The organism is Halalkalibacter wakoensis JCM 9140 (assembly GCF_000513095.1).
GTDB classification, from domain to species: Bacteria; Bacillota; Bacilli; order Bacillales; family Bacillaceae_D; genus Halalkalibacter; species Halalkalibacter wakoensis.
This window is the reverse complement of sequence record NZ_BAUT01000005.1, coordinates 1-55,010: the sequence shown is the minus strand read 5'-3', so window position 1 is coordinate 55,010 and position 55,010 is coordinate 1. Positions and strand designations below refer to the sequence as shown.

The window sequence follows — 55,010 nt, the reverse complement described above, 5'->3', positions numbered from 1 at the left end:
TAGCATGTACTTGTGAATCTGTACCAACCATCAGTCGGTAATTGCCACATGGCTTTATGTTCATAAATTTAATGATACGGGAAAATACTTGCTCAAATGACATGTTCTTTTCTTGCAAATTTTGAAATTTGTAGTTCAACCTGCCATCTCGACTCAAATGATCACCCACATTTAATTGGTATATTTCATCATATGCAAGCAAGCTGCAATTATTAGTAAAATCAGACAATTGAGGCGGGTACCCATTCACCAAGAGTGTTAGATAGTTACCAAAGATTGCGCAATAAGCTTCAAAATAGTAAGATAATAGTGTCTATAAAAAACTCTACCCGAAATTTCATTGTTGTGAGAAAATAGTGATGGAATGGGTAAAGTATGCACAAACTATAGAAAGAAAAAATTAGGAGTGGTAGAGAATGAGTAAACAACAAGTCGGGGTTATTGGACTAGCTGTAATGGGTCGTAACCTAGCGCTTAACATCGAAAGCAGAGGATATAGTGTTTCTGTTTTTAACAGATCGTCTGAAAAAACAGAAACGATGTTAAAAGAAGCAGAAGGAAAGAATGTTGTTGGTACATATAGCATTGAAGAATTTGTTGCTTCACTTGAAACGCCAAGAAAGATTTTACTAATGGTTCAAGCTGGTTATCCGACAGATGCAACAATTGAGCAGCTTTTACCTCACCTTGAAAAAGGTGACATTTTAATCGATGGCGGAAATACATTCTTTGAGGATACTCGCCGTCGTAACAAGGATCTTGCTGAGTCCGGCATTCACTTCATTGGTACAGGTGTATCTGGTGGAGAAGAAGGAGCGCTTAAAGGGCCTTCCATTATGCCTGGTGGACAAAAAGAAGCCTATGATCTTGTAGAACCTATCTTAAAAGATATCTCTGCAAAGGTTAATGGCGATGCTTGCTGCACATATATCGGACCAAATGGTGCTGGCCATTACGTAAAAATGGTTCACAACGGAATTGAATATGGCGACATGCAATTAATTTGTGAGTCTTACCACCTGATGAGAGATGTATTAGGGTTAAGTGCTCAAGAATTACATGAAACATTTAAAGAGTGGAACGAAGGCGAATTAGATAGCTACCTTATTGAAATCACAAAAGACATTTTTACAAAAATTGACGATGAAACAGGTAAGCCAATGGTAGATGTGATTTTAGATACAGCTGGTCAAAAAGGGACTGGTAAATGGACAAGCCAAAGTGCCCTTGATTTAGGTGTTCCTTTATCAATCATTACGGAATCTGTGTTCTCTCGTTTCATTTCAGCTATGAAAGATGAGCGAGTCAAAGCAAGCAAAATTCTTAGCGGACCAAATACCACGTTTGATGGCGATAAAAAAGAATTCGTTGAGAAAATTCGTAAAGCACTATATTTAAGCAAAATTTGTTCATATGCACAAGGATTTGCACAAATGAAAGTAGCTTCTGAAGAGTATGATTGGAACCTTAACTTAGGAAACATTTCCATGATCTTTAGAGGTGGATGTATCATTCGTGCACGTTTCTTACAAAACATTAAAGAAGCGTACGATCGTGATGCGAACTTAACAAATCTTTTACTTGATCCATATTTCAAGGAGATTGTGGAAAGCTATCAAGAAGCTGCTCGTGACGTCGTTGCTACAGCAGTTAAACTTGGAATCCCTGTTCCTGGACTATCAAGTGCATTAGCATACTATGACAGCTATCGTACAGAAACGCTTCCAGCGAATCTTTTACAAGCACAAAGAGACTACTTTGGAGCTCATACGTACCAACGTATTGATAAAGAAGGTACGTTTCACACGAACTGGATGGAAAAATAATAAACGTACAAGGCGGTTTCGACAATGTCGAAGCTGCCTTTTTTAGTTTAATCTTCTGTATTTATTAACGTCTGGCAATTTGATATGATGTATTTACCTAAATTTGGAGGATGATTTATGACGAAATTTTATGTGGAAACATTCGATTTTAAAAACCCGGAGAAAGTAGAGGAGATCTTTGAAGCGCTCTTGAACGAACCGATTGATACAGTTGAAAATTTAGAAAAATGGCTAAAAAAACAGTCCGAATTGTTTGATGCCATGGAAGAAGCGATGTCTGGCCATTATATTGACTTTCAATGTCAAAGTGATTCTAAAGAAGCAAAGGATATTTTTGAGCATGATCAAAATGTAATCGACCCGATTTTCAAGAAATATGTTTCCTTGTTTGATGAAGTTTTTTTAACATCAAAGGCAATAGGTCAATTAGATCGAGATTTGTATAAACAATTAATAAAGCGAAAACAAAACGCGAAAGAAATTTTTCGATTAGAAAATATTGAATTAGAAATACAAGAAGACGCACTTGCTACGAATTACTTTGAGCATACAGGTGGCTTAACCATCGAATGGGAAGGAGAAGAGCTAACCTTAAGCGAGCTTTCTCCATTTATCCAGAGCCCTAATCGTCATACTCGTGAAAAAGCCTTAACTTTACTAAATGAAGCATACATTTCTAAAGAAAACGAACTCCAGCAAATTATGAATGATCTCGTAGCTCTTCGTCATAAGAAAGCTCATAATACTGGTTTGCCAAACTTCCGTGATTATATGTTTAAAAAATATGAGCGGTTTGACTATACACCAGAGGACTGCACTGTTTTAGCCCAATCTATACGTAAATACGTAAAGCCATTAAAAGAAAAATTACAGAAGCAACATAAACTTGAATTAGGCGTAGATTCGTATCGACCGTGGGACCAGCAAGCGGTTCCTAAAGAACAAAAACCTTTACAACCATTTAGGACAACAGAAGAATTAATTGATAAATCAAAAGTGATCCTTGAACATCTTGACCCTCGTTTTGCTGAATTATTAAGTACCATGAATGAGCAGGGGATGTTGGATTTAAAAAGTCGTAAAGGAAAATCCCCTGGTGGATTCTGTTCAGATCTCCCTGTATCGCAACTTTCTTTTATCTTTATGAATGCATCGAAAACGCAAGATGATATGATAACCATGCTTCATGAAATGGGCCATTGTATTCATAACGATCTTATGAGAGAACAACCAATTGGAGATTATCGTGAAGTACCAATGGAATCAGCTGAATTAGCAAGTATGTCGATGGAGCTTTTAACGATGGATCAATGGCATCTCTTTTACGAGAATGAAGAAGACCTTATTCGAGCAAAGAAAGAACAACTGAAAGGGATTGTTGACTTTCTTCCTAAAGGAATGATCATTGATCAATTTCAGCATTGGATTTATGAACATCCAGATCACACCCCGGCTGAACGGGATGCCAAATATAAAGAACTCTTGATAGAATTTGATGCAAATGTAGTTGATTGGAATGGTTATGAGAAATGGCAACAAGCTTCATGGCTTCGTGTTCTACATATTTTTGAAGTGCCATTTTATTATATTGAATACGTTATTGCTCAACTTGGCGCTGTTCAAATGTATAAACAATATAAAGAAAATCCAGAGAAGACACTTACGAATTATAAACAGGCATTACAACTCGGCTCGTCTAAATCTTTACCTGAAATCTATGAGACAGCAGGCATACGTTTTGATTTTTCAGAAGATATGATACGTGAGTTAATGTTGTTTTTAGAAGAAGAGTTGGAGCAATTAAACTAGATAAAAAAAGAGTTGTTGTTTTGCTTAACAACTCTTTTTTAGAGGATCGCAAGGAGAGGTGGTCTTACATATGGGGAAAAAAGGTTTAGTGATTTTAGCCGTTACTTGCTTTGTCTTTTTGCTTCTTTATTTTGGCTTCTTACAAATTCAGATCATTCGTTACAGTCAAGTAGAAGTAGAAGAAGATGTTGATTATGTCATGATATTAGGAGCAAGAGTGATGGGATCGACTCCTTCCTTATCTCTTCAATATCGAATTGATACAGCAGCTGAGTATTTATTAAAAAACAAAAAGGCAATTGCTATTGCTACAGGTGGAAGAGGACCAGGTGAAGACATAACCGAGGCAGAAGCTATAAAAAAGGAATTAGTAAAAAAGGGAATTGAAGAATCACGTATTTTTTAGAAGATCAATCCACTTCAACCAAGGAAAACATCGGCTTGGCCAAGGTTCACTTTCCAACTATATCAACAAGCAAAGGCCTCATTGTCACGAATCGGTATCACGTTTATCGTGCAATTTTGACAGCACAGGATCATCAGTTAGAAGTGATGGGATTGTCGGCAAAGACTCCACGAGCCGTGTTGGTGCAATCATATCTAAGGGAATACTTAGCCATTAGCAAGCATTATATAACGAAACTCTTTTCTTGAGAGGAATATTAAAAGATCAAAAAAGATCAAACTTTTACTTGAAAAGTCAAAGAAGGTCAAATATAATAAGTGTAGATCAAATAAATGATTATAGCCGTAATGGCTTTTCTTTTTATAAATTTAATCAAATATAGTCAAAGTCAAAAGGAGGATTAAAAAATGATTTTATGTGAAAAATGCCAAATCAATGAAGCAAATGTAAAAATGAATCTGATTGTCAATCAATCCAAAAAACAAATTTCTCTATGTTCTGATTGTTATAATCAAACACAAAATCAATTTGGACTGTCTGCGTTTCATTTTGACGATTTCTTTAAAGGGTTCATGCAATCAAGTGCATCACAACATGCAAATGATTTCACACAACAGCAAGTTAAAGACCAAGCTCCTAGTCAAGGAGGAAATGGATTCCTTGATCAACATGGCCGAAACTTATCCGAAGAAGCAAGGCAAGGGCGTATTGATGCTGTGATTGGACGTGAAAAAGAAATTGAGCGTGTTATCGAAGTGTTAAATCGTCGTACGAAAAACAATCCAGTACTAATTGGGGAAGCCGGAGTAGGGAAGACAGCTATTGCTGAAGGCTTTGCTTTAAAGATTGTCAAAGCCGAAGTACCAGCAAAGCTTCTTAATAAAGAAGTTTACGTATTAGATATTAGTTCTCTTGTTGCTGGTACAAGTTACCGCGGACAATTCGAAGAAAAAATGCAGCAGCTAGTAGCCGAACTAAAAGAACGAGACAATGTGATTCTCTTTATTGATGAACTTCATATGATGGTTGGTGCAGGAAGTTCTTCGGAGGGTTCGATGGATGCAGGTAATATATTAAAACCAGCATTAGCTCGAGGTGAATTCCAAATTATCGGTGCAACAACATTAAAAGAATATCGCATGATTGAGAAAGACCCAGCACTAGAACGTCGCTTCCAACCAGTTGTTGTGAAAGAACCAACATCAGAAGAAGCATTTGAAATCTTAAAAGGAATTCGTCCCATTTATGAAAACTATCACAATGTTAAATACGCGGATGAGGTATTACGAGCGTGTGTAACATTGTCTGACCGTTACATTCAAGATCGCTTCCTACCAGATAAAGCGATTGATCTATTAGATGAAGCTGGTTCAAAATTAAACTTAACACAAGGCATTACGGATAAAGGAAAATTACAAAAACGATTAGATGACCTTACTCGTGAAAAAGAAGCAGCTACTAAGCAAGAAGATTATGAAAAGGCTGCGCGCCTTCGTGACGAAGAGCTTGAACTCAAGAAGAAACTGGACAATGACGTCATTGAGCCTGTTACAGAAGTTACGATTGAACACATTCAAGATATTATTGAAAAAAGTACAGGAATCCCCGTGAAAAAGCTTCAAAAATCAGAGCAATCAAAAATGAAGGATCTTCAAGCAAACCTATCTAAGAAAGTGATTGGACAAGACAAAGCAATTGAAAAAGTAGCGAAAGCGATTCTTCGTGCGCGCGTAGGACTAAAACCAAAATCTCGCCCAACTGCTTCCTTTTTATTCGTAGGGCCAACAGGAACAGGAAAAACAGAACTAACGAAAACTCTAGCGGCCGAGTTGTTCGGAAGCAAAGACTCAATGATTCGCCTTGATATGAGTGAATACATGGAAAAGCACTCTGTATCGAAATTAATTGGTTCACCTCCTGGCTACGTGGGACATGACGAAGCAGGGCAGTTAACTGAACAAGTAAGAAGAAATCCGTATTCCATCATTCTTCTTGATGAGATTGAAAAAGCACATCCAGACGTGATGAATATGTTCTTACAAATTATGGAGGATGGCCGCTTAACAGATAGTCAAGGAAGAGTGGTCAATTTCAATGAAACGGTAATCATAATGACATCAAATGCGGGAGTGAATGATAAGAAATTAGGAGCAATTGGGTTTAACGAGACTGAAGAAGAAAACGTACTGAAAACACAAAGTATGCTAGAGAGCTTACGTGATTACTTCAAACCTGAATTTCTCAATAGAATTGATTCCATTGTTGAATTCAGTCATTTGGAAAAAGAAAACCTAGTCACAATCATTGATATTATGCTTGGTGACCTCCAAGCAACACTTGAAGAACAAGACTTATCAATGACTGTTACAGAAGCAGCAAAAGAAAGAATTGCTGAACTAGGATATCACCAAGCGTTCGGTGCTCGTCCATTACGCCGAGCCATTCAAGAGCATGTTGAAGATCAAATTACAACGATTTTGATTAACAGTGATGAAAAAATTACGACATTCCATGTTGATAGTAGTAATCAAAAGGTTACAGTAGAAGGTAATTAAGACAGCGGATTATCCGCTGTCTTTTTTCTGATCTAAAGGCTCTTTCAATTTCCCTATATTTAACAAAAGAATTGAAATTAATGTTAATATATTTTTTAGACGCATGAAAGAAGGGGACTTGTTCATGGATTTTTTAATAGGCATTTTGCTGTTTTGTGGTCTTTTTGCCATTTATGATGCTATAAGAAAAGTGAATAATAATATTTTGAATCAAACGGAAGAACTGAAAAAGTTACGTGAAGAAATGAATTATAAAAACGGACGTTACAGATGTAAGTAGAATTAAAAGTAAAAGGAGAAAAATGAATGTGAGAAAAGTGGAAGTTCTTTCATATCAAACCATGTGGCCATCTCTCTATGAGAAAGAAGTAAAGAAATTAAAAACAATATTTGGCACTTTATGTATGGACATACATCATATTGGTAGCACTGCTGTAAATGGATTAAAAGCAAAACCTGTTATTGATATGATGATGATTGTAAGTATATTGAATGACGTTGACCGATTTAATTCGAGTATGGAATCAATTGGCTATGAGCCAATGGGGGAAAACGGCATTGTTGGTCGTCGATTTTTCCAAAAAGGCGGCGATGATCGAACACATCATCTACATATTTTTGAGCAAGGAAATGAGCATATTAACCGACATCTTGCTTTTAGAAATTATTTACGAGCAACTCCAGAAGAAGCCAAACAGTATGGTCAAGTAAAACAAATGCTTTCGAAACAATTTCCGCAAGATATTGCTTCCTATATAAAAGGGAAAGAAAATGTAGTAAAAGAAATCGAACGTAGGGCATTAATATGGCAAAAAAACTAGGCATTAACCAATAAAAGGTTAATGCCTAGTTTCTATAAATGATTAAAACTGAGAACCGCCCATTTGCTGCTCAGCCATTTGAACTAATCTTTTTGTAATTTCTCCACCAACTGAGCCGTTCGCACGGGAAGTTGTGTCAGCTCCTAATTGAACTCCAAATTCTGACGCAATTTCGTACTTCATTTGATCCAATGCTTGCTGTACACCAGGAACTAATAATTGATTTGAATTATTGTTGTTACTTGCCATGTTAAAACACCTCTTTCTTGGTTTTGATTATAGTATGGTGGCAATGGAGATGGTTTATGTACAACTGACCAATTGTAAATGTTTCCAAATGTTTTTGTTACTAAATAAGGGATGATAGGTTTGAATGTTAAGAAGCCGAGTCTGTCTTTAAAACAATAAGTAATTGATAGAGGGATGTTCATTCAAGCAATTAGAAAAGCTGCCCATTAAGAGCATGTAGCATAAAATAGGCAGCTTAAATGTTAAAATCGTTCTTTGAAATTTATGGCAATGCCTTTCGTAAAAAGTCAGGCGCATTTTCTGTTGAAATCGATTCAAATTGTGGGTGAAGCGAGTTTTTAAAATAAAATCCAATGATATATTCACCACGATAATCTCCGCCTGCTATTCGTAAGATCTCATTTAATTGTGATGGATCTTCTATTTTTACGGCACCTTCGCGTCTGGACAGGTCATTTCCATATTCAGTTCCGTAGACCACATCATAAATATCTCTTTTTTCGTCGTTTTTTAATACATAAATATGGGACAAATCGTCTTCGGTCACTCTTGCCTGTTCAATAAGACCTTTTTCTTCTAACCAGTTTTCGATTTCGGTATAGGACTTCTTCCAAGAAAATTGAAGATACTGATTGTTAGAAAACTCGTACGAAATTTCGGTCCACCAGCTCCGATAGTCTTGAATTTCTTCAAATGTTTCATTTTTGATGTCGGATTGAATCAATTGATGAAATTCTTCAATGTCTTCACGTTCTGTAATCGTTACTCGCCTTTCCGTATAATACGAGTTGAGAGTAATATGCTCCAACGTTGATAAATCATTGATTTTTAAAACCGGATTTTGATTTTCCTTAAATTCTGTCGTTTCAGCAATCTCTCTGTATTGCTTTTGATAAATGGTTAATGGAACCTCGTAATATCTAATTAAATCTGAACCCTCTTTTAAGTTATAGCGAATAGCAACTGAATTTCGCTGATCTTTCGTCTTTTTAAGAAGATCCTTTTCTTGAATGATTTGTTCATGTAGATGATGGATACTATTAATTGTTTCAGGTTGCTCATAAAAATAAGTTGGATTAATATACATTCTTTGGTCTACTATATAAGTCGGGTTAAGACTTGCTTCATGATCGATCACACTATAAATGGAATCTCCAAAATAAATACCTTCAATGTCTTCAACAGCTGGAAGTTTCTTCTCGAACCCAAATACATCGATTTGAATGGCAAATCCAATGATGGCTACAGCAATAACGTAAGCAACATATCCTTTCCACTTTGAGAAAACTTTTAATGATTTTTCGAGCATCATAATGGATAGGAAGTAACCAGCAAATGAACCGAGTAAATACCCAAATAGAATCCAGCCTAACCCACCTTGCAAGCTACCAAAATAAAGTCCTCCAACTAACATCGTACAAAAGGTAACCCCATATTTAAAAATTGGCCGTAATGAAGGAAAGGCAATGGCTTGTGTAGCTGTTTCTGTATCTCTTTTTTTGTAAACGAGTAGTGCACATACATAAAAAATGAAGCAAAGTAAGACATACCCAAGACCTTCAGTCAATGTAAGAGGTAACCGTTCTAATTGGCTGAGTCGAATAAATGGGATATATTTTTCTATTTGTGAATCGAGGTAGTAAGTAGCTGTAAATCCGAATAAATAAAATTCTAAATTTGATATAAATAAAACAGTAACCCCAACAGGAAAGAGAAAAAGAATATACGTAAGGGCACCTTGTAATATCGACATGCCTGTAAACATCGCTACAAAAACGCCAGTTAAAAAGACAAAAACATGAAAGAGAGCGCTGAAACTAAACCATTCTAATACAGAAGTAAAGGACAATAGCTCTTTGTAAGGTAAAATGAGACCAAGTATGGTTAAACTTAATGCAGTTAGAAAAAGAGGGACGATAATCACCACAAGTCCAAAGACGACATGTTGATGAAACAGTTGTTCTCTTTTTAATGGCAAGCTATGCGTAAAGTCACTCGTAAGCTTCACGTGGATATAGCGGAACATAAAGATCGCTAACAACACAGGGAACGTAAAAGTCATAAAAATTTGAAACTCATTCGAAAGAGCAAACAGACTATTTGGTGGTTGATACGGATGAAACTCATTTTCTCTCGTGTAGCCCATTATTAACTGAAGGGGGAGGGAAAATAGCAAACAAATGAAAAACGCTGAGCCAATCCATCCAACATTGCGGATATCTTGGACTAAAATGCCTCTATTAAACAATGATGTTCTCAATTTCATAACCTACATCCCTCATTTCATAAATAAATATTTCTTCTAGTGTTAATGGAAGTACATCGAATATGGCTGGCTTATGTTGGAGTACGTGTGAAGAGATGTCTTTTTCTTTGCCTCTTACAATATATAACCTGACACTTCCACGTTCTTCCTGATAAAGAACTGATAAATCTTTCAGGAAATTAGGGGGAACTCCATCTTTAAAAGCCACTTGGATTTTATGAACGTCTGATTTTAAATCATCTAAATCTTTTTCTATGATGATCGTTCCTCGATGCATAATGCCGACATTGTCACAAAGATCTTCTACTTCGCGCAAATTATGGGAAGAGATGATAATAGTCATTTCGCGTTCGGCGACATCTTGGATTAGTAAGTTTTTAATTTTTTGTCTCATGACAGCATCTAACCCGTCTAATGGCTCATCTAAAATAAGTACATCAGGCATGGTTGATAGAGCTAACCAAAAGGCTACTTGTCGCTGCATGCCTTTTGATAACCGGTGAATTTTCTTTGATTTTTCAATTTGGAACACATTTTCAAGCATGTTAAATCGCTTTTCATTCCAAGCTGGATACATCGATTGATAAAACTGGGCTGCCTGGTTAATGGTCGTGTTTGGATAAAAAAACAAGGAATCTGCTAGAAAAATGATGCGTTTCTTCAATTTTACATTTTCAAAAACAGGTTCGTTATCGATTGAAAGCTCGCCTGAATTGGGTTTGTAAATACCCGCCATCACCTTCAGAAGAGTTGTTTTTCCTGCACCATTGGAACCGAGTAACCCATAAATGGAACCTTTATGAATGTGAAGTGACACATCATTTACTGCTTCATATCCTTCGAAGCTCTTTTGGATATTGGAAACTTTAATCATCTTGCTCAACTCCTTTTGTCGATTGTTCGGCTACAGAAATCAAATGTAAAATCTCCTCCTTATCGATTCCAAGGTAGAGAGCCTCTGATAATAATTTCAGCAAATCTTCCTTCATTTTCATCACCTTTTCATTATTTGTCGTTGCAGCTTGAGGGGCAACAAACTTCCCTTTTCCTGGTATCGAATAGATATATCCTTGATGTTCAAGTTCTCGATACGCTTTTTGAATCGTATTCGGATTAACGGTTAATTCTTGTGCTAAAACCCTAACGGAAGGGAGCTGTTGATCAGGTTGATACACTTCATGGATGATTAATTCTTTTAATTTTTCAACCAATTGCTCATAAATTGGAACTCTACTTCTAATATCAAGTTGAAACATAGGTGCCTCCTTTCAATAATGAAAGTCAATTGTGTTAACTGAACTAACTGTATTATTTACTATAGTACGGTTGGGTGGGGTATGCAAAGGTTTTTTTAAAAATATGGAAAATTTTTTTCGTTTACGAAGTAGGAAAGAAAGTGTGGAGACAGAAAAATGCCAAAGGTGCATTAGGGCAATGCGCCTTTGGCATTTTCATTGAAGATCGAAAGTGTTAAGACCAAGGTCTTAAATGGGGTTTTTCGAGTGATTTAATTATAGCAATTTTATGAATACTTGAAAGTTAGTTTGGTAGAAAATATAACAATTAAAATACGCATTTATAATACATCTTTAAAAGAACTGTCAATAAAAAGGGGTCCCAAAAACGGTCTGTTTATAACCTTTTGGGACACTAGTGAAGGATCTTGTTTAAGAAAGGATTGACTCTATTTTCTCTTGTATGTCTGCTGTTAATGTTACATTTGTCGCTTTTACATTCATTTCTACTTGGCTTGGTTTACTTGCCCCAATTAAAGCACTAGCTACATTTTTTTGTCTTAAAATCCACGCTAAAGCTAGTTCTGGTAATGTAATATTGATTTCTTGTGCTATATATTCTAATTGAGCTACCTTTTGCAAGACATCTTCATTTAACATGCCTTTTATAAACATATTAATCGACTCATTTGTCGCTCGACCATTTTCAGGTACTTGTCCCAGTTTGTATTTACCAGTTAAAATCCCTTGCGCTAATGGGGAAAACACAACTTGACCAATTCCGTATTTCTTACTTACTGGAATGACTTCGTTCTCAATATAACGATTAAACATATGATATTGTGGCTGATTGACAACAATACGATCCAATAAATATTTATCAGCTACCCCTACAGCTTCTTCTAATTGAGCAGCACTCCACTCACTAACGCCAGCGTACAATATTTTGCCTTGACGAATTAAATCGTCAATCGCTCGTAACGTTTCTTCAACAGGAGTTTCTGAGTCATAACGGTGACAATAGAAAACATCAACATAGTCTAACTCCATTCGCTTTAAACTGCCGTGAAGCTGCTCGATAACGTGTTTGCGAGATAATCCACGATCATTTGGACCTTCACCCATAGGCCAAAAAGCTTTTGTCGTAATGACGTATGACTCACGTGGATACTGTTTCAACGCTTTTGCCATGACCCGTTCTCCTTCACCTTGCTCGTATACATTGGCAGAGTCAAAGAAATTAATACCTAAATCATATGCAGTATGTATGGTTTTCTCGGCAATGTTATCTTCAACACTCTTTCCATACGTTAACCAGCTTCCTAAGCTAATTTCACTTACTTTTAATCCTGATCTTCCTAAACTTCTATATTTCATCTTTTTGGCCTCCTAAGCACTTTAATCTCTCTTACTTTACTATAAAATGGTAATAGAAAAAAGGAAGAGGCGCTCTTCTGAATGGACAGCAGAAATCTATAGTAAAAATCAATTTTAAAAAAGGATCACAGAAATTCTCTAAAGTAATAAATATCAACCCATCCTCTGTTGAAGAGATCTTTTATGCTATAATATGGAAGCTATTAAACTAACATATTTCCATTTAGGAGGAAAAATGAAAGTGCCTGTTGGGTTACTATTCCTTATATCAATCATATGCATTTCCTTTTCAGCCATATTTGTAAAATGGTCAGATGCACCAGCAACGATCATTAGCATGTATCGTATGTATTTGGCTTGTTTCATCTTGCTTCCCATTGTATGGCTCAAAAAAGCAGAATTCAAAAAGCTTATTGGAAAGGACTGGTTGATCTTATCAGTTGCCGGGATATTCCTCGGTCTTCACTTTGCATTATGGTTTGGATCTTTGAAACTTACAACAGTTGCTAGTTCAACGATAATTTTATCGTTGCAGCCAATTGTAGCTTTAATTGGAGGATATTTTATTTATAAAGAGCGGGCGAATGCTTTTACCTTCACTACTATTGGAATTTCCGTTATTGGGGTTGCTCTCGTTGCGTGGGGGGATTTGGGCATAGTAGTTCATCGGCCATTATAGGAGATATACTCTCTTTTTTGAGTGTGATTGCTATTGTTGCTTACTTATTAATTGGTCAAAACAAAGTCAAAGTGATTTCTCATTGGATTTATAGCTTTATCGTTTTCTTTTTTGCTGCTTTTTCATTGACGATTGTGAATGCATTTCTAGGCGTTCCAATGATAGGTTACGGTCTACACGAGTGGGGTATTTTTTGGTTGCTTGCAATCTTTCCAACGATTGCTCATGTGATCTTTAACTTCCTGTTGAACTATGTAAATACAACCACGGTTTCAATGAGCATACTCGGCGAACCAATCGGTGCAACAATTTTGGCAGCTATTTTATTAGGGGAACGTATAACGAGTCTTCAATTAATAGGAGGAGTTATTGCGTTAATGGGCGTATCTTTCTTTTTACTTCATCAGAGAAAAGGGCATCAAGTAAGTGTTCATACAGATGCAGGATAATTTTTTATTGGGAACTTTTATTTCTCGTGATCGTATAGATAGGTAAGCTAGTAACATTAGAAAAAAAGTAGAATCGAATTTCAAGCAAAGGATGGGTGATCTATGACATTATTGCTAAAAAATATTACAAAGCGTTTTGGGCAATTTACAGCCGTGAATGATTTAACTTTAGAAGTTCCTGAGAATGAGATGTTCGGGTTCTTAGGAGCTAATGGTGCTGGGAAAACAACAACATTTCGAATGGTGTTGGGCCTAATTGATCAAACGGAAGGAACGATTACATGGAACGGAAAAGGAATTAATTACTCAACAACACCTGAGATTGGGTATTTACCTGAAGAAAGAGGTCTTTATCCGAAAATGAAAGTTATGGATCAAATTGTTTATCTTGCTAGATTACGAGGAATGAAGAAGCAAGAAATTGTAAAAGAACTAGACATTTGGCTAGAGCGTTTTAATGTTCCTGAATATAAGCATAAGAAAATAGAAGAATTGTCTAAAGGGAATCAACAGAAAATACAGTTCATAGCAGCAGTGATACATAAACCAAAACTACTCATATTGGATGAACCGTTCAGTGGTCTTGACCCTGTAAATGTCGAATTGTTAAAAGAAGCAGTTATAGAAATGAAAGAGAATGGAACAACCATTGTTTTCTCTAGCCACCGTATGGAGCATGTGGAGGAACTATGCGAAAATTTGTGTATTATGCATCACGGTACTCCAGTTGTACATGGTGAGTTAAAGACAATTAAACGTTCATTCGGAAAGAAGAACATTTCAATTCATGCAGATTTTGATCTATCTTCATTACAAGAGGTAGAAGGTGTACTGAAATGGAAAAAATCGACTGAAGGAGTGCGACTTCAAGTCGAATCGGAATCAATTGCAGAAAAGGTATTTCAACATGTTGTGTCTTTAGGGTTTGTTCGTAAATTTGAATTAGAGGAACCTTCATTGCATGATATCTTTATTGAAAAGGTGGGATCCTCTTATGAATAATTTTTGGATTATGCTTGGTCATGCTTATTTTTCAAAGTTAAAAGCAAAATCATTTATTATCACTACCGTTTTACTTGCTACTGGGATCTTCATTATGGCTAACATTGGCCTAATTATTAATGCCTTTCAAGGAGAAGATCATACCGATCAAGTAGCTGTCATTGACGAATCAGGTGAATTTTTTTCCATGCTTGAAGAGGAATTATTGATTCTTAATGACAATATTGAATTGCAGCTTGTAACGGATTCGGAGGAAGCAGTAGAAGTACAAGTAGAAGAAGGGATTTATGATGGGCTTCTTCACTTATCATATGACGCAGAAGGTTTGCCGGAAGCGATCTATAAAGCAACGTCTTTATCGGAGAACGCAACGACTTCAAGCATTCATGTTGCCCTTTCGCACATTCAATCTTCCATTGCTGCTTCACAACTTGATTTATCGATGGAGCAACTAGCTCTCCTAAACGCTCCAGTCAGCTTTACACAGGAAGCCATTGTTGAAGGAGCAAGGTCAGCAGAGGAGATGAATCAAGCAAGAGGGATTGTCTATATATTGCTCTTCTTTATTTATTTTTCTGTGATCATGTACGCAAACATGATTGCAACAGAGGTAGCAACAGAGAAGTCGTCTCGAGTGATGGAAATCTTAATTTCAAGTGTATCTCCAGTTAAACAAATGTTTGCTAAAATAATTGGTGTTGGGTTAGTGGGATTAACGCAACTAACTATTTTGCTTTTAGTAGGTTATTTGTCTATTATGAAAAACCAAGATGAATTGGTTGGGGGCTTTTTCGATGTGTTTGGCTTTGGAGATTTATCTGCACCGATTATCATGTATGCGATTATCTTCTTCCTATTAGGGTATTTTCTATATGCTACCCTTGCTGCTTTACTTGGTTCACTCGTTAGTCGAATAGAAGATGTTCAACAGATGATTTTACCGATGACGTTTTTAGTATGATTGGGTTCTTTATCGCGATGTTTGGATTAGGAGCGCCTGAATCGACTTTTATTACGGTTACGTCCTATATTCCTTTCTTTACACCGATGGTTATGTTTCTTCGTGTAGGGATGTTAAACATACCTACATTTGAACCAATCTTAGGTATCATCATTATGCTTGCTGCTATTATGTTACTTGCCATTTTTGGTGCAAGAATTTACCGTGGGGGAGTATTAATGTATGGGAAATCCAATTCGTTTAAAGATATAAAAAAAGCGATTGAATTGACGAAGAAGTAATTGTTTCTAAATAAAAGTCTTAAAAAAGCAGTGGAGCTACATGATCCACTGCTTTTATCTTTAATGCATAAGGAGGAACCGTTCATGCTGCCTTTTACAGAACGTGTGATTGGGGTGATTCAATCTATTCCAGAAGGGAAGGTCATGACATACGGTCAAATTGCCAATTTAGCCGGAAGTCCAAGAGTCGCTAGACAAGTTGTACGCATTCTACATTCGATGAGTCATAAATACAATTTGCCATGGCATCGAGTTGTGAATGCGAAAGGAGAAATCAGTATAAAAGATGATGAGCTTTTTCTTATTCAAAAAAAATTGTTAGAAGCTGAAGGGATACATATTCGAGAAAATCGTGTTCTTTTGGAAGATTATCAACATACCGCAAACGTTAAAGAAGAAAGATAAGAGTTGAGTAATCGCCTGTTAAAGCCTCCCAACTCTTATTTCATTTATCACCCTGTTTAAAAACTATAATGTTCTCCGGAATTTTTCAATAAACCTAGTGGGATATTCTGAAGGCAATGAACTCACTTCATCTAACTCATTCACATGTTCTTGTGAAAGACTCCAACCCGCAGCTCCGATATTTTCACGATATTGTTCAAACGTTCGAGCTCCAAAAATAGGAGAGGTGATGCCTTCTTTCATTAACAACCAATTTAAGGATACTTGAGTAGGTGTTTTGTTGATTTCTTGCGCTATTTCTTTTACTTTATTGACAATTGTGAAATTGCGCTCAAGTCCTTTGTTTTCCCAACTTGATTCACCTTGAAGCCCCTCGGATAAGCGACCAAATGTTGGGGTGTTAAGGCCCTCGTATTTTCCAGATAAAAACCCACTTCCAAGTGGGCCCCAAGGAAGAACACCAATGCCTTCTTCAAGACAGAGGGACATCACTTCACGGTCCATTTCCCGGTTTACTAAACTGTATTGTGGTTGAACCGATATAAATTTTGCATATCCTTTGCGTTCACTAACCGATAAAGATTTCATGATTTGCCATGCCAAAAAGTTTGAACAGCCGATATATCGTACCTTCCCTGAAGAGACTAAATCATCTAGCGTACGCAATGTTTCCTCGATGGGAGTTAAGTGGTCCCATACATGAAGTTGATACAAATCAACATAATCGGTTTGCAACCTTTTTAAGCTAGCTTCAATCCCATCTAATACACGTTTTCGTGAATATCCAGCATCATTAGGTTTGTCACCAATTTTCATCCGTACCTTTGTAGCTAGAATTACGTCTTGTCTTTTTTCTTTAATGGCCTTACCGACAATTTCTTCAGATCTGCCACCAACATACACATCAGCAGTATCAATAAAATTACCGCCATCTTCCAAAAATTGATGGATCATGTTAATGGATTCATCTTCGGGTGTCGCTTTTCCGAAGGTCATCGTTCCTAAGCATAATTCCGATACGGCTAATCCACTTTTTCCTATCGTCTTATATTTCATCTTCACCACTCCTATGCTATTGATAAGTATTGATTAATTGTACCAAGTTTTTTTACTTTTAGAAAAAGATTCCACTTTCTCTATGTATAATGGGAAAAGAAGGGAGTAAAGAAAAAAGGGCATATGTTAGCCCTTTTTCTTTACATATATATCGATTCAAAACCAATTAGTACCGAGATGATGAAAATCACTGAAATGGTTTTAGTAAGATCTAGTTTCGTTATAAGTTTGGGACTAGAAAATTGCAATTGGCCATTAAAGCAGCGAGATGCCATGGCTTCATATACTTTATCTGATCGATCTAATGATTTACGCAGCAAACACCCTGTCAACTGGCCATAGATTTTTAGTTGACTTAACCCGATTCCTCCTTTAAAAAAACGAGATTTCGCTGCCGTCTGCATTTTTTGGATATCATCTAGAAACAAAAAGACGTAACGATAGGACAGCATTAAGACCGTTATTAAGACGGGAGGGACTTTTAAGTGAGATAAACTTGTCATGAATTGTTCTAGAGATTGAGTATCTAGTATGATTGTAATAACGGTCATAGACGTAAACGCTTTTAAAAAAATGACGATAGCAAACGAAAGGTGATCAACAGAAAAAGCACTGCCTTGACCAAACACTAAGGGAAGGGTCATTAATAAAAGAAAAGGTAAAATTATTAAATATCGTTTTAACAACAATGTGATTGATATTCCCATTAGGAAAACAGCTATAAACGTAATTAAATAGGCGATGGTTATCATAATCGGGGAAGATAAGCTTATGACACCAAAAATATACAAAACAGCGGCTATTAGCTTCGCTCGGGGTTCCCATGAGAGAGCCCATTTACTAATTCCTTGTAGCGATTCGGCTTCTGTGTTCGTTGTCATAACCCCACCCCTATTCCATTAGCGTTTATGTTTATCTATATTGCTCTACTTTTTCTTTTAACCGTTAACAATATAATAGCCGCACCAATAAATAAACCAATAAAAAACATAGCTGCCAACGTCCAAATGTTTGTTGAAGATGCTTCATTAGTCTCGCTCGTATCTATGAGTAAAGTTGATGTTTGACTAATAACCTCATATTCTTCATCTTCTAGCATGCCGGTTTCCTCTGTTCGAACATTGGCTTTAAGCAACCATTCTCCTGAGGAATCAAGATTAAGTTCAATACGGCCATTCTGATCAGATGCACCCTCTAATATTTCTCCTTCAGGTCCGTATGCTGTTACGGTTGCATCAGATACTTCAACACCATCTAGAAGAATAATGGATTCAAAATTACCCGTAGTGAAGTTGCTTGTATCTCCTGCAGGGACAATCTCAAGATTTAAGTCAATGGGTTGATTAGAGTTAGATGAGTTCTCTCCAATATAGTGAATCGCTTTTGCCATTTGATTACTTAATTGGGTAATTCCAGAGTCTGGAGTATATGTACTCGGTTTTCTGACTGCCCAAAAAGTATAAGCACCTTCTTCAGTAATTGGCACATAAGAAACAGCGTGAACACCAATGCTCTCGATAGAAAGTTGATCGGTGTCTCCATTAGGATAACGGACAAACAATTCATATTGATCATGATTTGCTTCATCTAAGAAATCTCGTAGATGGCCCCATAACACATCAACTCGTAATTCTTGTTCAGTTTCGTTCTCTTCGACTTGAATAAATAATTCATGAGCAGATATGTTTGATGGGAATAAAAATAGGAAACAACAAACAGCAAACAGAAGAATTAACATTGTATTTTTCATGTTTTCACCTCATAGTGGTTTTTTCTCCCGAACGGTAATAAAAGAAAGCTGCTATAAAAAAGAGGAATGTTACACCCAACAACGTTCTAATCCATAAAGGAATGGTTTCGATCCCTTGTTCTTGATTCCCAGTAATAAAAGTTGCTCGATGTCCTAAGCCATCATCAGCAACAAAACGATACGGTTTAAGTGAGTTCTTAATAGTGAAGTCGCCCCTGTTATCTACTGAGTTTTCATATAGCAATGTCCCGTTTTCGTCAAAAACTGAAACAAAAGCTAATTTTGCTGGCGATCCATCATCGTATCGAATGTGCAAGGTCTGCTCATCTACTTGCTCTATAAGCATTCGATGAGCAGATGCAGATTCAGGAAACATAGTAATAAAAAGAAATAGAGATAAACATAGAATTAAAGAGAACCAACCCCAGCCTTTTTTCATTTTCTTTCCTCACCACCTCCATGTACTCAGACATTCTTCTCAAATAAGCTCGGCTTCATTTCGAATAAATGTTTCACGGCAAACCCTGTTAACACGCCTTCTAATAAAGCTAATGGAACATAAGCAAAAATGACGATCCGAATAACAGAAAATACCCCGTCTCCATAACGCTGATCCGAAACCAGTAAAAGAAGGATCAGCAAAGCAACTCCAATACAGATGGCTGTAAATCCAGAGAGGAAACCTTTTAAAAACAAAGGGGATTTTCGAAAAGTAAGAGAAAGCCAGTAAATGATTAAGGCGGGGACAGACATTAAGATCATGTTTGCTCCTAATGTTGTGATGCCACCATGTTGAAATAAAACAGCTTGTAAGATTAATCCTATAAAGATGCCAAGAGGAGCACGCCTTCCTAAAACTAAACCTAAAAATCCGCCTAATAAAGGATGAACAGAGGTTGGGCCAATCGGAATATTAATTAAAGACGCAACAAAAAAAGCACCTGTAAGTAGGCTGATCCTAGGAATTTCTTCTTCCTTTACTCCTTTTATGGAGTAGGCCAATATACCAACAGCACTAGCTGTAGTCGCAATAGCTACAGGAAGACTAATGACTCCGTCGGCAATATGCATAAATGGATCCCCCCTCCTTGTGACGATATTCGATTTCCTTCTGTCTTCTATGTGAAAAAGCTACAACATAAATACATTTAACTATATCGAAATGTTTTGCTGTTTATGTTTGTCCGACAAAATTCTTTCACTTTTTTTAAAAGGACAAGTTTTACGCACGTATAAGCAAATGAAGGAAGGTATGAAACCATTTTTAAAAGAGTAGAGACGGCTAACTATACGAGGTTGTCCTCTAAATCATAATGTAACGTAAGAGAGAAGGGAGGGAGGGACATTGCGGAAATATGGGCCAAAAACAATCATTCACAATTTTACGGTCAACCATATTTCAGGAGGAGCCTCGATTAACTATGGACCATCTATTCATAAAGGTCATCAAGCAAATCAAAAAATAAATGCTGATGAAATTGTTATAGGAGATGAGTTTAACTTTGGAGGTTCAAATAACGAAGAAGATGAAGAAGAAACTGAGAATGATAACAATCAAGAAATAAAAAACAAGAAGAAGTAACATGAACTGGTGGAGGAGCACGCACTATCTCTTACAAAATAAACGGCATACTCCCGCCACTTAAGCTACTTCATAAAACCACTAATTAACTTCCACATTGGGTTCACTTGGTTATAGAAATTGACCGCCTTTCCAATTCCTCCACCCATTTTATTGAAATGATAAAAGGGAGAAGCCGGATTTGTCATTGATTGCGGTGGAACTGCTTGTTGAGTGTTTGCGTTTGAAGCAGTTGCATTTTGATGGCTTCCTTCTTTTTTAAATTCCTCTCCTACAGGGTAATCTTCCGGACCAAAAAATGATTTTAAAAATGGGTGATTCATAGGACCATTACTAGGAATTCCGAAATTCATAAAAGATGGATGAAATGGATTTTCCATTTGGAACGGTTGGCCTGAGTTGGAAGGGTTATTTGATTGAGTCGTTTGACCCAAATAATTTGGTGGAACTTGTTTGAAAAAATTTTTAAAAAACGGGGTATTCATAGGTAACTGCTGCATACCAAACTCAAAAGGATTAAATCCCATTGGAGATATCGGTGGCTTTGAATGACGCCTAGGTTGATTCGGAAACATATGATTCTCCTTTGCATCTTAATTTATTATATGGTAGTGTATGTCGTTCATTAAAGAATGTCCGGGTAACTACCTAGAAATCTGTTCAATAGGGGTACCTGCTTGAAAAACACTGTCACCTATTAAATTCGCTTTCATAAAAATATAGAAGAAGCTGTTAATGGGAGGGACAAAAGTGAATAGAAATTGGCCGAATCATTGGAAAAAATCCTTACCAAATTTTCTAGGAGAAGATTTCTTCTCTGCTTTTGAAAATATGGATGTTGAAGGGAACAGTAGTTCTCACGCCGAGGTTAGCATGAATATATATGAGTCTGGAAACGAACTATTGTGTATCTTTGCAACACCTGGCTTAAAGCTTGAAGATGTCGATATTTATGTGTACGAGAAGACACTTGAAGTTCGAGGGAACATAAATATCGATTATAATGGCTTTAGGTTAGTCCATCAAGAAATCCCGCAAGGCCCTATTCAACGAACAGTGGAGCTGCCTTTTGCTGTTCGAGATGATAAAGTTGAAGCATTGTTTAAAAGCGGCCACTTATTTATTCATTTACATCGGTTATTTAGACCAAATCAAGCAAATAACAAAATAATCGTTCAGAATTTAGATCAGACCAGCCGAAAATGAAGCTGGTCCTTTTTTATTGAGGGAATAAGGCTTTCTTCTTTGAATATATATGTGTTGGGATGAACTTCGACTCCTTTCAGCAAGTTTCATACATCCTAGATTACGGAGAACAGAGGTGGTTATATTGGGCTTTTTTGACGATCATGGGCTGAGCTTTCGAAAGAAAAAAGCGCTTGAGAGTGATCGGCAATATGATTTGTTAGGGCTTGAACAAGCAGCTAAGGAAGCAAAAATTCCCGAAGTGGAGAATCAGAGAATTTTAGAAAGGTCCCTTAAATATGGATTGGAAGCTGCACCATCCATTGGTGATCGTACAATTTCAACTTTCACGAGGGAACCAAGGCCAGCATATGCCGGAATCCCAACTTTTTTGCGCACGCCTTTTCTGGAAGATGTCCGAAAAGTGGGAGATTATGATGTGGCATTCATGGGCGTACCTTTTGATATTGGCACAACTTACAGAGCAGGGGCTAGGTTTGGACCAGAAGCCATTAGAAGAATTTCTAAGCTCTACACAAGTTATAGTTATGAAAAAGGAGTTGATTTAGTCGAATCTCTAAAAATGTGTGATGTAGGTGATGTTTTTACGATTGCAAACATTGAGAAAAGTTTTGATCAAATTTACAAAGCTGTATCTCATGTATTTGCGCAAGGTACGTTACCAGTCATGCTAGGAGGAGATCATGCTATTGGTTATCCTTGTTTGAGAGCTATTGCCGAAAACGTTGACGGAAAAGTCGGGATTATTCACATGGACCGCCATCTCGACCTTCAAGAAAAAGATATGGATGAACGAATGCATACAACTCCTTGGTTTCATGCAACAAATATTCCTAATGCGCCCCCAGAGAACCTCGTTCAAGTAGGGATCGGTGGGTGGCAAGTTCCAAGAGAAGCTGTAAAAAATGTACGTAAGTTTAATACAACGGCTATATCCATTATGGATATAGAAAGGTTAGGCATCGAAAAGGTCGCAGAAATTGCTCTAGAAAAAGCATGGAAAGGAGCTAGTGCTGTTTATTTAAGTGTTGATATTGATAGTTTTGATGCTGGCTTTGTTCCTGGGACTGGTTGGCCTGAACCAGGAGGGTTTACACCACGGGAAGGATTGAAATTTTTAGACTTAATAGCAAGAGAAGGCATTTGCGGCTTGGAGGTCGTAGAAGTATCACCACCGTATGATATTAGTGATAAAACGGCTTTGTTGGCTACTCGTATTATTGCTGATGTATTAGCAACGATGGTGGATGCAGGCAAATTAGGAAAGAAATTTACGTAGTGTTGTCCAGATTTTTAAAGAAGTGACTGGTTGTAACACTAGTCACTTCTTATAAAATATTCAAATCTTGGAGGTGTTCTACCATGAACGCAATCGACATAGACGGATTAACGTATCAGTACCAAGATGGAACAAGGGCAATAGAGAACATCTCACTCGAGATACCTATTGGATCGAAAGTTGCGTTGCTCGGCCCTAATGGAGCCGGGAAGTCCACATTTCTCCATCATTTAAATGGGCTAAAGCTACCACAAGAAGGTAGTGTAAACATTATGGGAATTCCATTGTCCAAAAAAAGCACAAAAGAAATAAGACAGAAGGTTGGACTGGTATTTCAAGATCCTGATGATCAAGTTTTTTCGGGAACAGTCATAGATGATGTTGAGTTTGGTCCTCGAAACTTGGGGATGTCAGAGGAAGAAATTGAAGATGTCTGCCGCGCAGCCTTAGGGTCAGTTGGAATGTTAGAATTCAAAAAGAAGGCACCATTTCATTTAAGCTACGGTCAAAAAAAGAGGGTAGCGATTGCTGGCATACTGGCAATGAAACCAGACATTGTCGTATTAGATGAACCTATGTCTTATCTAGACCCACAAGGGAGAGATGAAGTGGCTGCCTTGTTACAAGGATTAAACTTCATGGGGAAAACCATTCTCCTTTCGACCCATGATGTTGATTTTGCTGCTTCCTGGGCTGATACAATCATTTTGATGAAGGCTGGAAAAATACTAGCAACAGGAGGTCCTGAATTGTTAGTAGATGAAGAGTGGATTAGAAAAGCTAATTTGCATTTGCCTGTCATCGCGCGGTTGTTTCGTATGCTGGATACTAAAAAAATGCCAAGAACAGAACAAGAAGCAGCTAGAATGTTATATGAAATGATTCACTATAATAAAACGTTTTAACAATGGAACTAAACTTGTACCTAGCCTTCATTAGGAAACTCTAAATCTTCCATTTGTTCTTCAAAATTATTCGTATCAATATCATTGAATTGGATTTTTTCATTATTGCTTAATATGTCTTTTAAGTCTTCTGCGTCACCTAGGGCGGTCATCCCTATCATTAAATTTCCTGACAACTCTTCAACGGTTAATTCTTGTATCTTATAATTTATATTTTCAATGTTAATAGGTTTCATTTGTTCAACTTTTTTCTTTTAATTCTTCTTTTTCTTTTTCCATTTGTCCTAGTTTGTCTTGAAGATCTTTTACTTGTTTAGACACTTGTTGGAGTAGCTGTAAGTAGTGGAAGTCTTGGTTTGTTGAATGATAAGAATGTTTGGGACGCTGGGGTGCTTCTTGGATCTCCTCAATAGGCTGCTCCATTTCCGGTTGCTGTGATTGTTGCAGGGAATCATCTCGTTCGTTGTTTTCATCGTTTTCATGCGGACGTTGAAGTGGAAATGATTTATGTGTAGTTGGATAGTAATGGTAACCAGTCTGGTGTTCTTGTTGATAATTATAATGGTTGAAAGGATGCTGTGGTTGTTCTGAATAGGTAGCTTGTTGTGGATACGATTCAGATGTGTAAGGTATATAGTTTTGATAAACCGAATGAGCTGGAACGTTCGTATACCAATTATTCATGTAATCATCTCCTTACATGGTATCAATCAATGTACATGTTAGTTAGTGCCAGGCGGTAATTCAATAATGGGAACATCAACAATTGGTAAATAGGTTCCTGATTCATTGTTTTCTTCACCATTTTCTTCAGGTTCATTTTCCTCATAATATGGCTTTGGGAATTGAGCAGTCGTAGTTCTGTTTTGAGCTAATACGGTTTTTCCTATATTTAAAGATCCGATTGTGCTAATCGAATTGATACGTATGTTTCTAATATTTATTTGCATAAGGTTCAGTCCTCTCTAAACTAAACTTGAGTTTGGCCTTGGTCTGTAAGATCCGGGTCATTTACTAAATTCGCATTGTTAAATTGCAAAGGTGAGAAATTTGCATCCCCAGCTTGAGCATAACCGACATTCATTTTTACATTTGCTTGGTGACCTTTATGCAACACATTACCAAAGTTCACTGATGCATTGTTGGAGGCGCTGTTAATTCGTATACCGAAAATATTATTTACATGTGTCAACGTCGTTCCCCCCATTTATTCCATTTTATTCGTAGCTAAATATCCTCTGTCACAAAGTTATCAATATGTTAATTTATGTAAAAGGAGCCTATTTTGTGAATGGTGTTTTAAACTTTCTCAAATGAAAACAGAACAGATGTGATGCTAGTCTATTCTGTTTTACATTTAAGAATAAAGAGACTTATACTTGAGCTTGAGTTTGATCTGCTACGTCAGGGTCATTTGTTAAGTTAGCATTATTAAATTGTAATGGTGAGAAGTTGGCGTCACCAGGTTGAACATAACCAGAATTAGCTTTCACATTTGCCTGGTGTCCTTTGTGCAAGGCATTACCTAAATTCATCGATGCGTTATTAGAAGTGTTATTGATGCGAATCCCAAAAATGTTATTCATGTGTGTCAACAAAATAGTTCCTCCTAATCGTTGTTCGTCTTCGTAATTAAATCAAGAAAAATATATTGCTATCGTATGCGCAGGGCAATGATATGTTATCGCTTATGGGGAATTTATCAGATTATTTTATAGCAAATTGTTTATTGTTGAATACACATATAGTGCTAACTAACGTAAGGAGGAATGACGAATGAAAATTTATGTCACGTATGAAGGTGAATCATTGTATGATGTTGCAAAGCATTGTAATGTACAGGTTGATGTCTTACAGCAATTAAATAAACATATAAAAGATCCATCGTATATGAAAGGGAACACCCATATTACGATTCCATCAGTCATGGGTATAGAAGGAATTGTTAAAGATGATCAGTTTTTGAAAAATAAAGGAAATGTTTGTGCGTATGTACAAGATGAGCCCGTTCACTACAAGAAGTTGAATATTACTCATTGGCCTTCACAAGATTATACTCATCCACATCCGAAAAACGGGACGCATGCAGCAGAGAAGTTTGATGATGAACCTGTTTACCAGCCTCTCAGTATCAGGTTCCTCAGCATCCACCGAGCTATTATTTACCAAAACACTATAAGCAGTTACAACAGAAGAATACTTGGAAGAGGTATGATCATTATTGATTAGAAAGCAGTTCAATTGAGACAAATTGTATCAATTGAACTGCTTTTTTGAATGCCTGTTTTCACACACTTCCGCCACTTCACTATGTGAGATAAACTTTCAATAATCTTTACGAAAATAACCTTTTGATTTACTATTGACACTGTATTTCTTCCATTTATCTCACTATTAAACTATTGTAATATTAGTTATAGATAATTAAACGCGCTAAACAAGAGGGGATATTTAATATGACTTTTACATTCTCGAAAAAAATGAATGCATTCCAAACGAGTATATTTAACGAATTAGCAGCTTATAAACAATACAAACATGAACAAGGCCATAACATGATTGACTTAAGTATTGGAAGCCCTGACTTGCCGCCTCCTTCAGTTGTCATGGATGAACTAGCAAACAAAACAAAAGATCCATCGTTGTATCGCTATTCGTTGAAAGGTATTTTTGATTTACATAAGGCTATCTCTTCGTATTATGCGAAAAAATATAATGTCACCATAATCCCAGAGGAAGAAACGTTAATGGTAATGGGCTCTCAAGATGGGCTTGTTCATCTTCCATCAGTTATAGCAGATCCTGGTGATATTATTCTTGTCCCGAATCCTGGTTATACAGCTTATGCTGCGGGGATTTCTTTGGCTGAAGCTGTTCCATATTCGATGCCTGTTCGTGAGGAAAATCAATTTTTTCCTGACTTTGACTCGATACCTGAGGAAGTGAAACAAAAAGCCAAAATGATGATTTTAAACTTTCCTGGAAATCCTGTTCCTGCCATGGCAACGAAAGAATATTTTGAACGTGTTGTTGAATTTGCACGTACATATCAAATAGTTGTGCTACATGATTTTGCTTATTCTGAATTGTATTATGAAGAAAAACCGTTAAGTTTCTTGTCAGTTGATGGGGCAAAAGAGGTTGGGATTGAATTTAACTCTTTGTCGAAAAGCTTTAACATGGCTGGTTGTCGAATTGGGTATGTTGTCGGGAATCAATCCATTATTGAAGCTCTTAATCGGTTAAAGTCGAATTTAGATTTTGGTGTGTTTTTGCCTATTCAATACGCAGCCATCCGGGCGCTTGAAAACACAGATCATTTTAGTGAGGAATTACGAAATACGTACAAAAAACGTCGCGATATTCTTGTTGAAGGATTACATTCACTCGGATGGAATGTTGAGAGTCCGCGTGCCTCGATGTTTATTTGGGCGAAAACACCACATCCTTATCACTCAACTGAATTTAGCTACAAATTGATGGACGACTCTGGAATTGTCACAATTCCAGGTAATGCGTTTGGCTCGGAAGGGGAAGGGTATACGAGAATCTCGCTTGTTCAAAACGAGGAAGTCCTGTATTCAGCAATTGATCGATTAAAAAAAAGCAGCTTATTTTCATTATGAGATGTCGGTATAAATAATCTAGAAACATGAATCCTAATTCCATGAGGGGATATTCAAAACAAGAAAAGGGGGTTAGGATATGAATCAAGATTATGATAAAATCAGCAAAATTCAAAAGAAGCATAAATCACCTTATTTGGCTGGTGCGAAAGAACCGAAACTGGGAGTAGAAGACCAGAATGCATCGACTAACTCGGGAATTTCAGTCGGGGCTGAAGGAAGAGATATAAGAGAAAAATAAGGCTTGTAAAGTGTTTCCTTTCGTTTGTTTCAGTTCAAACTTGAAGGAAACACTTTTTTTACGTTACATGTTATAACTTGTTTTGGCGACTCAATGCATATTAGATTTTTCTATGCTTATGTCGGAATATTGTAACAACGTTTCGTATTGCTACTTGTACTTGATTTAACACGATCTATAGAGGTGCTTTTTATTTTTGAGAGCTGTTCAATGATGTTGATAAGGAATAAAGGAGTTGTTTCCTTTGCTTTAAACTGGCTCTCGAACGGCCATGGTCCATCTGTTTCGATTAAAAGTTGAGACAAAGGTACAGATGCTGCTAGCAGTTGATCTCGTTTTCGGTAACAAATTTCGGGTGTGACGGAAATGAAATAACCAGATTGGATGATTTGATCAACAACCTGTTCAGGAGCTTTCAACCAGTGAAAGTGTGCGTTGGTGATTGAATATTTTTTTACTAAGGATAAAGCGACTTCCGCCTTATCATGAACAGCATGTAGAGCAACAGGCAATTTATGTAATTTAGCTGTATGCAAGAAAAACTCGAACAACTCTAAATGTTGTTCGAATGAAGTTTCCATTTCATTAAGGTGATAATGAGGCAAACCAATTTCGCCAATTGCTGTAATTCTTTTGATTTCTTTTGAAATTAACCTTTGCCATTCCTCAATATCTCTTTCTGGAGGTTGTGGTAGTTCAGGATGGAACCCCACTAATGCATGAACAAAATTTGGGAATTTTTGTTGGAGTTCTAATGTTCTATAAGAGGAAGACAAATCATTTGCTACGGCCATCACTCTTGTCACTCCAACCTCTTGCCATTGTTCTATGTCTTTACTTAAAGTACTTGGGTCGTATTGATGCAAGTGAATATGTGAATCGATCATCGAAATCCCCCTCATTTTACTACTGTTTTCTATACCTACTCATTCAATTTCCTCCTCCCTCATATGATGATATTAGTAGTTATGTCACAGTTCATCTTGAGGAGGAACAATATGAAAGTGAAGAAATCTCTAAATTTCATCTATGAGAAGGAAGATTTCTTACTTAGACAGTTTAACATTTGTAAAAAGCACGTGCATAGCGCTTTAGAAGGAATATACGAAACCGTAATATGGCTACGTTCATCTATATTTAAAAATGTCATCAATGATCTTACGTGTTATATAACAGATGAACCGATCAACTTCCCCGGCGAACTGGCCATCGATGATGTAGAAACATTTGAGCCTGTTATTTATATCAATATTATGTCTATAACCGAATGCTTTCAAAATAAGGAATATACCATTGACTTAAAACAGGATCATGCTACTAGTTTTGAATATGCGTCATTTGTCCTGTTACATGAAGTTGGCCATTATGTTCATGCGCTAATTGGAGGAAGTGGCAAAGACAAAAAAGAGCGGCTGTATGATTATTTTGATAAAGGTGAGTATTATTATGAGCGTTTTCTCGATTCTATGACTGATGGAACATCTCATAAAGAAAAGAAAAAATACCGAAACATCCCACATGAAAAAGCAGCAGACAATTTTGCGAGGCAATATGTAAATTTAATTTGCTTGAATAATAATGGAGAATATTAAATAGGTGATAGGACAATCTATCTTTACCATTAACTTTTTATCGTTGGAGAGATAGATCCTATGACCATAACTGAGATGCTTTTTCGAACGACTGTCGCTTTTATTATTCTTTATATTCTATGCCGGTTGCTTAACAAAAAATTAATTTCTCAAATGACGTTCTTTGATTTCGTTGCGGGTATTACAATTGGTTCGATTGTAGCAAGTGGAATCATTATGAAAGACGTTCCTATTTATATGAGCATGTTTGGGCTAATTTTGTTTTGTTTTTACAGTTTCTTAACAAGTGTTATTGCAATCAAAAGTCTCCGAGGTAGAAAAATTCTAGAAGATGAACCAACGTATGTTATGAAAAATGGACAAGTACTTGAAGATGGATTGAAAAAATCAAGGCTTACGATGGATAGCTTGTTAACAAACTTACGAAAGAAAAATATTTTTAATATTGATGAAGTAGACACGGCTATTTTAGAAACGGATGGAACAGTTTCTGTCTTGAGAAAATCACCATATTTACCTGCAATGCAAAAGGATGTGTTCAACGTACAGCCTCCAAGAGGAGTGGGACAAGCTTTTATTGTTGATGGAAAGTTATTGAAAAAAAGTTTAGAACTTCTTGATAAAGATATGAACTGGGTTCGAACCGTTCTTCATGCGAAAAATGTGAGCAAAATTGAAGACGTCTTTTATGCACAGCTAGACGAACAAGGAAATGTCTACATTGATACAAGAACAGATCAAACCTAAAATCATGCTTCCAGTACAAATACTTTGAAATTTGTACTGGAAGCATTTATCATTTCCTGTATACTTACAGTGGTAACCTGTTTAAGTGCTACTTAAAGGAGGTGGGAAAGAATGAAAAATATGTCTAGTTATAATCAATTTCATGAGACTCTAAAAGAGGCATCCGATCATATTTTAGAAGTGATCAGCAAACAAATAAACGTGAATACGTTTTGCGTGGCTAGTAATGACCGAGAAACCAGTCTTATTTTTAGTGCCTTGCACCAAGACGAACACCTTTTTGACGCTGGGACAAGCTTACCTTTTTTAGATGCTTACTGAAGTCTGATCATTGGGGCAGGACGGGATCCTGTTATTATTGATAATACGTCTAAGCATCCAGTTGCTTCAACTTTAGAAGTAACCGAATTATTAAACATTAAAAGTTTTTTAGGTGTACCAATTATATTAAAAGATGGCTACATTTATGGGACGCTCTGTGCAATCGCAACAACTTACTATTCTTTTGAAGAAAAGGATATTGCGTTATTTCAATCAATGGCCTCGTTTCTAGCTCATTATATTGAACTAGAGACATCTGAACATTTATATCGGCAATTAGTCGAAAAGTCGCCTGATGGCATTATGGTTGAAAAAGATGGAGAACTAATTTATACCAATCCAGCTATTCGTGACCTATATGGGAGAGAGACAAATTTAATTGGAGAAAAAGTAACAGACATCGTCCTTCCAAGCGAAAAGTCTCACCTTTATAAAGATTCAACTGCAGTAAAGCAAAACACAGCGGAGAAGAAGTTAATTCAAGCTGATGGCTCAGCTTTACCTATTGAAACGATTGAGAAACCTCTTTTATATAAAGGTGAACAAGCAACTCAAATCATGATTCGCGATATTACATATAGAAAACAAATGGAAGAGTTTATTAATCAATCTGAAAAACTATCGGTAGCGGGTCAACTGGCAGCTGGCGTTGCTCACGAAATTAGGAATCCATTGACTGGAATAAAAGGGTTTCTTCAGCTTTTAAAAGCAACAACAAACGAGCATCATTCTTACTACGATGTGATGATGTCTGAGGTCGAACGTATAAATGAAATTGTTAATGAATTTCTTTACCTTGCTAAGCCAGAAGTCTATAAGATTGAGAAGCATGATATATTGGACCTCATTAATGAAGTGATTATGTTGCTCAATACACAAGCTATTCTAAACAACCAACAGATTGTAACCAATTTTAGTTTAGACCTGCCGAAAATCACTTGTGAAAGCAATCAAATCAAACAAGTTTTGATTAATATCATTAAAAATGCAATGGAAGTGATGAGTGAAGGTGGAGAAATTTACATTACTGTTGAAAAGTCAGAGCATAACCTAAAACTTATCGTTTGTGATGAAGGGAAAGGAATACCAAAGGAAAGATTAGTTCATCTTGGGGAACCTTTTTACACGACGAAAGAAAAGGGGACTGGATTAGGCTTAATGATATCAAGAAAAATCATTGAAGAACATAGCGGAACGTTATCCTTTGCTAGTGTTGTCAACAAAGGAACGTCTGTTACGATTTTATTGCCTATCCATTAATGTTAGGTGTCTTAGAGTGAGATCCTTTAGGTGGATCACTTAGAAGGCACCTTTTTTTCATCTGTACTTTCAATTGGGCAACATAATAATAAGTTAAAATTGTTAATGATTAGTTTTTCTTATGATAAGTATAATAAAATCCTATTTGACTTATAGGGATTATACAGATAGGATGAAAATAGTCATTTTGTACGGTGAATTTTGTTGAAAGTCGTCATTCCTACGAAAATGAACTACACAAGAAAAAGATACTTTGTGAGGTGGATATAGTTGCAACTTCAGGTAATGAACAGTCCGTTTAATCAGGAGCAGGCAGATCTCCTTAATCGCCTTCTGCCAACATTAACAGAGTCTCAAAAAGTATGGTTGACTGGGTATTTAGCAGCTACAAGTCTATCAACTGCTACAGTTGCTCCAACAGCACAAGTTGATGCAGCGGGAACACCTAGTGCTGCTCCTGTTGTGGAACAACAACCAATTTCTAAAGAAGTTACGATTCTTTATGGATCTCAAACTGGAAATTCTCAAAATTTAGCTAAGAGTACAGAAAAAAAACTTAAAGAACAAGGGTTTGATGTAAAAGTTTCATCTATGAGTGATTTCAAACCAAACAATTTAAAAAAGCTACATAATTTACTGATTATTGTAAGTACACATGGAGAAGGAGAACCACCTGATAATGCGATTTCGTTCCATGAATTTGTTCACGGAAAACGTGCTCCAAAGCTAAATGATCTTCGGTATTCTGTCTTATCTCTTGGTGATAGTTCTTATGAATTTTTCTGTCAAACAGGGAAAGAATTTGATCAAAAACTAGAAGAATTAGGCGCAACACGTCTTCATGACCGTGTTGACTGTGATTTGGACTTTGAAGAGCCGGCGGCTGAGTGGGTACAAGGCGTTCTTAATGGGTTAAATCAAACACAAGGATCTAGTCAGCAAGCTATTGTTGAGACAGCCGAGGCGCAAGCAACAGAGTCTGTTTACTCAAGATCAAATCCTTTTAGAGCGGAAGTACTTGAAAATCTAAACTTAAATGGACGTGGATCCAATAAAGAGACTCGCCATCTTGAATTGTCATTAGAAGGATCTGGTTTAACATTCCAGCCAGGAGATAGTCTTGGTGTGTACCCTGAAAATGAACCCGAGCTTGTTGCTGAATTAATCAAAGAGTTAAAAGTAGATGCAAATGAGAAGGTAACGATAAAAAATGATAGCTACTCAGTACAAGAGGCTTTAACGACACAATTTGAAATTACTGTCTTAACAAAGCCACTTTTGGAGAAAGCATCAGCCTTTTTAGCTAATAAAGAATTACAACCACTTTTAGAAGATAGTGAAAAAGTAAAAGAATATATCTATGGCCGTGATTTCTTAGATTTAGTTCGAGACTTTGGACCATGGAACGGGACAGCTCATGACTTAGTTTCAATTTTACGAAAATTACCTCCACGTCTTTATTCAATTGCAAGCAGCTTACAAGCAAATGAAGATGAGGTACATTTAACAATAGGTGCTGTTCGTTATGATGCACATGGCCGTGAAAGAAACGGCGTTTGCTCCGTTTTATGTGCAGAACGTTTACAGCCTGGTGATACTTTGCCGGTATTTATTCAAAACAATCAAAATTTCAAATTACCAGAAAGCCCTGACAGTCCGGTTATCATGGTTGGACCTGGGACAGGCATCGCACCATTCCGATCATTTATGCAAGAACGTGAAGAAATCGGAGCAGAAGGAAAGTCTTGGTTGTTCTTCGGAGATCAACATTTTGTAACTGATTTCTTGTATCAAACAGAATGGCAAAATTGGCTGAAAGATGGCACACTAACGAGAATGGATGTTGCGTTTTCCCGTGATACTGATGAGAAAGTATATGTGCAACACCGCATGCTAGAAAACAGCAAGGACCTTTTTGAGTGGCTTGAAGAAGGCGCATTTTTCTACATTTGTGGTGACGAGAAAAGAATGGCACATGATGTCCATGAAACGTTGCTTGCTATTATTGAAAAAGAAGGCAACATGAGCCGTGAGCAAGCAGAAAGCTATTTAGCTGACATGCAGCAGCAAAAACGTTATCAACGAGATGTATATTGATTGGAATGGAAGGAGTTTTTATAGATGGTTAATAAATTACTAAAAGCGCCAGAAGGACCTCCAAGTGATGTAGAACGCATTAAAGAGGAAAGCAATTATTTGCGCGGTACGTTAGCTGAGACAATGTTGGATCGGATTAGTTCAGGAATTTCAGATGATGATAACCGTCTTATGAAATTCCACGGAAGCTACTTACAAGATGACCGTGACCTTCGTAATGAAAGACAAAAGCAAAAGTTAGAGCCAGCTTATCAATTCATGCTACGAGTTCGTACTCCTGGTGGGGTATCAACACCAGAACAATGGCTTGTGATGGATGATCTAGCTCAAAAATATGGCAATGGCACATTAAAGTTAACAACTCGCCAAGCATTCCAAATGCATGGGATTTTAAAATGGAATATGAAAAAAACAATTCAAGAAATTCATGCATCATTACTAGATACAATTGCAGCCTGTGGGGACGTTAACCGTAATGTCATGTGTAACCCAAATCCGGATGAATCAGACATTCATGCTGAGGTATTTAAATGGTCAAAACAATTAAGTGATGACTTGCTTCCGCGTACGAGAGCGTATCATGAGTTATGGTTAGATGAAGAAAAAGTGGCAAGTACACCAGATGTGGAAGAAGTAGAGCCGATGTATGGAGCTTTATATTTGCCACGTAAATTTAAGATTGGGGTAGCCGTACCACCTTCAAATGATGTCGATATCTTCTCACAAGATCTTGGCTATATCGCCATTGTTGAGGATAACAAATTAGTAGGCTTTAATGTGACAATCGGCGGCGGAATGGGGATGTCCCACGGTGATAAAGAAACATATCCTCAAGTAGCAAAAGTAATTGGTTTCTGTAAGCCAGAGCAAGTATATGACGTTGCTGAAAAAATCATTATGATCCAGCGTGATTATGGAAATCGTTCAGAACGTAAAAATGCTCGTTTCAAATATACAGTTGATCGTCTTGGGTTAGACACGGTGAAAGAAGAACTTCATAACCGTCTTGGCTGGGAATTAGAAGAAGCGAAACCTTTCCACTTCGATCATAATGGTGACCGTTATGGATGGGTCAAAGGAACGAAGAGCAAATGGCATTTCACGTTATTTATTGAAGGTGGTCGTGTAACAGATTATGATGACTACAAATTAATGACGGGCTTACGTGAAATAGCAAAAGTTCATAAAGGTGATTTCCGCTTAACAGCGAATCAAAACTTGGTGATTTCAAACGTAACGAGTAAAACGAAGAAAAAGATCACTGAACTGATTGAAGAATACGGTCTAACGGATGGAAAGCATCATTCGGCCATTCGACGCAGCTCTCTTGCCTGTGTTTCGCTTCCTACATGTGGTTTGGCTATGGCTGAAGCAGAGCGTTACCTACCAAAGCTTGTAGATAAAATTGAAGCCATTGTCGATGAAAATGGCTTGCGTGATAAAGAGATTACCATCCGTATGACAGGCTGTCCAAATAGTTGTGCTCGTCCTACGCTTGCTGAAATTGGCTTTATCGGAAAAGCACCTGGTAAGTACAACATGTACTTAGGAGCTGCTTTTGACGGAAGTCGTTTGAGCAAAATGTATCGTGAAAACATTGGTGAAGATGAGATTCTAAAAGAGCTTAATGAATTGATTCCTCGCTATGCGAAAGAGCGTGAAGATGGTGAACATTTCGGAGATTTCGTTGTTCGTGCTGGTGTGATAAAGGCAACAACAGACGGAACAAATTTTCACGCGTAAGCGTTCGTTTTTCTAAGTAGTAGAGTGACAGCAAACATGTATTGTGTATTTATAACAAAGTAGCGTACTTAACACACAAAAAATACGAACTCCTCGCATTAGATTTCTAATGCGAGGTTATTTTATTATTCATAATCATGAAAGCGGTGTATTCGGTTGGAAAACGAACAAAACGATACGAAAAAATGTCCTATTTGCAAAGGAAATAATGAATGTAGCTTACCTTCGTGTTGGTGCCTGAATGAATCTTTTCCACAAGAAATTTTTTCGTTGATTCCCTCTGATCAACGAAAAAAATCCTGTATATGTAAACAATGTTTAACTCGTTTTATGCGGGAAAAGTAGTAATCTAATCAATTCTACCAAAAAAAATCTCCAAGAAATTGGGATTTTTTTGTAGGTTTATTTATTTTACAATTTTTATATTATAAGATTGGATTTTTGCCTTTGCATACGATTCAGCTAAGCCTAAGTTTTGAATATCCCTCTTTTTCACTTCTTTAAACGGGATGCTAACTTCAAATTCTACTTGAAATGGGAAAGGGATCAAGGACATTTCCTTCATATTTTGCCAGCTCGCAACGATGTTTCTCCCTTTGGAGTCTAGTAAGAAATGAGAATGGCTAAACTCATAGCTTCTTTGAAGGCCTGGTTTATTCATACATATATATAAAGATAAGTGATCGCATAGTTGCAGCAGATTTAAGTGAGGAAAAATTTGTTTTTTTTCAACTGTTGCGTTTATGTGAAGAAGATTCTTCAATTTGTTTTGGCGTTTGTGTTCATGTGCTAAGAATGATTGATACTCATCATTCTTTTCGCCTAATAACGCGCAAAAATGAAGACTACATAATAATGCTGCGTAGGGATTCATTTGCTCTACTTCATCAATCCCGTGTTTATAGTGGACGAGTTTAGGGACAGTGGGAAAGTCAAGAAACGAGTAGGGAGCTTGTTTTGCATCATTCCAAAAAGGTGTATGGTCTAATGCGAGCCATCCCCGGTCATGTTCATATACGCTAAACAATAGATCGTCTTTTCTGCCAACCTGTTCATAAAAAGAATGATTCCATTTTTTCGCAAATTCTCCCGAAACAGCCGCATGGTTATGTTGTGAAATTAAAACAAAAGCATCTCCCTTTTCACGTACAATCAAAAGCGATTCCCCCCTGTACTTTTTAATAGCACTTCACTTTATATGTATTTTTAATTCGATTTTTCTGTGATTAATGAAGGCTAATCATTCTGATTACCAACAATCCCATAAAAGAATATATTCGTGATATCTTCAGTTAATGGTAGGATCTTCTCATAGATGTCTTCACGTTGTATATAATCCTTTAACATTTGGACATAGAAAAGGATCGCTTCATCAGATAGGTTAGGATGGATGTAGCCTTGTTCTTTTCCTTCTTTAAATAGAACGGTAAAATAAGGTACAGCTTTCTCAACATAGATCTTTTCTATATAATTTCCCTCTGTTGTATATTCCTTCATTAAATATTGATAGAATTCTTCATTTATTTGAGCAGCCACTTCCTTTTTATTAAATACGATTGCTTTAATTTTTTCTGGAAAAGGCAGGTCACTGTAAACAATTTTTTCGAAATCATTAGATGCTTTGTCTACGTAATAGATAAATACATCATGAATTAGTTGATGTTTGCTCTCGAAATAATTATAGATCGTAACTTGTGATACATGTGCTTCTTTTGCTATTTCAGCAATGGAAACTTTGGAAATTCCGAAGTCCATAAAAAGGGTTAATGCAGCTTCAAGTATATTTCGTTTTTTTTGTTCTTTTCGTCGTTGGAACCCATCCATTCCGTTCACCTCATATATATTTTAAACAAAGTTTTGAATTATAACAAATAATATAGTTCAAAATATCTTGCAAAAAGGCATTCATTTGTATATTATGAACTATATAAGTTCAAATATTTCAAAACTTTATAAGTAGAGAGTACTTTGGTGGGAGGGGTCGTTCATGTCTGTACTTACGGTAACAAATGTAACGAAAAAATTCGGGAAATTTACAGCATTAAACGATGTGAATTTTGAAGTGAATAAAGGGGAAGTGTTTGGCTTTATTGGTCCAAATGGTGCGGGAAAATCAACAATGATTCGGATTTTGCTTGGTATGTTACAAGCTTCAGAAGGGAACGCAAAGATCTTTGGTAAAGATGTGTGGAAAGAGGCTGTTAGCATTCATAAACATATTGCTTACGTACCAGGGGATGTGAACTTATGGCCAAATCTTACTGGTGGTGAAGTGATTGACTTGTTCATTAAATTGCGTGGAGGGGACCAAACAAACCGACGTGATGAGTATATTGAAAGGTATAACTTAGATCCTTCTAAAAAATGTCGAACGTATTCAAAAGGAAATCGACAAAAAGTGGCCTTAGTTTCCGCCTTCGCCTCAGATGCAGATTTTTATATTTTAGATGAGCCAACGTCAGGTCTTGATCCGTTAATGGAACGAATATTTCAGGAATGTGTAGCTGAAGCAAAATCCGCTGGAAAAAGTGTTTTGCTTTCTAGCCACATATTATCGGAGGTAGAACGGCTTTGTGACCGAGTCGGTATTATACGTCAAGGGAAAATGATTGAGACGGGTACATTGCAAGAGTTAAGACATTTAACTAGAACAAATCTTCAAATCGAAACGAAACAACAGATTCCTGAATTGCTTCAACAAAAGGGTGTGCATGATTTAGTAGTAAAAGACAATGCGGCGTCATTCCAAGTTGACACAGAGGAACTTGATCACATTATGAAATATGTTAGCCGGTACGGGCTTGTGAAATTGGAAAGCACTCCTTTGACCCTTGAAGATTTATTTATGCGATATTATGAAGGGCCTTCTGACAATGGGGGAGGGAAATCGTGATGGGGAAACAACTAACCTATCAAACAAAAATCTTATCGCGTTTTATTTTGCACCGAGATCGTGTGCGAATCCCAATATGGATCTTCTCGTTAACGCTAATGACGGTTGTGACGGCTACGTCTTTTTCAGGTTTATACCAAAATGATGCGGAACGACAGGTGATGGCAGAAACAATGAAAAATCCGGCTATGACAGCAATGGTTGGACTTGGTTATGGATTAGATAATTACACGACCGGTGCCATGATGGCACACCAGATGTTGCTGTTTACAGCCATTGCCATGGCGATTATGAGCATTCTTTTTGTTACACGGCATACAAGAGCGGATGAAGAAGAAGGGAGATTGGAATTGCTTCGTTCCTTACCAGTTGGTAGGTTAACGAATTTAATGTCAACTGTTAGCATTTTATGTGGGCTTCATATTATAATAGCTATTTTAATTGGTTTAAGTTTATTTAGTCTTCAAGAAGAAAGCATGAATGTACAAGGTTCGTTATTGTACGGAGCGGCTTTAGGATCAATTGGGATCTTTTTTACAGCGATTACGTCCATTTTTGCTCAATTATCTGATCATTCACGTGGAACAATTGGTTTATCGTTAGCAGTATTGGGATTATCCTATATAATTCGAGCGATTGGTGATGTAAGCAATGAGATGATATCATGGCTTTCTCCACTCGGATGGATTTTACGTACAGAAGTGTATGTGACAAATAATTGGTGGCCGGTATTATTAACGGTTGGATTTTCATGTGTTTTATTTTGTCTTGCTTTTTATTTAAATGCGACTAGGGATATCGGGTCAGGACTACTTCCCTCTAAACCTGGAAGAAAGCAAGCTTCTACCTTGCTGACCAACCCTTTGGGATTAGCATTCAGACTTCAACGTACGAGTGTTCTCTCTTGGGCGCTTGGCATGTTTGTTTTAGGAGCTTCATATGGTTCGGTATTTGGTGATTTGGATTCTTTTTTTGCTACGAATGAAATGATGAGCCAACTTTTCCCACCAATAGAGGGACTGTCCTTGACGGAGCAGTTTTTAACGATGTTAATGTCGGTCATTGCTATGATATGCACAGTTCCTCCATTAATAATTTTATTGAAACTTTCAAGTGAAGAAAAGAAAGAGAGGATCGAACACTTGTTTTCACGCGCGGTATCTCGTGGTAGCGTGTTGGGAAGTTACATTCTTCTATCCTTTGTTTTTGGGTTTGTCATGTTATTTTTAGCTCTATTGGGTTTATGGGGGGCATCATCGGTCGTTATGGAAGAACCCATCTCATTTTCTTTAATGTTACAAGCATTGATGATTTATTTACCGGCAATGTGGTTTATGATTGGGTTAGGTGTTTTTACTATTGGAATACGCCCGAAGCTTACAAGTCTTACTTGGATGTATTTAGGATATTCTTTCATTGTCGTTTATCTAGGGGGGATGCTTCAATTCCCCGAATGGCTAAGCCTGCTCTCCCCCTATGGTATATCCCTCAATTACCCGTAGAAGAAATGAATGTTCTCAATGTTGTTTTATTAACTTTTCTATCTATTGCCTTTATGATACTTGGTTTTCTAAGCTATAAACGTCGTGATTTAATTGGATAATCAATTAGGCCCTTAAGATTCTTGTTGAATCTATAAGGGCTTTTTTCTTGTGGGATACGGTTGATTCTTTTAAATGAAGGCAACAATGATTGAAAGAGAAGTAACTTCAAGAAAAGAGGAGTAGGAAATGAGCTTTGAAAATCAAAAAGACACATATAAAAGGCGAAACCTCTGGTCTGGTATTTTATTTGGTTTAGGCCTTATTGCTTTTTTGGACGAAATGGTTTTTCATCAATTATTAAGGTGGCACCATTTTTACGATCAATCTACGACAGATATTGGCCTTATTTCAGATGGGTTATTTCATGCGTTTAGTTGGTTTGCGACGATAGGTGGTTTGTTTTTGTTTGCGGATTTGCGGAGAAGACAGGCTGTTTGGCTCACTCGTTGGTGGGCAGGTGTTTTTTTAGGGGCGGGAGTATTTCAACTGTATGATGGAATCGTTCAACACAAGCTGATGCGCCTGCATCAAATTCGATATGTCGAGAATGTAATGATCTATGATGTCATTTGGAATGTTGGTGCCATTGTCCTGATTGCAATTGGGGTCATTCTTCTTAGACGAACAAACTCTAATAAAAAGCAAGGAAGTGTTTCAGAACATGCATGATCATTCACATACGATGGGAGTAGGACCACAACTTATTTTAGTCATTCCATTCGTTCTTGCGTTTTTTGCATATATGCTTGCAATTATTGTTTCAAATCGCACGTATAAAGAGTGGCCTCTTTACCGAACGTTATGTTGGGGAACGGGTATTCTCTTTGCAACCGTTGCGGTTTTTGGACCACTAGCTGAAAAAGCGCATATGGATTTTACCGTACATATGGTTGGTCATTTATTTCTTGGGATGATTGCACCCTTGTTGATGGCTCTTGCTGCACCAATGACTTTATTGCTTCGGACTCTTTCTGTAAGCAGAGCTAGGAACGTAATGCGAGTTCTTAAAACGAAACCTTTCCGTTTTTTGACAGATCCGTTCATAGCCTCCATTTTAAACATAGGAGGGTTATGGCTGTTATACACGACAAGTTTGTATACAGCTATGCATGAGTATGCTTTTATTCATGTATTGATTCATGCGCATGTGTTTTTAGCTGGATATATATTTACGATATCGATGATTTATATCGATCCCATTCCACATAGAACAAGTTATATGTATCGTTCTATTATTTTAATTATCGCCCTTGCAGGTCATGGAATTTTGTCAAAGTTTCTTTATGCGAATCCTCCAGCAGGTGTTGCTATTACTGACGCTGAAAAAGGATCCATGCTCATGTATTATGGGGGAGATGCTGTAGATATTGTGATCATTTTTATTCTTTGTTTGCAGTGGTATCGATCAACTAGACCAAAGCAAATGTTTGAGTCGCAACACTCCATCTAGAGTGTAATGATTTTCTTGATTTAAAGGTTATCTCTCTTGGGATGAAGATCCTGTGGATGATCGATAAAAGATGTCCCAGAAGGCCAAAACAAACCTTCTGGGTTTTTTTATCGATTATTTCCAGAAAACCACTAATGAAACAAGGGATATTTTGTTATATAATATTCCTTCTAGCTCAAAAATAAACACATTTTATATAGATGAAATTTAAATAGAAAAGGGGAAAATACATGGCTAAGAAATCAATGATTGCTAAGCAAAAGCGTGTGCAAAAGTACGGTGTTCGTGAATACACTCGCTGTGAAAAATGTGGTCGCCCGCATTCTGTATTGCGTAAATTTAAACTTTGCCGTATATGCCTCAGAGAATTGGCTCATAAAGGTCAGATTCCTGGTATGAAGAAAGCTAGCTGGTAAGGAATAAGAGGTTGGTATACAAACGTATTTGTTCGTCATTAGAACATTTTATGTTTGAACCAACCTCTTTTTTACTTTTCTAAAATTTAAGTGCTATTTTTCTAAAGTATTAGTAAGGGGGTCTGTTTGTTCCCATGCTTCACCAGCTTGAAGCAATAATTTCTCTGTTTGATGATTGCCTATGAACTGCATCCCAACAGGAAGCCCTTTGCTGCACCTACCCATAGGTACTGATAGACTAGGTGTTCCTGTTACATTTGCAGGTGACGTAAATGGCATGCATTTTTTGGTTATTGCTAAATTTTGCGCAATCCAATCGTCCTGAAATTTCGGAGTTGTGATTGGAATCGTAGGGGCAACCATCATATCAACATCCTCAAATTCTTTTTTGATTGCTTCCGTTAACGAGCGACGAACTTGCTGAGCTCTTACATATTGAGGAGTGTGTGTTAAGACTCCAGCCGTGAAGAAAGTTCGAACATCTGAAGCGTACTGTTCTGGGATCTGTTGTAATTTTTCATAATGATAGGTGGCGGCTTCACCTGTTGTAATAACATAATTAGAAAACGATGACATTTCTAGTTGAGGAATTGAAATTTCTTTAACCATAGCTCCTAGTTCCTCTAGTTTGAGCAATGCTTGTTGAAACAATTGTTCAACTTCTGGATCTAAGCCTTGTAGAAAGAAAGATGGAACACCTACTTTTAAACCTTTTATGCCTTTTGATAGATTATGAGTATAATCTGTTGCACGTGTTTTGATGCTTCCAGGATCTTCTGCATCATAACCGGCCATCACATTCAACATGAGTGCTACATCTGAAACACTACGTGCCATTGGGCCCGCATGGTCTAAAGACCAAGCGAGTGGGAGGACGCCATTTGTACTGACAAGTCCGTATGTTGGCTTCAATCCATATATGCCACACATAGCAGCTGGTACTCGGATGGACCCAAACGTGTCAGTACCTGTAGCTAGCGTGGCTAATCCAGCAGCTAAGGCTGCAGCACTACCTCCACTTGAGCCACCTGGACTATAATCGATATTCCATGGATTACGTGAGTGTCCATAGACTGGGTTGGTATTCGTCAACCCTCCACCAAATTCATGCATGTTTAATTTCCCAGTCATGATCCCACCAGCACAGCTTAGTTTTTTGACAGTTGTTGCAGTAGTATGAGGAATATAATCAGATAAAATGCCTGATCCAACCGTCGTCCTAATTCCTTTTGTTTCATAATTGTCTTTGATTCCAACTGGGATACCATGAAGTGGTCCTTCGTAGACACCATTCATAATTTGAGATTCTGCATGCCTGGCTTTTTCAAGAGCTAGCTCTGGAAGAACTGTAATATACGAGTTTACCTCACCATCTAATTGATTGATTCTAGAAAGTATTGTCTCGATAAGTTCTACTGGCGAGACTTTTTTTCCTTTGATTAAAGGAGCCAGTTCTGTAGCTGAAAGGGCATGTAACTCAGTCATGTCGAATCACATCCTTATCAAGTATAACAAAAGGGACTTCTTCATGAAGGTCTGGATCCACTCGTAAAAATTGTTCAGCTTCATAAATGTCATTCATCACGTTCATAATGTATGGAAGATCGGATGGGATTGTTGAGATTGAATGCAACTGCAATGTTTGTTTAATGAAGTCTTGAGCTTGCATAATAGGCATTCCTCCAAAAAAAAGATACTACTACTTTATGAGATAAAGAGGAGAATGTACCTTGTTTCTTTGTGAGAAAAGAGGAAGGGAGATAAAGGGGATCATGGCAGTGGATTGAGTCTACTTACGTTACGTTATCTGGAATGGGAAGCTACATTTTATAAGTTAATAAACATAAGAACAACTGCTAAAACAGGAAACATTCCTCTTTATTAGTTGTTCTCTTTTACATGTATATGAATTGATTTAGTTTCTACTATCATCCTTATTGTTTTGCTTTTACGGTTTCATGGATACTCTCTAGTTGCTCTAAAGTTAAATTTGCTAATGATTGTTTTATTTCTTCCTCAATGTTTTTTCGATTATTTTCACGATACTGGTCCCACCAGTTACGTAATCCTTCGGTATTGGAAAGAAGGTACTCGATATCAATTTCCTCAACTTCATCATCAGCAAGGTAATGCAATACAGCAGCTAACCATTCTGATAGTTTATGTATTTCTTCCTCTTTTTCACTTGAACCAAGATCTTTTTCAACGTTTGCGTCTGCTGTTTTCCTTGGCATAAAATCACCCCTATGTCTTTCGGTCATTTCTTATTTTGGACATTTCGCCTCTGTTCTATGAATGTAATTGTTAACGAATATTTGACTAGTGGTATGAAATGATTCTTTTTTAAAACGGTCACGTATCCCTTTATCAATGAATAAAGTAAACGATAAGGATATTAGGTTTTTAACTTAATTGCAAAAGAGTAAATTAAGTTCTTTCTAGCCTTAGCAATTATAGAAAGCCAGGACTAGGAGGGGAAATGATGGCAGTTGTTATTAATTTTTTAGCGATTAATGTTAATTCTCAATCAAACAATGCAGGTGTTTTTATAGGCGTCAATAATCAAGTTGGTTGGGATGGTCACACAAAATTTAGTATGGGAAATGGGCAATTTCTTGGGCTTAACGGATCAGTAAACAATATTAATATTTTAAATGATGCTGATGTGATCGATGCACCAATAAATGATCAAGATATCAAGCCAGGAATCCAAAATCAACAGTTATAAAGGGAGGTTACCGGATATGGCAGTATCTGTAAACTTTGCTGCGGTTAATATTAATACTCAATCTAACAATTCTGGTTTATTTATTGGTTCAAACAATCAAACAGGTTGGGATGGACATACTAAATTCAGTTTTGGAAATGGACAATTTCTAGGTATGAATGGAACAGCGAACAATATGAATATCGTAAATGATACAGATGTCATTGATGCACCAATGAATGATCAAGATGTTAAGCCGGGTGTTCAAAATCAGCAACTGTAGGAGGGAGTAAACTGGCAAATACAGCGATGATACAAGTGAATTTTGCAAACTTAAATATAAATAATGTCCAAGATGGTTCAGGTATCTATTCAGGTTCCAATATTGCCAATGGCTGGACAACAATTCATAAAGAAAACAGTGGGTTTGGTTCCGTTAGCAACGCCATTATCGTAAATAATCTATCTTATGTTTATGATAATGATTTCATTGATTCTCCAATTGATGACCGCGATGTCTACTTGTGTCCTAATTACCCGGATGAAAGGGATATTAATGTTGATTTTCAATCGATCAATGTCAACTCCCTAATTAATAACTCGTCGATTGCGATTGGAGAAAATAACCAAGTTGGTTGGAATGGCCATAGTAAAAGAAATCATGGAAATGGTTCCTTCACAGGAAAAAGCCTTCATGCAAATTATTCTACCTCGGTAGAAGATAATGATTTTATTGATGCTCCAATTAACGACCAAGACTATAAGCCTGGATATATGAATCAATCATATTAACGAATGATCACGATTTAGGTTTTTTACTATCTTCGTCATCATCTATATCTTCAGGTTCTTGCTCGATACTTGTGTCAGCCATTTCTTCTTGTATCGAAGCAAGAATCTTTTCTTTCATCCATTCGGGAATATCTTCATTTGAATCCCCATTAAACATATCAAGTGCATCTCCATCGTCTAAAAGGGTTTGAGCATCGATAAACTCATTTCCATCTCCGCTAATTGATCCAAAACCTTGTTGTGTTTCTTCTCGCTTTTTACACCAGCATTTGTATTATGGCCTAAATTAACACTAGAAGCCCCTTCAACTGTTCCGATGCGAATGGAACCAATATAAAATGTTGGCGAGAAATTTGATGGCATCAGGTTAACAACTCCAATCACAGAAACTAATGTTTATTTTTTATTTCTTTTGAAGAATATCTACATAGTCCTCATCATACGTCACACTATGGTTATTAATCGATACATTGTTCTCGCCTTGAATATTGCCAAATCCTTCATTTTGCTTCGACGCACTCTTCCAGTTTAAGTGAATGTTCCTACCTGAAAAAATAGCAGAGCTTTTTCGTATCTCTTGAACAGAGAGGCTATTAAACGTAATTTTTACCATTGTTTCACCACCATCCTTCTTAATACATAGTCTATTTTAAAATAAAAGTAATATGATAAAACAAAACGGTATGTCTGTAATGAAAGAAGAGAAGGTGATGTAATGAATAATGACAGCTTCGGAAAAGGACCTATGGATTGGGATCAATTTCAAAATATATTTAAAAATAAAAATTTTATGGGAAATCCCTTTTTGATAAAGATACTAAGGATCCACAATGGATTGAACAATACGTTCAAGATATTCTAAAAAACTCTTTACCCAATATGAACGGAGAGGGTCCTGTATCACAAAGTCAAACTGGAATAAGTGAAAATGCTAATCAGCCTGAATCAGATTATCCTACTAGGAGTATGAACAAGCCAACCTCTACGATACAAAAGGAACTTTTTGAAGGACATTACCATATGATTTTAAAAGTATTGCTACCGGATCATGTTCACCCAGGACAGTTACAGATTCATCATGCCTTCCATCTCATAAGAATTGACGGTCTGCCAAATCAAGGGCCTGAAATCATCCAATTGCCGACAATTGGCAAACGAGAGGGTGTAATGGCTGTCTGTAAAAATAATGTTCTTGAAGTTAACATACCAAAAGAAGAAGCAATTCCTTTTCAGGAAGTGAATATAGTCTATGAATAACCAAAAAGAAAAACTACCGTAACGGAAAAGATCGGTAGTTTTTTCGTATTATTTTCTTTTAATGGAGAGCTGGTTCATGAATTCTTCCTCTTGTTTCGCTAGACTAATTTCTAATATGCCGTCTTTGTACAAGGCTTTCCCTGCTTTATTGCGAACTAGGCTTGGAAGTTTGATCGTTATTGAATCATGTTGGTGAAAGCCGGATATAATCACTTTAGTAGTATTGTATTCAATCGTTACATGATTGATATCTTCATAATCCGGAATTTCCAGTTGGATAATTATAAAACCATGTATCTCAATGACATTTGGCTCAATAGTGACTAGACTCAAAGTGGGATTAGGCTTACTTCTATTGGAATTGGGTTGAGAACCAACTACTTCTTGATTTGCAGGTTCTTCTCTTTGTTCCTGCTGCTCGTTTGGATTAGTCATATTACCTAAATACTGTGATAACATATTTTGAACATAATCATCTATACCTGAGACTACACTATTCTTATTATCCATATTAGGTAAAAAGTTATTCAATGGATTAAATTTATCCCAATTCATTGTTTCTCACCCCTTTAATAATATTTTCTTAGGCCAAGCATATATATAATGTAACGGTTGTAGAGAGGTGTGAGTTCAATGAATTCTCATAGAAATCAAATCTCAATAAAACATGAAACTAGAAGTGAAACTGATATTAATCATACCCAGCAAAAGACTAGCTATCTTCTATATTTCAATGTTGGAAAGGCTTTAAAAGAATGAATGTAAAAACGTTCTTTCAACTTTTTTCTGGGAAAGTAAAGAGACAGCCCGATCACGATATTAGAGAGATCATAAAGAAATTTGAAAGGCTAGAAGAACTCATTGAACAAAAAAAAGAAACTAAAGTTGAATACAATATTACAGTAAACCAATTAGACATACATGAACCCAATTTAGAAAACTTAACATTTCGGTTAGATCAATTAGACATAGAAGATTTAAGTGGTGCACTAAATTTGGGCAATAATTTCGGTGTGCGTGTAAATGAGGACAAAATCAAAAAGCTCGAGAAAGAAATGAACAAACAGATTCGTAAAAGGGGAAAAAAAGAAGAAATAAAAACAAATAAAGAACCGCCCCATATGACTGTGCAACCACAAGAAAATGGTTATTCCTTTAAATTTAAACAAAACGATTAAGTTTCGATAACCCTTCTTACTAATACTATGCTAAGAAGTTTATTACGTTCGCTTAAAATGTTATTAATGTCATACAAGGCGAAGATGGCTCCGTTAACCTAACGGCGGTTATAGGATTGATTGGCTTGTCGTCGTTGTGGGTCCATTTCACTTACAGCATGATTCACAATGTTCGTCGCAACTTTTGCTTGTTCCTCATCTGTTTTTGCTTTTTTAATCATTTGACGGACTTCATCAGCATTGTTAGTAAACACGGTCATCGCTCCTTAGGATTTTAGTTATATGATGGTTATGTTTGTCGGTTAATATGCAAGGGAGAACACCAAGTACTAATGGTGTAACTTTTAAAGAAGAAGGGATATCTAGCATTACTATCTGATGCCGGGGCGATGGCCTACAAAAGTGTAGACAACTCTGGCATGAAAGAAAGGGATACAGTTATGATTCTTGGTTGTGGTCCTTTAAATCGTAAATTTTGAGGATTATGAAAATGTTGGGGCATTCCTGCATGACATGACAAACGGCGGAGCAGGTGTCGTCATTGACTGTGTTGAAATGGATAGGGAAATGACAGATTTAGAATTCGTTATAACTGGCTTAGAAACTTCAGGGTGGTTCTATGAGTGCGTTAGTGATGGCAAGGTAAGCTGTAAGGAAGGGCGGCAATATCCAAGTTACAGTGGTCTATGCTTCGCGTTATAACGCATTTCCTTATGGGGATATTTTTCAACGTAACGTAAAGTACGAACCGGACAAGCACCTGTTATTCATTACATGCCATACTTACATGATTTAATTTCTGAGGGGAAAGTAGATTTGAGCGATATTATTACACATAAACTTCCAATTGAAAGAGCGAAATTTGGATATGATATTTTTGATACTAAAAGAGATGATTGTATTAAAGTTGTCTTACAGCCATAGATCACAAACAAAACGTTTTAAAAAAAGGTTCATTTACTAGAGGCTGTTCTCCAAAACTAGTATTACCCCTAGTAAATGTTAACAATTATATATGGTGCGTTTCTAATTGTATTCATTTATTGGAGCCTTTTTTTATTGCTTCAAGGTAATTATCAAACATAATCGTCTGATAATGCTTAACTAGATCTCGGAATTCTACGTCCGTAAACATAGGTCCAACCTTTTCGTTTCCTACCATCATTTCTGGCTCAATCACGATAGAAGGCTTTAACTTATTTTCCATTTCTTTATATATTGCATTTTTTTTCATTTTTCATCCACCACCTGAAATTTTTATAAAGGCAAAAACTTTTTCATCTGTACTAAAGTCTATTCAGCTAATGCTCTCATCGGAAGGGACATATGCCTAAATACCCAAATTAAAATTTCATAAAAATCTATAGGATACCCTAAACAGTAGCGTTAAGGAGGTTTTTGCGATTTAGGACGTAGACAGTTATTGTTCATGTGATTCCAATCACATTGACTGATTGGATATTCTGTTACCCTTAAAAAAAGGGGGATTCAATCATGAGTCAATTGTGCGGACTTGCAGGCAATGAATCAATAACACTATGTGCACCTCTTCAAAAACTAAAAGGTGAACATATACCTTTAAGAAAACAAATGGAAAACCTATATGAAATGTCCATTTCTATGGAGGAAGAAAAGGACATTGGAGCAATGAAAGAAAAGTTATTGCTGCTTCGTAACGGAGTCATTAATTTCGTCAGTCACCTAGATCCTCATTCAGAAAAAGAGGAAGGTGTTTTGTTCCCAATGGTTGCAAATTATATAGGGAAAGATTTCGGTCCTATATTTGTTATGGAATATGAGCATGATCAAGCTAAAGCTAATTTGAAAAAATTTTTAGAAAGAAGTGCGGCTGTCGAATTGGATGCGACTATAACTGAATTACCACCAATCGCCCAGCTGTATAACGAAGCCTATCATATATTACAAGGACATTTTGTGAAAGAAGAAGAGATATTATTTCCGATGGCTGAAAAACTTTTAACTATTGAAGAAAAACACCGATTAGAAAAGCTACTATAATGACTAAGTGAACACTTGGACTCTACCCTGGTGTTCACTTTTTTTGATAGAAGATCGTAATTATGAAGAAACCCTCCTATAACAACGTGATGTACCTCACATCAGAACTTTTGAAAGAGGATTATACTAGACATAACTGATTGGGGGGATTGTGTGTTTAATCGTGATTTTCATAAAAATCCATTTATTGTTATTTGGGAACTTACAAGAGCATGCGAATTAAAGTGTCTACATTGTCGAGCTGAGGCTCAACATCATAGACACCCTCATGAGCTTACGTTTGATGAAGGAAAGAACCTTATTCATTCAATTTATGAAATGGATAACCCGATGCTTGTATTTACTGGTGGGGATCCACTTATGCGTCCAGATATGTTTGACATTGTAGATTATGCAGTAAAAAAGGGGGTACGAGTATCGATAACACCAAGTGCAACTCCAAATGTAACAAAAGAGATCATTCAAAAGGCAAAAGAAGTGGGTCTTTCAAGATGGGCGTTTAGTTTAGATGGACCAACAGCTTCGATACATGATCATTTTAGGGGAACTAAAGGGTCGTTCGAATTAACAATCAAGGCGATCCATTATCTTCATAAGCTGAATATTCCCGTTCAAATTAATACGGTTGTTTCTAAATATAACGTGAATGTACTAGAAGAAATGGCAAAGGTGGTAGAAGAGTTAAACTGTGTTTTATGGAGTGTGTTTTTCCTTGTACCGATAGGACGAGGCAGTGAAAAGGATATGATTTCACCAGCAGAACATGAACGAGTGTTTCACTGGCTTCATCAACTAAATAAAAACGTCACCTTTGATATTAAAACAACAGCTGCGCAGCATTATCGTCGTGTTGTTATTCAACAGAAAATGAAAGAAACGTCAACTTTTGATCAAACAGTTCGTTATGAGGATGCACTATTCAAGGGAATAACGAGCCCATTCGACGGACTCGGACGAGCACCAAAAGGCGTGAATGATGGGAACGGTTTTGTTTTTATCTCGCATGTAGGGGATGTCTATCCGAGTGGATTGTTGCCTGTAAGAGCAGGGAATGTCAGAGAAACACCATTAGCGGAGATTTACCGTGAATCTCCTATATTTAAAAATTTACGTAATCCTGATAAATATAAGGGGAAATGTGGTGTCTGTGAATTTCGCTATATTTGTGGAGGATCTAGATCTAGAGCATATGCCATAACAGGGGACTACATGGAAAGTGAACCTTACTGTGTGTACATTCCGAAAACATTAAGAAAACAGAAGAGTGAAAAACATAGAAGTAGGAGCACACAGATTCATCTCTGAAACGACAGAAAAAGTTGCAAAGCCTAAAAACTAAAAGGAAAAAGGGTAGAAAGACCACGGGCAAAAATCTAAATTTCTCTTAAAGAGGAAGGGGAACCATGATGAATAGAACGAAATTACCTATTGTTTATTCATGTTCAGGGTGTTCTTCGGCTGCTCAAACCGCCAACATGATTGCAGTAAAAATGGATAGGGAAAATGTAGCTGAGATGTCCTGTATTGCTGGGGTTGGTGGTGATGTGAAGCCACTAGTAAAAATGGCGAAATCCGGTCGAGAGATCATCGCTATTGACGGTTGCATGTTATCATGTTGCAAAAGCTCTTTATCAAGGCATGAAGTTAAGCCCAAGCATCATTTTGTGTTATCTGACTTTAACATACCTAAACTTATGGGAAAAGACCCGAACCCTGAACTATTCTCGAATGCCTACTCTCAAATTTTAGAGCAAACCCGAATAAGTAACTAACCATCACTAGAAGGAATATCCATAACGTCTATAAAAGAAACCTGTTGTGTGGTGTTCCTTTTTTTAAATCTCAACTTAAACTCATGTAAAATAAATATTGATAATAGGTTAAAACCCGATAACTTAAAACCTATTGCAATAGCCCTTCCAAAAATGTTCATTGCCCCATCTACTAATACTAATTACATTGACTAGAGGTGATGACATGAGGCGAAAGTTAGAGAAGTTTGTTGACAGCTTACCGATAATGGAAACGCTACAACCAAAAACAAAAGGGAAAAATTATTATGAAGTAAAAATTCAGGAATTCAAGAAAAAGTTACATCGAGATCTGCCTCCAACAACATTATGGGGATATAATGCACAATTCCCTGGACCAACTATTGAGGCAAATAGCAATGAACCTGTTGAAGTGAAGTGGATCAATGAGCTACCGAATAAACACTTCCTTCCAGTTGATTGGTCGATTATGAATAAAGACCTTCCAGAAGTACGCCATGTTACACATTTACATGGAGGGAGAACTCCTTGGGTAAGCGATGGTTATCCCGAAGCATGGTACACGAAAGACTATAAAGAGGTAGGCTCTTTTTTTAAAGAAGAGGTTTATAGGTATTTGAATGAACAGAGGGCTATGATGTTGTGGTACCATGACCACACAATGGGAATCACACGACTAAACAACTATGCTGGTTTAGCTGGTGCTTATATCATTAGGGATAAACATGAGAAATCTTTAAATTTGCCAGAAGGAGAATATGAGGTTCCGCTTATTATTCAGGATAGGACGTTTAATGAAGATGGCTCGCTTTTTTATCCAACAGGACCTGAGGATGGAGGAGAGGATCTTCCAAATCCTTCTATTGTGCCTGCCTTTTTAGGAGATACGGTTTTAGTGAATGGAAAAGTATGGCCATATTTAGAGGTTGAACCAAGAAAATATAGATTTAGAATTTTAAACGGTTCCAACACACGCAGTTATCAACTGCATTTAGATTCCAATCAAGAAGTATATCAAATTGGATCAGATGGGGGATTATTAGAAAAGCCTGTACAAATGAACAAGATCCCAATTGAATCTTCTGAACGGATTGATGTAATCATCGACTTTTCTCAGTGCGACGGAGATGAAATTGTATTAAAAAACGATCTTGGTCCTGATGCGGATGCTGAAGATGAAACAAATGAGATTATGAAATTTAAAGTATCAAAGCCATTAAAAGAAAAGGATACTAGTGTTATTCCTAAGCGATTATCTACAATTCGTTCTTTACGAAACAATAAAATTTCGACACATCGAAACTTGAAATTAGTTGGTTCAACAGATGACTTTGGACGTCCACTTCTTTTATTAAATAATAAAAAGTGGGCAGATCCAACGACAGAAAAACCGAAAGTAGGGGATACAGAAGTATGGTCATTCATTAATACAACGGACTTTGCACACCCGATGCATATACACTTAATCCATTTTCAGGTATTAGATCGACAGCCTTTTGATTTAGAAAGATACAATCATGATGGAACAATCATTTATACAGGACCGCCAAGAGCTCCAGAACCAAATGAGCGTGGATGGAAAGATACTGTTTCGGCACCGGCTGGTCAGATTACTCGTGTAATCGGAACATTTGCTCCGTACACCGGAAACTATGTTTGGCACTGTCATATTCTAGAACATGAAGATCATGATATGATGCGTCCAATGAAAGTAATCGATCCCAAACAGAGAAAAGATAAAAGCTAATATGAGTATGTCATTCCATGCTTTAGCAGCATGGAATTTACATAATGATGTACGTTGAATCAAAAGAATATACATTATTATTATTTGAAATACTTATGAGAAAGGCATTTTTAGTTTATGTATATAACTTTGCTTCATTTTTTTATGAACCAAAGTTATATACATAAAATGAAAATGACACAAACTTATATACAAATATAAAAGTAAATTACGTGGAAAGCTTAATGTTTGATATTCTAATAATACAAACACTTATCTTTTTAACGTTGGTCTACAAATGTGGAATATTGTGGAATGATAACTAGAGTTAATTTCCTATTGTATAATTTAATTACATTCCTTTGGAGGTTGGGGCTAACGGAAATTGGAATTAATCTTAATTAGGACGCTTTTTAAATTTAAATATAATTTTGTCCATAATTTCTATTTAAAATGAAGGTTTTTGCTAAACTTTGTAATTGTAGAGCGAATTTTGAAAATAAAAGTCTAGGTGAGTTGTTGATTGTTCCAAGAAGCGGTTTACTAATTTTTCCATATTCAATTAATTAAATGTGTGGAGGTGAGTTGGTATGGCTGATTATAAAGAAATTGACTGTTGGAATTGTGACTGTCTGGAACTCCATAAGGAAATAGACGATGATGTATGGAAGTGTCAAAGGTGTGGATGCAAATCATCTGAATAAACTTATTATCTTCTGCATTTAGGCTACTGTATCATAAATTTTGATGAGTGTACGCCCAGAATATTAGAGAGTTTCTGGGCACTAGTTAAAAGTGTTAACATACATTAGATCAAAATAAATTACTCAACGGAAATTTCTTTTCTGTACTTTACCATAGGAACGGTCCTGTCAACATATGGACCTTTTAGGTTTTCATACTCAATTCCAGCTTTGTTTTGAAACAGCTTCGGTTGAATGCTTGGCAATGATAATGACATTTCTATAAAATAGAGTCCAGCTACATAACCATTTCCTTTGAAGTTAAAAATACCAAAATCAAAATGTCCAGCCATTACGCTTGCTTTATTGGAACCGCAAAGTTGTCCGGATTGTTTTCGTACATTTATTAGCAAAGATGCGTGATTAAATAGGTTTGTTGTTCCGAAGATATGTAAAGCCCTATCTTCAATTAATTCAACTTCAACATTAAAATCCACTTCAATTCCATCTGGATTTATTGGGATGGTTGGTTCGAATTTATAAGTTGCTCTTTCTGGAACGGTATAAGGGTCAATAGAATTGTAATCATTCTCTGAAATAGCTAATTTAACTTGCCAGTATGAAATATAGTCTACTATTTCCTCACTACTATTATGAGCATCTTCAAAACACCTACTAATATGGTAGGCTTTTTGCCTTTCATTAAGGTTTTCCTTATTAGCCCAAAAGTAAATATTGTCTAAGGCTATAAAATAGTCAGTAAAATTGCTTAAATATGCTTTAAATTCAATATTTCTAGAGACACCAAAACTATCGTTTAAAAAATATATTTCATTGATTTTAGATG

67 protein-coding genes and 3 pseudogenes (1 of these 70 running past the window's edge) are annotated in these 55,010 nt (G+C 36.6%); 40 read left to right on the top strand and 30 right to left on the bottom strand.

Annotated elements, in window-relative coordinates; translation table 11 throughout:
• On the bottom strand, positions 1 to 103 hold the 5' portion of the coding sequence (locus JCM9140_RS03845) for a ribonuclease H-like YkuK family protein (protein WP_052002051.1). 392 nt of this gene lie to the left of the window's left edge; only the first 103 of its 495 coding nucleotides appear in the window; its start codon is at positions 101 to 103; the stop codon falls past the left edge of the window.
• 313 nt (positions 104 to 416) lie between these two features.
• On the opposite strand from JCM9140_RS03845, the gene gnd reads away from it, so the two are divergent.
• From gnd to JCM9140_RS03820, 6 genes and pseudogenes are all read left to right on the top strand, one after another.
• Positions 417 to 1,826 (top strand): NADP-dependent phosphogluconate dehydrogenase, encoded by a 1,410-nt coding sequence (gene gnd, locus JCM9140_RS03840; RefSeq protein WP_034742586.1) that lies wholly within the window; start codon positions 417 to 419, stop codon positions 1,824 to 1,826.
• 117 nt (positions 1,827 to 1,943) lie between these two features.
• Positions 1,944 to 3,635 (top strand): M3 family oligoendopeptidase, encoded by a 1,692-nt coding sequence (locus JCM9140_RS03835; protein ID WP_034742583.1) that lies wholly within the window; start codon positions 1,944 to 1,946, stop codon positions 3,633 to 3,635.
• Between the two features lie 70 nt (positions 3,636 to 3,705).
• Positions 3,706 to 4,289, top strand: a pseudogene (locus JCM9140_RS23545) (YdcF family protein).
• A 162-nt stretch (positions 4,290 to 4,451) separates the two neighbouring features.
• Positions 4,452 to 6,596 carry an ATP-dependent Clp protease ATP-binding subunit gene (locus JCM9140_RS03825; protein ID WP_034742772.1) on the top strand — a complete coding sequence of 715 codons (2,145 nt, stop codon included), beginning with the start codon at positions 4,452 to 4,454 and terminating at the stop codon, positions 6,594 to 6,596.
• A 124-nt stretch (positions 6,597 to 6,720) separates the two neighbouring features.
• Complete coding sequence (locus tag JCM9140_RS23540) at positions 6,721 to 6,876, top strand: hypothetical protein (RefSeq protein WP_166485448.1); 156 nt, start codon at positions 6,721 to 6,723, stop codon at positions 6,874 to 6,876.
• Between the two features lie 28 nt (positions 6,877 to 6,904).
• The gene (locus JCM9140_RS03820) at positions 6,905 to 7,417 is read left to right on the top strand and encodes a GrpB family protein (protein ID WP_173585930.1); all 513 of its coding nucleotides are present in this window, start codon (positions 6,905 to 6,907) and stop codon (positions 7,415 to 7,417) included.
• 42 nt (positions 7,418 to 7,459) lie between these two features.
• Here JCM9140_RS03820 and JCM9140_RS03815 read toward each other — a convergent pair whose 3' ends face one another.
• The 5 genes from JCM9140_RS03815 to JCM9140_RS03795 all read right to left on the bottom strand — a co-directional run bounded on the left by JCM9140_RS03815 (position 7,460) and on the right by JCM9140_RS03795 (position 12,544).
• Positions 7,460 to 7,666, bottom strand: a complete 207-nt coding sequence (locus JCM9140_RS03815; RefSeq protein ID WP_034742580.1) for an alpha/beta-type small acid-soluble spore protein — start codon at positions 7,664 to 7,666, stop codon at positions 7,460 to 7,462.
• A 262-nt stretch (positions 7,667 to 7,928) separates the two neighbouring features.
• A complete protein-coding gene (locus tag JCM9140_RS03810; RefSeq protein WP_034742577.1) occupies positions 7,929 to 9,932 on the bottom strand; it encodes an ABC transporter permease in 2,004 nt (667 codons plus the stop codon).
• Entirely contained in the window at positions 9,907 to 10,806 is a 900-nt protein-coding gene (locus tag JCM9140_RS03805; protein ID WP_034742574.1) for an ABC transporter ATP-binding protein, read from the bottom strand. The genes JCM9140_RS03810 and JCM9140_RS03805 overlap by 26 nt, the downstream gene beginning before the upstream one ends.
• Positions 10,799 to 11,188: a GntR family transcriptional regulator gene (locus JCM9140_RS03800; RefSeq protein WP_034742571.1), complete on the bottom strand. Its 390-nt coding sequence runs from the start codon at positions 11,186 to 11,188 to the stop codon at positions 10,799 to 10,801. The genes JCM9140_RS03805 and JCM9140_RS03800 overlap by 8 nt, the downstream gene beginning before the upstream one ends.
• 411 nt (positions 11,189 to 11,599) lie before the next feature.
• On the bottom strand, positions 11,600 to 12,544 hold the full coding sequence (locus JCM9140_RS03795) for an aldo/keto reductase family protein (RefSeq protein ID WP_034742568.1): 945 nt from the start codon (positions 12,542 to 12,544) through the stop codon (positions 11,600 to 11,602).
• 235 nt (positions 12,545 to 12,779) lie between these two features.
• Between JCM9140_RS03795 and JCM9140_RS03790 the strand changes: the two are divergent.
• The 5 genes and pseudogenes from JCM9140_RS03790 (at position 12,780) to JCM9140_RS03775 (ending at position 16,321) form a co-directional block, all read left to right on the top strand.
• Positions 12,780 to 13,672, top strand: a pseudogene (locus JCM9140_RS03790) (DMT family transporter).
• Between the two features lie 102 nt (positions 13,673 to 13,774).
• Positions 13,775 to 14,674, top strand: a complete 900-nt coding sequence (locus JCM9140_RS03785; RefSeq protein WP_034742565.1) for an ABC transporter ATP-binding protein — start codon at positions 13,775 to 13,777, stop codon at positions 14,672 to 14,674.
• Positions 14,667 to 15,635, top strand: coding sequence for an ABC transporter permease (locus JCM9140_RS03780; protein ID WP_369384395.1), 969 nt, complete (start codon positions 14,667 to 14,669; stop codon positions 15,633 to 15,635). The genes JCM9140_RS03785 and JCM9140_RS03780 overlap by 8 nt, the downstream gene beginning before the upstream one ends.
• Positions 15,632 to 15,916 (top strand): ABC transporter permease, encoded by a 285-nt coding sequence (locus JCM9140_RS25105; RefSeq protein WP_369384394.1) that lies wholly within the window; start codon positions 15,632 to 15,634, stop codon positions 15,914 to 15,916. Before JCM9140_RS03780 ends, JCM9140_RS25105 begins: the two co-directional genes overlap by 4 nt.
• An 84-nt stretch (positions 15,917 to 16,000) precedes the next feature.
• Entirely contained in the window at positions 16,001 to 16,321 is a 321-nt protein-coding gene (locus JCM9140_RS03775) for an MGMT family protein (RefSeq protein WP_034742562.1), read from the top strand.
• A 63-nt stretch (positions 16,322 to 16,384) separates the two neighbouring features.
• Here JCM9140_RS03775 and JCM9140_RS03770 read toward each other — a convergent pair whose 3' ends face one another.
• From JCM9140_RS03770 to JCM9140_RS03750, 5 genes are all read right to left on the bottom strand, one after another.
• Entirely contained in the window at positions 16,385 to 17,377 is a 993-nt protein-coding gene (locus tag JCM9140_RS03770) for an aldo/keto reductase (RefSeq protein ID WP_034742559.1), read from the bottom strand.
• A gap of 140 nt (positions 17,378 to 17,517) precedes the next feature.
• Positions 17,518 to 18,258: a cobalt ECF transporter T component CbiQ gene (gene cbiQ / locus JCM9140_RS03765; protein ID WP_034742556.1), complete on the bottom strand. Its 741-nt coding sequence runs from the start codon at positions 18,256 to 18,258 to the stop codon at positions 17,518 to 17,520.
• A gap of 35 nt (positions 18,259 to 18,293) precedes the next feature.
• Complete coding sequence (locus JCM9140_RS03760; protein ID WP_034742553.1) at positions 18,294 to 19,127, bottom strand: DUF4198 domain-containing protein; 834 nt, start codon at positions 19,125 to 19,127, stop codon at positions 18,294 to 18,296.
• A 4-nt stretch (positions 19,128 to 19,131) separates the two neighbouring features.
• A complete protein-coding gene (locus JCM9140_RS03755; protein WP_034742551.1) occupies positions 19,132 to 19,566 on the bottom strand; it encodes a hypothetical protein in 435 nt (144 codons plus the stop codon).
• Between the two features lie 26 nt (positions 19,567 to 19,592).
• Positions 19,593 to 20,198: a CbiM family transporter gene (locus JCM9140_RS03750; RefSeq protein ID WP_034742548.1), complete on the bottom strand. Its 606-nt coding sequence runs from the start codon at positions 20,196 to 20,198 to the stop codon at positions 19,593 to 19,595.
• Between the two features lie 274 nt (positions 20,199 to 20,472).
• On the opposite strand from JCM9140_RS03750, the gene JCM9140_RS03745 reads away from it, so the two are divergent.
• Positions 20,473 to 20,709, top strand: coding sequence for a hypothetical protein (locus tag JCM9140_RS03745; protein WP_034742545.1), 237 nt, complete (start codon positions 20,473 to 20,475; stop codon positions 20,707 to 20,709).
• Positions 20,710 to 20,774: 65 nt separating this feature from the next.
• Here JCM9140_RS03745 and JCM9140_RS03740 read toward each other — a convergent pair whose 3' ends face one another.
• A complete protein-coding gene (locus JCM9140_RS03740) occupies positions 20,775 to 21,284 on the bottom strand; it encodes a hypothetical protein (RefSeq protein WP_034742543.1) in 510 nt (169 codons plus the stop codon).
• 175 nt (positions 21,285 to 21,459) lie between these two features.
• Here JCM9140_RS03740 and JCM9140_RS03735 point away from each other — a divergent pair, with 175 nt between their 5' ends.
• The 3 genes from JCM9140_RS03735 (at position 21,460) to JCM9140_RS03725 (ending at position 24,099) form a co-directional block, all read left to right on the top strand.
• Positions 21,460 to 21,915 (top strand): Hsp20/alpha crystallin family protein, encoded by a 456-nt coding sequence (locus tag JCM9140_RS03735; RefSeq protein WP_034742768.1) that lies wholly within the window; start codon positions 21,460 to 21,462, stop codon positions 21,913 to 21,915.
• 124 nt (positions 21,916 to 22,039) lie between these two features.
• On the top strand, positions 22,040 to 23,194 hold the full coding sequence (locus JCM9140_RS03730) for an agmatinase family protein (protein ID WP_156314747.1): 1,155 nt from the start codon (positions 22,040 to 22,042) through the stop codon (positions 23,192 to 23,194).
• 83 nt (positions 23,195 to 23,277) lie between these two features.
• On the top strand, positions 23,278 to 24,099 hold the full coding sequence (locus tag JCM9140_RS03725; RefSeq protein WP_034742540.1) for an ATP-binding cassette domain-containing protein: 822 nt from the start codon (positions 23,278 to 23,280) through the stop codon (positions 24,097 to 24,099).
• A gap of 20 nt (positions 24,100 to 24,119) precedes the next feature.
• On the opposite strand, the gene gerPC is transcribed toward JCM9140_RS03725, so the two are convergent.
• From gerPC to JCM9140_RS03700, 5 genes are all read right to left on the bottom strand, one after another.
• The gene (gerPC, locus tag JCM9140_RS03720) at positions 24,120 to 24,335 is read right to left on the bottom strand and encodes a spore germination protein GerPC (protein WP_034742537.1); all 216 of its coding nucleotides are present in this window, start codon (positions 24,333 to 24,335) and stop codon (positions 24,120 to 24,122) included.
• A 4-nt stretch (positions 24,336 to 24,339) separates the two neighbouring features.
• Entirely contained in the window at positions 24,340 to 24,783 is a 444-nt protein-coding gene (locus tag JCM9140_RS03715; RefSeq protein ID WP_034742534.1) for a hypothetical protein, read from the bottom strand.
• A gap of 38 nt (positions 24,784 to 24,821) precedes the next feature.
• The gene (locus JCM9140_RS03710; RefSeq protein ID WP_034742531.1) at positions 24,822 to 25,049 is read right to left on the bottom strand and encodes a hypothetical protein; all 228 of its coding nucleotides are present in this window, start codon (positions 25,047 to 25,049) and stop codon (positions 24,822 to 24,824) included.
• Between the two features lie 20 nt (positions 25,050 to 25,069).
• Positions 25,070 to 25,291 (bottom strand): spore germination protein, encoded by a 222-nt coding sequence (locus JCM9140_RS03705; protein WP_235715268.1) that lies wholly within the window; start codon positions 25,289 to 25,291, stop codon positions 25,070 to 25,072.
• Between the two features lie 181 nt (positions 25,292 to 25,472).
• Positions 25,473 to 25,697 carry a spore germination protein gene (locus JCM9140_RS03700; protein WP_235715267.1) on the bottom strand — a complete coding sequence of 75 codons (225 nt, stop codon included), beginning with the start codon at positions 25,695 to 25,697 and terminating at the stop codon, positions 25,473 to 25,475.
• A gap of 178 nt (positions 25,698 to 25,875) precedes the next feature.
• Between JCM9140_RS03700 and JCM9140_RS03695 the strand changes: the two genes are divergently transcribed.
• The 3 genes from JCM9140_RS03695 to JCM9140_RS23535 all read left to right on the top strand — a co-directional run bounded on the left by JCM9140_RS03695 (position 25,876) and on the right by JCM9140_RS23535 (position 27,966).
• Positions 25,876 to 26,328, top strand: coding sequence for a LysM peptidoglycan-binding domain-containing protein (locus JCM9140_RS03695; protein WP_034742525.1), 453 nt, complete (start codon positions 25,876 to 25,878; stop codon positions 26,326 to 26,328).
• A 227-nt stretch (positions 26,329 to 26,555) separates the two neighbouring features.
• Positions 26,556 to 27,725, top strand: coding sequence for an LL-diaminopimelate aminotransferase (locus JCM9140_RS03690; protein WP_034742522.1), 1,170 nt, complete (start codon positions 26,556 to 26,558; stop codon positions 27,723 to 27,725).
• A gap of 79 nt (positions 27,726 to 27,804) precedes the next feature.
• A complete protein-coding gene (locus JCM9140_RS23535; protein ID WP_156314745.1) occupies positions 27,805 to 27,966 on the top strand; it encodes a hypothetical protein in 162 nt (53 codons plus the stop codon).
• 116 nt (positions 27,967 to 28,082) lie between these two features.
• Here the strand turns inward: JCM9140_RS23535 and JCM9140_RS03685 are convergent, their stop codons facing one another.
• A complete protein-coding gene (locus tag JCM9140_RS03685) occupies positions 28,083 to 28,853 on the bottom strand; it encodes a TatD family hydrolase (RefSeq protein WP_034742519.1) in 771 nt (256 codons plus the stop codon).
• Between the two features lie 111 nt (positions 28,854 to 28,964).
• On the opposite strand from JCM9140_RS03685, the gene JCM9140_RS03680 reads away from it, so the two are divergent.
• The 7 genes from JCM9140_RS03680 to JCM9140_RS22950 all read left to right on the top strand — a co-directional run bounded on the left by JCM9140_RS03680 (position 28,965) and on the right by JCM9140_RS22950 (position 36,071).
• Positions 28,965 to 29,558 (top strand): hypothetical protein, encoded by a 594-nt coding sequence (locus JCM9140_RS03680; protein ID WP_034742516.1) that lies wholly within the window; start codon positions 28,965 to 28,967, stop codon positions 29,556 to 29,558.
• A gap of 60 nt (positions 29,559 to 29,618) precedes the next feature.
• Complete coding sequence (locus JCM9140_RS03675; RefSeq protein ID WP_034742513.1) at positions 29,619 to 30,305, top strand: DUF421 domain-containing protein; 687 nt, start codon at positions 29,619 to 29,621, stop codon at positions 30,303 to 30,305.
• A 111-nt stretch (positions 30,306 to 30,416) separates the two neighbouring features.
• Positions 30,417 to 30,626: a hypothetical protein gene (locus tag JCM9140_RS03670; protein ID WP_034742510.1), complete on the top strand. Its 210-nt coding sequence runs from the start codon at positions 30,417 to 30,419 to the stop codon at positions 30,624 to 30,626.
• A 3-nt stretch (positions 30,627 to 30,629) separates the two neighbouring features.
• Positions 30,630 to 31,886 carry an ATP-binding protein gene (locus tag JCM9140_RS03665; RefSeq protein ID WP_369384398.1) on the top strand — a complete coding sequence of 419 codons (1,257 nt, stop codon included), beginning with the start codon at positions 30,630 to 30,632 and terminating at the stop codon, positions 31,884 to 31,886.
• Between the two features lie 270 nt (positions 31,887 to 32,156).
• Complete coding sequence (locus JCM9140_RS03660) at positions 32,157 to 33,983, top strand: assimilatory sulfite reductase (NADPH) flavoprotein subunit (RefSeq protein ID WP_034742507.1); 1,827 nt, start codon at positions 32,157 to 32,159, stop codon at positions 33,981 to 33,983.
• Positions 33,984 to 34,007: 24 nt separating this feature from the next.
• Complete coding sequence (gene cysI / locus JCM9140_RS03655) at positions 34,008 to 35,726, top strand: assimilatory sulfite reductase (NADPH) hemoprotein subunit (protein ID WP_034742504.1); 1,719 nt, start codon at positions 34,008 to 34,010, stop codon at positions 35,724 to 35,726.
• A gap of 156 nt (positions 35,727 to 35,882) precedes the next feature.
• Complete coding sequence (locus JCM9140_RS22950; protein WP_081727548.1) at positions 35,883 to 36,071, top strand: cysteine-rich CWC family protein; 189 nt, start codon at positions 35,883 to 35,885, stop codon at positions 36,069 to 36,071.
• A 61-nt stretch (positions 36,072 to 36,132) separates the two neighbouring features.
• Here the strand turns inward: JCM9140_RS22950 and JCM9140_RS03650 are convergent, their stop codons facing one another.
• Entirely contained in the window at positions 36,133 to 36,882 is a 750-nt protein-coding gene (locus tag JCM9140_RS03650; RefSeq protein WP_034742501.1) for a DUF3891 family protein, read from the bottom strand.
• An 80-nt stretch (positions 36,883 to 36,962) separates the two neighbouring features.
• Positions 36,963 to 37,550: a TetR/AcrR family transcriptional regulator gene (locus JCM9140_RS03645; RefSeq protein ID WP_034742499.1), complete on the bottom strand. Its 588-nt coding sequence runs from the start codon at positions 37,548 to 37,550 to the stop codon at positions 36,963 to 36,965.
• Positions 37,551 to 37,713: 163 nt separating this feature from the next.
• Here JCM9140_RS03645 and JCM9140_RS03640 point away from each other — a divergent pair, with 163 nt between their 5' ends.
• From JCM9140_RS03640 to JCM9140_RS03620, 5 genes are all read left to right on the top strand, one after another.
• Positions 37,714 to 38,619 (top strand): ABC transporter ATP-binding protein, encoded by a 906-nt coding sequence (locus JCM9140_RS03640; RefSeq protein ID WP_034742496.1) that lies wholly within the window; start codon positions 37,714 to 37,716, stop codon positions 38,617 to 38,619.
• Complete coding sequence (locus JCM9140_RS03635) at positions 38,619 to 40,121, top strand: ABC transporter permease (protein WP_369384393.1); 1,503 nt, start codon at positions 38,619 to 38,621, stop codon at positions 40,119 to 40,121. Before JCM9140_RS03640 ends, JCM9140_RS03635 begins: the two co-directional genes overlap by 1 nt.
• Positions 40,122 to 40,349: 228 nt before the next feature.
• On the top strand, positions 40,350 to 40,832 hold the full coding sequence (locus JCM9140_RS03630) for a DUF2243 domain-containing protein (RefSeq protein ID WP_034742493.1): 483 nt from the start codon (positions 40,350 to 40,352) through the stop codon (positions 40,830 to 40,832).
• The gene (locus JCM9140_RS03625) at positions 40,825 to 41,613 is read left to right on the top strand and encodes a cytochrome c oxidase assembly protein (RefSeq protein ID WP_052002042.1); all 789 of its coding nucleotides are present in this window, start codon (positions 40,825 to 40,827) and stop codon (positions 41,611 to 41,613) included. The genes JCM9140_RS03630 and JCM9140_RS03625 overlap by 8 nt, the downstream gene beginning before the upstream one ends.
• Positions 41,614 to 41,843: 230 nt before the next feature.
• Complete coding sequence (locus JCM9140_RS03620) at positions 41,844 to 42,029, top strand: type Z 30S ribosomal protein S14 (protein WP_034742491.1); 186 nt, start codon at positions 41,844 to 41,846, stop codon at positions 42,027 to 42,029.
• 93 nt (positions 42,030 to 42,122) lie between these two features.
• Here JCM9140_RS03620 and JCM9140_RS03615 read toward each other — a convergent pair whose 3' ends face one another.
• From JCM9140_RS03615 to JCM9140_RS03605, 3 genes are all read right to left on the bottom strand, one after another.
• Positions 42,123 to 43,514 (bottom strand): Asp-tRNA(Asn)/Glu-tRNA(Gln) amidotransferase GatCAB subunit A, encoded by a 1,392-nt coding sequence (locus tag JCM9140_RS03615; protein WP_034742488.1) that lies wholly within the window; start codon positions 43,512 to 43,514, stop codon positions 42,123 to 42,125.
• The gene (locus tag JCM9140_RS03610; protein WP_034742485.1) at positions 43,507 to 43,698 is read right to left on the bottom strand and encodes a hypothetical protein; all 192 of its coding nucleotides are present in this window, start codon (positions 43,696 to 43,698) and stop codon (positions 43,507 to 43,509) included. Before JCM9140_RS03610 ends, JCM9140_RS03615 begins: the two co-directional genes overlap by 8 nt.
• Positions 43,699 to 43,963: 265 nt before the next feature.
• Positions 43,964 to 44,263 (bottom strand): hypothetical protein, encoded by a 300-nt coding sequence (locus JCM9140_RS03605; RefSeq protein WP_034742482.1) that lies wholly within the window; start codon positions 44,261 to 44,263, stop codon positions 43,964 to 43,966.
• Positions 44,264 to 44,511: 248 nt separating this feature from the next.
• On the opposite strand from JCM9140_RS03605, the gene JCM9140_RS03600 reads away from it, so the two are divergent.
• From JCM9140_RS03600 to JCM9140_RS22295, 3 genes are read left to right on the top strand one after another with little or no spacing between them, the layout of a single operon-like run.
• Positions 44,512 to 44,757 carry a hypothetical protein gene (locus JCM9140_RS03600; protein ID WP_034742479.1) on the top strand — a complete coding sequence of 82 codons (246 nt, stop codon included), beginning with the start codon at positions 44,512 to 44,514 and terminating at the stop codon, positions 44,755 to 44,757.
• Positions 44,758 to 44,773: 16 nt separating this feature from the next.
• A complete protein-coding gene (locus JCM9140_RS03595; RefSeq protein WP_052002041.1) occupies positions 44,774 to 45,019 on the top strand; it encodes a hypothetical protein in 246 nt (81 codons plus the stop codon).
• Positions 45,020 to 45,045: 26 nt separating this feature from the next.
• Positions 45,046 to 45,528: a spore germination protein gene (locus JCM9140_RS22295; protein WP_052002040.1), complete on the top strand. Its 483-nt coding sequence runs from the start codon at positions 45,046 to 45,048 to the stop codon at positions 45,526 to 45,528.
• 7 nt (positions 45,529 to 45,535) lie between these two features.
• Here the strand turns inward: JCM9140_RS22295 and JCM9140_RS24105 are convergent, their stop codons facing one another.
• From JCM9140_RS24105 to JCM9140_RS03580, 3 genes are read right to left on the bottom strand one after another with little or no spacing between them, the layout of a single operon-like run.
• Positions 45,536 to 45,685, bottom strand: coding sequence for a hypothetical protein (locus JCM9140_RS24105; RefSeq protein WP_174404757.1), 150 nt, complete (start codon positions 45,683 to 45,685; stop codon positions 45,536 to 45,538).
• Positions 45,686 to 45,705: 20 nt separating this feature from the next.
• Positions 45,706 to 45,891 (bottom strand): hypothetical protein, encoded by a 186-nt coding sequence (locus tag JCM9140_RS03585; RefSeq protein WP_052002039.1) that lies wholly within the window; start codon positions 45,889 to 45,891, stop codon positions 45,706 to 45,708.
• 40 nt (positions 45,892 to 45,931) lie between these two features.
• Positions 45,932 to 46,141 (bottom strand): hypothetical protein, encoded by a 210-nt coding sequence (locus tag JCM9140_RS03580; RefSeq protein ID WP_034742476.1) that lies wholly within the window; start codon positions 46,139 to 46,141, stop codon positions 45,932 to 45,934.
• Positions 46,142 to 46,494: 353 nt separating this feature from the next.
• Here JCM9140_RS03580 and JCM9140_RS03575 point away from each other — a divergent pair, with 353 nt between their 5' ends.
• The gene (locus JCM9140_RS03575; protein WP_034742473.1) at positions 46,495 to 46,785 is read left to right on the top strand and encodes a hypothetical protein; all 291 of its coding nucleotides are present in this window, start codon (positions 46,495 to 46,497) and stop codon (positions 46,783 to 46,785) included.
• Positions 46,786 to 46,833: 48 nt separating this feature from the next.
• Here JCM9140_RS03575 and JCM9140_RS03570 read toward each other — a convergent pair whose 3' ends face one another.
• Positions 46,834 to 47,340, bottom strand: coding sequence for an Hsp20/alpha crystallin family protein (locus JCM9140_RS03570; RefSeq protein WP_034742469.1), 507 nt, complete (start codon positions 47,338 to 47,340; stop codon positions 46,834 to 46,836).
• 200 nt (positions 47,341 to 47,540) lie between these two features.
• Between JCM9140_RS03570 and JCM9140_RS22290 the strand changes: the two genes are divergently transcribed.
• The gene (locus tag JCM9140_RS22290; RefSeq protein WP_052002038.1) at positions 47,541 to 47,963 is read left to right on the top strand and encodes a hypothetical protein; all 423 of its coding nucleotides are present in this window, start codon (positions 47,541 to 47,543) and stop codon (positions 47,961 to 47,963) included.
• A 98-nt stretch (positions 47,964 to 48,061) separates the two neighbouring features.
• On the opposite strand, the gene JCM9140_RS23530 is transcribed toward JCM9140_RS22290, so the two are convergent.
• On the bottom strand, positions 48,062 to 48,217 hold the full coding sequence (locus JCM9140_RS23530) for a hypothetical protein (RefSeq protein ID WP_156314743.1): 156 nt from the start codon (positions 48,215 to 48,217) through the stop codon (positions 48,062 to 48,064).
• A gap of 108 nt (positions 48,218 to 48,325) precedes the next feature.
• Here JCM9140_RS23530 and JCM9140_RS24335 point away from each other — a divergent pair.
• A pseudogene (locus JCM9140_RS24335) lies at positions 48,326 to 48,887 on the top strand (MDR/zinc-dependent alcohol dehydrogenase-like family protein); the annotation flags it as partial.
• Positions 48,888 to 48,999: 112 nt separating this feature from the next.
• Here JCM9140_RS24335 and JCM9140_RS03555 read toward each other — a convergent pair.
• A complete protein-coding gene (locus JCM9140_RS03555) occupies positions 49,000 to 49,197 on the bottom strand; it encodes a hypothetical protein (protein ID WP_034742466.1) in 198 nt (65 codons plus the stop codon).
• 260 nt (positions 49,198 to 49,457) lie between these two features.
• Between JCM9140_RS03555 and JCM9140_RS03550 the strand changes: the two genes are divergently transcribed.
• The 4 genes from JCM9140_RS03550 to JCM9140_RS03535 all read left to right on the top strand — a co-directional run bounded on the left by JCM9140_RS03550 (position 49,458) and on the right by JCM9140_RS03535 (position 53,501).
• Positions 49,458 to 49,982 carry a hemerythrin domain-containing protein gene (locus JCM9140_RS03550; protein WP_034742463.1) on the top strand — a complete coding sequence of 175 codons (525 nt, stop codon included), beginning with the start codon at positions 49,458 to 49,460 and terminating at the stop codon, positions 49,980 to 49,982.
• A 153-nt stretch (positions 49,983 to 50,135) separates the two neighbouring features.
• The gene (locus tag JCM9140_RS03545; protein WP_052002037.1) at positions 50,136 to 51,287 is read left to right on the top strand and encodes a TIGR04053 family radical SAM/SPASM domain-containing protein; all 1,152 of its coding nucleotides are present in this window, start codon (positions 50,136 to 50,138) and stop codon (positions 51,285 to 51,287) included.
• 101 nt (positions 51,288 to 51,388) lie between these two features.
• Entirely contained in the window at positions 51,389 to 51,754 is a 366-nt protein-coding gene (locus JCM9140_RS03540) for a putative zinc-binding protein (RefSeq protein ID WP_034742745.1), read from the top strand.
• A gap of 205 nt (positions 51,755 to 51,959) precedes the next feature.
• Positions 51,960 to 53,501, top strand: a complete 1,542-nt coding sequence (locus JCM9140_RS03535) for a multicopper oxidase family protein (protein ID WP_034742460.1) — start codon at positions 51,960 to 51,962, stop codon at positions 53,499 to 53,501.
• An 802-nt stretch (positions 53,502 to 54,303) separates the two neighbouring features.
• On the opposite strand, the gene JCM9140_RS03530 is transcribed toward JCM9140_RS03535, so the two are convergent.
• The coding region (locus tag JCM9140_RS03530; RefSeq protein WP_034742457.1) for a hypothetical protein at positions 54,304 to 55,010 on the bottom strand (707 nt) is incomplete at its 5' end.

What these genes read in the sequence shown, in the direction of transcription:
- JCM9140_RS03835 (WP_034742583.1), top strand. Translation starts at nt 1,944, where the DNA reads ATGACGAAATTTTATGTGGAAACATTCGATTTTAAAAACCCGGAGAAA.
- JCM9140_RS22290 (WP_052002038.1), top strand. Translation starts at nt 47,541, where the DNA reads ATGAATGTAAAAACGTTCTTTCAACTTTTTTCTGGGAAAGTAAAGAGA.
- JCM9140_RS03780 (WP_369384395.1), top strand. Translation starts at nt 14,667, where the DNA reads ATGAATAATTTTTGGATTATGCTTGGTCATGCTTATTTTTCAAAGTTA.
- JCM9140_RS03575 (WP_034742473.1), top strand. Translation starts at nt 46,495, where the DNA reads ATGAACAAGCCAACCTCTACGATACAAAAGGAACTTTTTGAAGGACAT.
- JCM9140_RS03540 (WP_034742745.1), top strand. Translation starts at nt 51,389, where the DNA reads ATGAATAGAACGAAATTACCTATTGTTTATTCATGTTCAGGGTGTTCT.
- cysI (WP_034742504.1), top strand. Translation starts at nt 34,008, where the DNA reads ATGGTTAATAAATTACTAAAAGCGCCAGAAGGACCTCCAAGTGATGTA.
- JCM9140_RS03800 (WP_034742571.1), bottom strand. Translation starts at nt 11,188, where the DNA reads ATGTTTCAACTTGATATTAGAAGTAGAGTTCCAATTTATGAGCAATTG.
- JCM9140_RS03755 (WP_034742551.1), bottom strand. Translation starts at nt 19,566, where the DNA reads ATGAAAAAAGGCTGGGGTTGGTTCTCTTTAATTCTATGTTTATCTCTA.
- JCM9140_RS03555 (WP_034742466.1), bottom strand. Translation starts at nt 49,197, where the DNA reads ATGAAAAAAAATGCAATATATAAAGAAATGGAAAATAAGTTAAAGCCT.
- JCM9140_RS03635 (WP_369384393.1), top strand. Translation starts at nt 38,619, where the DNA reads ATGGGGAAACAACTAACCTATCAAACAAAAATCTTATCGCGTTTTATT.
- JCM9140_RS24105 (WP_174404757.1), bottom strand. Translation starts at nt 45,685, where the DNA reads ATGTTTAATGGGGATTCAAATGAAGATATTCCCGAATGGATGAAAGAA.
- JCM9140_RS03625 (WP_052002042.1), top strand. Translation starts at nt 40,825, where the DNA reads ATGCATGATCATTCACATACGATGGGAGTAGGACCACAACTTATTTTA.
- JCM9140_RS03585 (WP_052002039.1), bottom strand. Translation starts at nt 45,891, where the DNA reads ATGCCATCAAATTTCTCGCCAACATTTTATATTGGTTCCATTCGCATC.
- JCM9140_RS03675 (WP_034742513.1), top strand. Translation starts at nt 29,619, where the DNA reads ATGACCATAACTGAGATGCTTTTTCGAACGACTGTCGCTTTTATTATT.
- JCM9140_RS03775 (WP_034742562.1), top strand. Translation starts at nt 16,001, where the DNA reads ATGCTGCCTTTTACAGAACGTGTGATTGGGGTGATTCAATCTATTCCA.
- JCM9140_RS03715 (WP_034742534.1), bottom strand. Translation starts at nt 24,783, where the DNA reads ATGAATAATTGGTATACGAACGTTCCAGCTCATTCGGTTTATCAAAAC.
- JCM9140_RS03595 (WP_052002041.1), top strand. Translation starts at nt 44,774, where the DNA reads ATGGCAGTATCTGTAAACTTTGCTGCGGTTAATATTAATACTCAATCT.
- JCM9140_RS03640 (WP_034742496.1), top strand. Translation starts at nt 37,714, where the DNA reads ATGTCTGTACTTACGGTAACAAATGTAACGAAAAAATTCGGGAAATTT.
- JCM9140_RS03570 (WP_034742469.1), bottom strand. Translation starts at nt 47,340, where the DNA reads ATGAATTGGGATAAATTTAATCCATTGAATAACTTTTTACCTAATATG.
- JCM9140_RS03605 (WP_034742482.1), bottom strand. Translation starts at nt 44,263, where the DNA reads ATGCCAAGGAAAACAGCAGACGCAAACGTTGAAAAAGATCTTGGTTCA.
- JCM9140_RS03725 (WP_034742540.1), top strand. Translation starts at nt 23,278, where the DNA reads ATGAACGCAATCGACATAGACGGATTAACGTATCAGTACCAAGATGGA.
- JCM9140_RS03785 (WP_034742565.1), top strand. Translation starts at nt 13,775, where the DNA reads ATGACATTATTGCTAAAAAATATTACAAAGCGTTTTGGGCAATTTACA.
- JCM9140_RS03535 (WP_034742460.1), top strand. Translation starts at nt 51,960, where the DNA reads ATGAGGCGAAAGTTAGAGAAGTTTGTTGACAGCTTACCGATAATGGAA.
- JCM9140_RS03670 (WP_034742510.1), top strand. Translation starts at nt 30,417, where the DNA reads ATGAAAAATATGTCTAGTTATAATCAATTTCATGAGACTCTAAAAGAG.
- JCM9140_RS03630 (WP_034742493.1), top strand. Translation starts at nt 40,350, where the DNA reads ATGAGCTTTGAAAATCAAAAAGACACATATAAAAGGCGAAACCTCTGG.
- JCM9140_RS03685 (WP_034742519.1), bottom strand. Translation starts at nt 28,853, where the DNA reads ATGATCGATTCACATATTCACTTGCATCAATACGACCCAAGTACTTTA.
- gnd (WP_034742586.1), top strand. Translation starts at nt 417, where the DNA reads ATGAGTAAACAACAAGTCGGGGTTATTGGACTAGCTGTAATGGGTCGT.
- JCM9140_RS03770 (WP_034742559.1), bottom strand. Translation starts at nt 17,377, where the DNA reads ATGAAATATAAGACGATAGGAAAAAGTGGATTAGCCGTATCGGAATTA.
- JCM9140_RS03695 (WP_034742525.1), top strand. Translation starts at nt 25,876, where the DNA reads ATGAAAATTTATGTCACGTATGAAGGTGAATCATTGTATGATGTTGCA.
- JCM9140_RS03680 (WP_034742516.1), top strand. Translation starts at nt 28,965, where the DNA reads ATGAAAGTGAAGAAATCTCTAAATTTCATCTATGAGAAGGAAGATTTC.
- JCM9140_RS03620 (WP_034742491.1), top strand. Translation starts at nt 41,844, where the DNA reads ATGGCTAAGAAATCAATGATTGCTAAGCAAAAGCGTGTGCAAAAGTAC.
- JCM9140_RS23540 (WP_166485448.1), top strand. Translation starts at nt 6,721, where the DNA reads ATGGATTTTTTAATAGGCATTTTGCTGTTTTGTGGTCTTTTTGCCATT.
- JCM9140_RS03750 (WP_034742548.1), bottom strand. Translation starts at nt 20,198, where the DNA reads ATGCATATTGCCGACGGAGTCATTAGTCTTCCTGTAGCTATTGCGACT.
- JCM9140_RS22295 (WP_052002040.1), top strand. Translation starts at nt 45,046, where the DNA reads ATGATACAAGTGAATTTTGCAAACTTAAATATAAATAATGTCCAAGAT.
- JCM9140_RS03810 (WP_034742577.1), bottom strand. Translation starts at nt 9,932, where the DNA reads ATGAAATTGAGAACATCATTGTTTAATAGAGGCATTTTAGTCCAAGAT.
- JCM9140_RS03645 (WP_034742499.1), bottom strand. Translation starts at nt 37,550, where the DNA reads ATGGATGGGTTCCAACGACGAAAAGAACAAAAAAAACGAAATATACTT.
- JCM9140_RS03815 (WP_034742580.1), bottom strand. Translation starts at nt 7,666, where the DNA reads ATGGCAAGTAACAACAATAATTCAAATCAATTATTAGTTCCTGGTGTA.
- JCM9140_RS03795 (WP_034742568.1), bottom strand. Translation starts at nt 12,544, where the DNA reads ATGAAATATAGAAGTTTAGGAAGATCAGGATTAAAAGTAAGTGAAATT.
- JCM9140_RS03710 (WP_034742531.1), bottom strand. Translation starts at nt 25,049, where the DNA reads ATGCAAATAAATATTAGAAACATACGTATCAATTCGATTAGCACAATC.
- JCM9140_RS03610 (WP_034742485.1), bottom strand. Translation starts at nt 43,698, where the DNA reads ATGCAAGCTCAAGACTTCATTAAACAAACATTGCAGTTGCATTCAATC.
- JCM9140_RS03690 (WP_034742522.1), top strand. Translation starts at nt 26,556, where the DNA reads ATGACTTTTACATTCTCGAAAAAAATGAATGCATTCCAAACGAGTATA.
- gerPC (WP_034742537.1), bottom strand. Translation starts at nt 24,335, where the DNA reads ATGAAACCTATTAACATTGAAAATATAAATTATAAGATACAAGAATTA.
- JCM9140_RS03580 (WP_034742476.1), bottom strand. Translation starts at nt 46,141, where the DNA reads ATGGTAAAAATTACGTTTAATAGCCTCTCTGTTCAAGAGATACGAAAA.
- JCM9140_RS03600 (WP_034742479.1), top strand. Translation starts at nt 44,512, where the DNA reads ATGGCAGTTGTTATTAATTTTTTAGCGATTAATGTTAATTCTCAATCA.
- JCM9140_RS03760 (WP_034742553.1), bottom strand. Translation starts at nt 19,127, where the DNA reads ATGAAAAATACAATGTTAATTCTTCTGTTTGCTGTTTGTTGTTTCCTA.
- JCM9140_RS03740 (WP_034742543.1), bottom strand. Translation starts at nt 21,284, where the DNA reads ATGTTTCCGAATCAACCTAGGCGTCATTCAAAGCCACCGATATCTCCA.
- JCM9140_RS03550 (WP_034742463.1), top strand. Translation starts at nt 49,458, where the DNA reads ATGAGTCAATTGTGCGGACTTGCAGGCAATGAATCAATAACACTATGT.
- cbiQ (WP_034742556.1), bottom strand. Translation starts at nt 18,258, where the DNA reads ATGACAACGAACACAGAAGCCGAATCGCTACAAGGAATTAGTAAATGG.
- JCM9140_RS25105 (WP_369384394.1), top strand. Translation starts at nt 15,632, where the DNA reads ATGATTGGGTTCTTTATCGCGATGTTTGGATTAGGAGCGCCTGAATCG.
- JCM9140_RS23535 (WP_156314745.1), top strand. Translation starts at nt 27,805, where the DNA reads ATGAATCAAGATTATGATAAAATCAGCAAAATTCAAAAGAAGCATAAA.
- JCM9140_RS03805 (WP_034742574.1), bottom strand. Translation starts at nt 10,806, where the DNA reads ATGATTAAAGTTTCCAATATCCAAAAGAGCTTCGAAGGATATGAAGCA.
- JCM9140_RS03615 (WP_034742488.1), bottom strand. Translation starts at nt 43,514, where the DNA reads ATGACTGAGTTACATGCCCTTTCAGCTACAGAACTGGCTCCTTTAATC.